The sequence below is a fragment of the Streptomyces sp. NPDC102283 genome (assembly GCF_044766265.1).
Taxonomy (GTDB): Bacteria; Actinomycetota; Actinomycetes; order Streptomycetales; family Streptomycetaceae; genus Streptomyces.
On record NZ_JBIWLQ010000011.1, the window covers coordinates 226927 to 284597 of the forward strand.

The 57671-nt window shown below is 73.4% G+C and carries 22 protein-coding genes and 1 pseudogene (1 of these 23 running past the window's edge); 12 read left to right on the forward strand and 11 right to left on the reverse strand.

What is annotated here, in order from left to right:
* Window positions 1–279: 279 nt before the first annotated feature.
* Window positions 280–579, reverse strand: a complete 300-nt coding sequence (locus tag ACIRJT_RS23000) for a hypothetical protein (protein WP_403911921.1) — start codon at window positions 577–579, stop codon at window positions 280–282.
* 143 nt (window positions 580–722) lie between these two features.
* On the opposite strand from ACIRJT_RS23000, the gene ACIRJT_RS23005 reads away from it, so the two are divergent.
* The gene (locus ACIRJT_RS23005) at window positions 723–1310 is read left to right on the forward strand and encodes a hypothetical protein (RefSeq protein ID WP_403911923.1); all 588 of its coding nucleotides are present in this window, start codon (window positions 723–725) and stop codon (window positions 1308–1310) included.
* A gap of 112 nt (window positions 1311–1422) precedes the next feature.
* Here the strand turns inward: ACIRJT_RS23005 and ACIRJT_RS23010 are convergent, their stop codons facing one another.
* The 7 genes from ACIRJT_RS23010 to ACIRJT_RS23040 form a co-directional block, all read right to left on the reverse strand.
* Window positions 1423–2136, reverse strand: coding sequence for a DinB family protein (locus tag ACIRJT_RS23010; RefSeq protein ID WP_403911925.1), 714 nt, complete (start codon window positions 2134–2136; stop codon window positions 1423–1425).
* 118 nt (window positions 2137–2254) lie between these two features.
* A complete protein-coding gene (locus ACIRJT_RS23015; RefSeq protein ID WP_403911928.1) occupies window positions 2255–2662 on the reverse strand; it encodes a hypothetical protein in 408 nt (135 codons plus the stop codon).
* A 50-nt stretch (window positions 2663–2712) separates the two neighbouring features.
* Complete coding sequence (locus ACIRJT_RS23020) at window positions 2713–3216, reverse strand: GNAT family N-acetyltransferase (RefSeq protein WP_403911930.1); 504 nt, start codon at window positions 3214–3216, stop codon at window positions 2713–2715.
* A 30-nt stretch (window positions 3217–3246) separates the two neighbouring features.
* Window positions 3247–4683, reverse strand: a complete 1437-nt coding sequence (locus ACIRJT_RS23025; protein ID WP_403911933.1) for an MFS transporter — start codon at window positions 4681–4683, stop codon at window positions 3247–3249.
* A 195-nt stretch (window positions 4684–4878) separates the two neighbouring features.
* Window positions 4879–5160 carry a hypothetical protein gene (locus ACIRJT_RS23030; protein ID WP_403911936.1) on the reverse strand — a complete coding sequence of 94 codons (282 nt, stop codon included), beginning with the start codon at window positions 5158–5160 and terminating at the stop codon, window positions 4879–4881.
* A 95-nt stretch (window positions 5161–5255) separates the two neighbouring features.
* Window positions 5256–5525, reverse strand: a complete 270-nt coding sequence (locus tag ACIRJT_RS23035) for a DUF397 domain-containing protein (RefSeq protein ID WP_403911937.1) — start codon at window positions 5523–5525, stop codon at window positions 5256–5258.
* Window positions 5509–6333 (reverse strand): helix-turn-helix transcriptional regulator, encoded by an 825-nt coding sequence (locus tag ACIRJT_RS23040; RefSeq protein WP_403911940.1) that lies wholly within the window; start codon window positions 6331–6333, stop codon window positions 5509–5511. Before ACIRJT_RS23040 ends, ACIRJT_RS23035 begins: the two co-directional genes overlap by 17 nt.
* Before the next feature lie 82 nt (window positions 6334–6415).
* On the opposite strand from ACIRJT_RS23040, the gene ACIRJT_RS23045 reads away from it, so the two are divergent.
* Window positions 6416–6889: an ATP-binding protein gene (locus ACIRJT_RS23045; RefSeq protein WP_403911942.1), complete on the forward strand. Its 474-nt coding sequence runs from the start codon at window positions 6416–6418 to the stop codon at window positions 6887–6889.
* On the opposite strand, the pseudogene ACIRJT_RS23050 reads toward ACIRJT_RS23045, so the two are convergent.
* Window positions 6858–7043 (reverse strand): annotated as a pseudogene (locus tag ACIRJT_RS23050) (serine hydrolase); the annotation flags it as partial. The gene ACIRJT_RS23045 and the pseudogene ACIRJT_RS23050 overlap by 32 nt on opposite strands.
* A 4-nt stretch (window positions 7044–7047) precedes the next feature.
* Entirely contained in the window at window positions 7048–10356 is a 3309-nt protein-coding gene (locus ACIRJT_RS23055; protein ID WP_403911945.1) for a right-handed parallel beta-helix repeat-containing protein, read from the reverse strand.
* A 220-nt stretch (window positions 10357–10576) separates the two neighbouring features.
* Here ACIRJT_RS23055 and ACIRJT_RS23060 point away from each other — a divergent pair, with 220 nt between their 5' ends.
* On the forward strand, window positions 10577–11761 hold the full coding sequence (locus tag ACIRJT_RS23060) for a S8 family serine peptidase (RefSeq protein ID WP_403911948.1): 1185 nt from the start codon (window positions 10577–10579) through the stop codon (window positions 11759–11761).
* Window positions 11762–11905: 144 nt separating this feature from the next.
* Here ACIRJT_RS23060 and eccCa read toward each other — a convergent pair whose 3' ends face one another.
* Window positions 11906–15871 carry a type VII secretion protein EccCa gene (gene eccCa / locus ACIRJT_RS23065; RefSeq protein ID WP_403912050.1) on the reverse strand — a complete coding sequence of 1322 codons (3966 nt, stop codon included), beginning with the start codon at window positions 15869–15871 and terminating at the stop codon, window positions 11906–11908.
* A 648-nt stretch (window positions 15872–16519) separates the two neighbouring features.
* Between eccCa and eccD the strand changes: the two genes are divergently transcribed.
* From eccD to ACIRJT_RS23110, 9 genes are all read left to right on the forward strand, one after another.
* The gene (gene eccD, locus ACIRJT_RS23070; protein WP_403911951.1) at window positions 16520–17920 is read left to right on the forward strand and encodes a type VII secretion integral membrane protein EccD; all 1401 of its coding nucleotides are present in this window, start codon (window positions 16520–16522) and stop codon (window positions 17918–17920) included.
* A 21-nt stretch (window positions 17921–17941) separates the two neighbouring features.
* Window positions 17942–19390, forward strand: coding sequence for a type VII secretion protein EccB (gene eccB, locus ACIRJT_RS23075; RefSeq protein WP_403911954.1), 1449 nt, complete (start codon window positions 17942–17944; stop codon window positions 19388–19390).
* Between the two features lie 414 nt (window positions 19391–19804).
* The gene (locus ACIRJT_RS23080; RefSeq protein ID WP_215108014.1) at window positions 19805–20161 is read left to right on the forward strand and encodes a hypothetical protein; all 357 of its coding nucleotides are present in this window, start codon (window positions 19805–19807) and stop codon (window positions 20159–20161) included.
* A gap of 89 nt (window positions 20162–20250) precedes the next feature.
* Window positions 20251–20580, forward strand: coding sequence for a WXG100 family type VII secretion target (locus ACIRJT_RS23085; protein ID WP_010064394.1), 330 nt, complete (start codon window positions 20251–20253; stop codon window positions 20578–20580).
* A gap of 181 nt (window positions 20581–20761) precedes the next feature.
* Window positions 20762–21259: a type VII secretion system-associated protein gene (locus tag ACIRJT_RS23090; protein ID WP_403911958.1), complete on the forward strand. Its 498-nt coding sequence runs from the start codon at window positions 20762–20764 to the stop codon at window positions 21257–21259.
* A 113-nt stretch (window positions 21260–21372) separates the two neighbouring features.
* Window positions 21373–24732, forward strand: a complete 3360-nt coding sequence (locus tag ACIRJT_RS23095; protein ID WP_403911961.1) for an AAWKG family protein — start codon at window positions 21373–21375, stop codon at window positions 24730–24732.
* A gap of 146 nt (window positions 24733–24878) precedes the next feature.
* Complete coding sequence (locus tag ACIRJT_RS23100; protein ID WP_403911963.1) at window positions 24879–25313, forward strand: YbaB/EbfC family nucleoid-associated protein; 435 nt, start codon at window positions 24879–24881, stop codon at window positions 25311–25313.
* Window positions 25314–25344: 31 nt separating this feature from the next.
* Window positions 25345–25710: a hypothetical protein gene (locus ACIRJT_RS23105; protein ID WP_403911966.1), complete on the forward strand. Its 366-nt coding sequence runs from the start codon at window positions 25345–25347 to the stop codon at window positions 25708–25710.
* A protein-coding gene (locus ACIRJT_RS23110; protein WP_403911969.1) for a lonely Cys domain-containing protein crosses the window boundary here: on the forward strand, window positions 25711–57671 show its 5' portion. 8353 nt of this gene lie beyond the right edge of the window; 31961 of the gene's 40314 nt are visible here — the first part of the coding sequence; its start codon is at window positions 25711–25713; its stop codon lies beyond the right edge, outside the window. It begins immediately after the preceding gene.

The window sequence follows — 57671 nt, forward strand, 5'->3', positions numbered from 1 at the left end:
ACGGCGGCGGGCAGGTGAGCGTGGTGGTGGCGTGCGACCGCCACGGGCAGCGTGGTGCGGGTCTTCAGCCACCCGATGTCCTCGGTGCGGCCGGCGTCGGTGGACCAGCCGGATAGCGGTCGGCCTTCAGCTGCCGTGGTGAGCACGCGGCCCAGCTCGCCGATCGAGTGCTGCCAGTCGGTCGACTGCCCGGGCATGCCGCGCACTGTCGGCAACTTTTCGCGCCGAGGCCCGAGTCCACGGGCTGGTCTGTCCTGTTGCCCTCAAGCCGGCGGGTCCTCACTCGATCTCATCCGAGTGGGCAGATTCTCGCAGACCCGGCTGTGAGCGGCGGATCCGTGCGACGCACCTGTCCAGGTCCACGCCGAGCGGCGGGCCCTCTGCCGGCCGGACGTTCTTGCGGATCCGCTCCTGCTCCATCGCCCGCTTCACCGCTTGTGCTGCCGGAGAGTACTCCTCCGCAAGCGCCGCGGTACGTCCCTTCGTCGTGCGGTAGTAGATCCATCCCCGGCGCTCTGCCCACAGCAAGGCGCGGTCCGCCAGGATCAGGCAGATGCCGGCAGCGACGCCGACTGCCACCACAAGCAGAGTGCTTCTCACACCGCTGGAACGCAGCAGCCCTCTGCCGCGTTCCACGCTCCAGCCGCAGGTCACACCAACCGCGGACGGCAAAAATAACGGGAACGCACAGCGGCCTGGCCGGTTCACGGCAGGATCCGGTTATGGAGAACGAGCTGATGATCGCGTTGATCGGGGCGGGCAGCGCCCTCACTGGCGCCCTGATCGGCGGTACAGCTGCTGTGGTCGGAGCGTCGAAGGCGGCCCGCAGCGCTTATCTGGGATCGCTCGACGTCACGCGTCGCACGGCGCAACGCGAGGTGTATTCCGAGCTCCTGAAAGCCGCACATGCCTACGAGGCGGGGACCAGGGCAGTGCTGGAAGGCGCGGGCTTCCTTCTCGATGACCTGTTCAACGAACTCGAAGGCCTCCCGGCCCGGCACAGCAGCTCCGAACGGGCTGACCTTCGACGGGCGATCTCGTCCGCGGCCGAGCCTCAGCCGGTAGCGGCCGCCGCTCGTCAGGTGGAGCTGGAGGGGCCGTCGAGCGTCGCAGCGGCAGCCCGGGCCGTTCAGGCCGCAGCCGAGCAGCTGGGCGCCACGCTCAGCGGTATCGAGGACGGTTCCGAGGATCCCGACGGGAGCCTGCACCCCTCCACGCGGGCGGATCTCCCCCGGGAACACTTCGAGTTTCTGAAGTCAGCTATCAGCGCGTTCGCCGACATCGCGCGCAAACATCTCAACCACCGCTAGCTGAGCCAGGGCGTGTTTCGAAAGTAGCGCCGTCCGCCCGGAGAGCGGGCTCGACGGCATCTGGTGCGTGCGATCGCAAGGCGGAGGGCCGCCCCGCCGGCCCCGTGGGGTGTCACAGGGAGCGGCGGGCCCGCCAGAGGTCGCGGAGCAGCGCGATCTCGGCCATGTGGTGGATGAGCTCCAGGTTGGCGTTGGCCAGCACGCCGATGTACGGGTCGTCGGGGTCGGAGCCGTACGGATACTGGGAGAGGCCGACCGTGTCGAGCTGCTCGTCGGTGAGCGTGGCGATGCTCGCGCGGTGGCGGTCGATCGTCTCCCAGAACCGGTCGAGCGCCAGGGAGGCGGACGGCGTGAAGTCGACCAGGAGATGCGGGTCCCGCCGCCGTTCGCCGAAGGTCCACTCCCAGCGCCCCGCGAAGTCGGAGTGCAGGTGCCCCAGCCGCCACGCGATGGTGGTGATTGGCACGACGTCGGGCTCCGGCTCACCGGTGAACGCGAGGACCTCCTCGACCCGTTCGGCGCTCACGCTCCAGTCCTCGGCGATCTTCGCCACGGACATCCCGCCCGCCGCCTGCCGCGCGACCTCCGCGTACTCGCTCGCCGGGATCTGCGGCGCCCCCTTGTCGATGACCCACGCGCCGGGCCCGTACGCCCGCGGCGTCACCGCGTCCTCCCGGCGCCGGATCGACCAGCTGCCGGGGGCCGGCTCCCACAGGTACTCCTCGTTCCCGAGGCCTTTCAGCCGGACCTGGGCCATCTCCCGCGCCTGGTCGAACTGTTCGATGATCATGCTCAGCCGGTCGGTCCGTCGATCGTGGTCGTTCATGCGCGGCTCCCTGCTCGTCGCGCCACGCGGTCCACGGCGCACGGGGGGAAGCTAACGGCTCACCTCGCGGCGCGCGACCGAATTCCGGGGAGGACGGGGGCCTGCCGGAAACAGGAGGTCAGGCCTCGGCGCGCTTCTCCCGCTCGTCCGCGATCCGGTCCAGCTCGCGCATCGCCTGGGAGTGCCCGCTCATCCGCCGGCTCACCTGTCCGCTCGTGAACAGCGCGGTCCCCACGAGCGCTACGGGAACGGACAGGCCCAGGACGAGCAGCGCCTCGGGCCAGTCGCGTTCGTCCTGGCAGTAATCGCCCTTCCACAGCCCCTCGCTGGCCGTCCCGCGCTCCGTGAACAGGCGTGCCTCGCACTCGGCGGTGTGGCCGCTGCGTGTCTCGACCGTGTATTCCGTGAGCAGCAGCATCGCGCACCAGCCCCACAACAGGGCCGACAGGAGCAGCAGACCGGCTCCCCAGTTACGTATACGGGTGGACTGCTGCCGGAATTCGAGGTCGAAGTCTCGTGATCGCATGGCGGATGAATCTAGCAGCGTGCGCCGGGCCGCCGATCCACCGATCCGCCTCAGGCCAACGTGCGGGTGAGCCACACCACTTCGCCGTTCTCCTCCATGGAGACGCGGTCCCGTTCGAACGCGAGCTTCTCCAGGACGCGGAGCGACGGGGCGTTCCACGTGGCGACGGTCGACCAGAGCCTCTTCCGCCCGGTGGCCGCGGCGGCTTCGAGCACCGCGCCGGCCGCCTCGGTGGCATAGCCCTGCCCGTGGGCGCGCCGGAACAGCTCGTACGCGATCTCGGGCTCCTCCAGGGTGGAGCGGCCGATGATCAGCCCGGCGTACCCGATGAAGTCGCCCTCCTCGCGGCGTTGGATGGGCAGCAGGGCGATCCCCGTGGTCTCCGTCGCGGAGAGCAGTTCCGCTATGGACGTCCGGATGCGCTCGACCGGGGGCTTCCCCTTGCCGCGTTCGGCGAGCAGGTCGCTGAACGCGGCGGCATCCGATTCGGCCCACGGCCGCAGGATCAGCCGCTCGGTCTCCAGGTGGTAGGGCATGGTCTCGTAGGTCGACATGGGCCCACTCTGCCACCGCGTCCCGACCGGTCACCCGGGGCCGGAAACGTCCTTGCGTGCGCGGACGGCCAGGACGGCGACCAGCAGGGTCGGTACGAGCAGGAGCGAGAAGGTGATGGCGTAGCCCCCGAGCCGGCTCGTCCCCGCGGCCAGCCCGGCGTTGAGGACGGCGGTGGCGAACGCCAGGACGACGACCTGCCCGAGGTTCATGTTGGTCTGCATGGCACTGGTGGTGTGGCCCAGCCGGTCCGGTGCGCTGTGGGAGAGCGACAGCACCGTGACGCACGGGTCGAGCATCCCCATCCCGATCGCCGCCAGCGGCATGGCCGCCATCGCGAGCAGCGGGGAGACGCCGGAGAGACTGCCCGCCACGGCGAAGGCGACGGACACCGCCATGATCAGGGCGCCGACCGTGACGAGCCGGTGCCGGGCGACGTCCTGGAGGAGTCTGCCCTGCGCCCACGACGCGACCGCCCACAGCACGGCGGAGGCGGTGAACGCCGCGCCGACCGTCACCGCGGCCACCCGCCGCTCGGTGATCAGCATCAGCGGCACCAGCGCCTCGACGGTGAAGTACGTACCGGAGGTCAGCCCGCGCAGCAGCACCGCGGTGGGCAGACCCCGGGCACTGCGCCAGGTGCCCTCCGGCAGCAGGCGGGGCGCGAAGACCACCAGCAGCGCGACGCCGGCGACGACGAACAGCAGGTGCCGCACGTCCCACCCGGAGACGCCGTACTGGCCGAGCGCCGCGCCCAGGCTGAGCATCCCCGCGACCACCAGCGGCGGCCGGGAGGCGCGTTCCTCGACGGGCGGGAGGTCGGCGGGCGGGACCTGGTCACTCTCGCCGGAGGGCGCCTTCCTCAACACCGCGACCAGGGCGATCGCGGGCAGCGCGGTCAGCACCGCCAGGCCGTAGAAGACCGTCCGCCACGACCACACCTCGGCGACCACTCCGGCGACCGGCGGCCCGACCAGCGACGGGATGATCCAGCTCGCGCTCATCATCGCGAGCATCCGGGGCCGCAAATACTCCGGATACGACTGCCCGATGGCGGTCGTCACCGACACCGCCACCATCCCGGCCGCCAGACCGTCGACGAAGCGGCCGGCCACCAACTGCCAGACGGAGACGCTGGACGCCGACACCAGCAGCGTCACCACGGAGAGGATCATGCCCAGCGCCAGCGGTCGCCGGGCGCCGGAGCGGTCCGCCCAGTGCCCGCCCAGCACGCCGCCGAGCAGGCTGGCAGCGACAAAGCTGCCCGCCACCAAGGGGAACAGGGACACCCCGTCCAGATCCTCGGCCGCCGTCGGCAGCGTCGGCACCACGGCCAGCGCGGCGAAGCCGGTCAGGAACATCACCGTGGCGAAGGTCAGCGTGGCCGCCGCGTACGGCCGGGAGAAGATGCCCGGCCGGGTGTCGCCGGTGTCGCTGCGTGGGGGTCGGAGGGCCTGTTCCGCGGTCATCGATGTCCCGTTGACGTAGCTCGCCACCCCGAGGCTTGGTCTGGACCACCCGGAGCCAGCGAGAAGCTATGCCACGGGCCGGCCACCGGGCAATCGCTTTTCCGGCGTCGTCGCCCGTCCTTCGTCGGCATCGACACGGCCGTCATCCGCGCTACCGGCGACGCGCGACGTGAGGGCAGCGAACAGCCTTCCGGATCAGCGCCACCGCGGCGGGATGTTCGCCAACTGCCTCAGCGGATCCCAGTCGTCCGGCCGCAGCTTCGGATCATGCCAGGAGGCTCCGTTGCCGACCCAGTAGCCACGCAGTTCACGGACCTGCGACACGGTGTCGTCCCCGATGCCGGACTCGTTGTAGCAGCACGGGCAGATGACGTACCGAGGGGCGCCGTACTCGTCGAACACGGGCTCGCCGTCGTCATGCCCGCAGATCCGGCAGGCGGTCTCGGTTCTGTCGTCGTCCTCGTCCCGCGTGCTCATTCCGGTTCCCGTCCCTTGATCACCGCCCCGGCCGACGCCGAGCAGGGCGGTACGGGGCCAGTCGGCCCTACCGCCCTGCCTCCGGTGAAGTCGTGTCAGCGCAGCCCGTCCACGAACGCCTGCCAGGCGTGGGCCCCGAGGACGATGGCGGGACCGGTCGGGTTCTTGCTGTCGCGGACGGGGACGGACCCGCAGGTGGGGTTGGCGGCGACCTCGACGCACTCGCCGCCGGTGCTGCCGCTGTACGAGGAGGTCCGCCAGGCCGCGCCCCCGGTCAGGGTGCACTCGACACAGTCGCCGCCGGTGTTCCCGCTGTGGCTCGACTTGCGCCAGTCCGCGTGCTTCAGGTCAGGGTCGGTCTCCATAACGCTCCTCCATCACGCGGCTGATCCGCGCCACCGATTCCTCGACGGAGAGTGCGGTGGCCTGGAGGTGAGCGTATCGGAGCGAGGCCTCCCGGACCGTTTCGGGGCTGGCCGTCATATGGCCGGAGATGACGTCCTCGGTGTAGACGATCTCCGGGTCGTCGTCGAAGCGCAGCTGGTTGAACGAGCCCGCCAGGCTCGCGTGTTCACCCGCCTCGAACGGCAGCACCTGGATCCGCATCCAACGGTGCGTCGCGTAGTCCAACAGCCTCTGGAGTTGGGCCCGCATCACCTCGTGCCCGCCGATCGGCCGGTACAGCACCGCCTCGTCCAGGATCGCCCAGGCCAGCGGCGGCTTCTCCCGCTCCAGGATCCGCTGGCGCTCCATCCGGGCGGCGAGCAGACCCTCCAGACCGTCGGGCATGCCGGTGGCCAGGACCGCTCGCGCGTACTCCTCCGTCTGCAACAGCCCGTACACCACCTGCGCCTGGTACGTCGAGATGTACGCGGCCTTCGCCTCCATGTCCGCGTACGGCTGGAACCACGTCGGCAACTGGCTCCGCAGCACCAGCCCCACCAGCCGCGAGAACGTCCCGTCCGTCCCCAGCGCCGCGTCCAGCCGCTCCGAGAAGTCGCGGGTGGGGATCTTTCTCGTCGTCTCGACCTGGCCGATCAGCGAGCCGGTGCAGAAGATGATGTCGCCCAACTGCGGTTGCGTGAGCTTCTGGGCCTCGCGTCGGCGGCGCAACTCCCCGCCGTAGTAGGCGAGCGGGGAAGCGTCGGGATCGAGCGTCTGGATGTTGGCCACGGATGGACCTCCGGGTGCAACGCCTCGCGGCGTTCGTTTCGGTACGTAGCCGAACGTATCCATCCCGTCGCAGCCTGGTGGCATGAAACACGTACTTGTCCCCCGGAGGAATCCCGGGGAGCCCGTCTACCGCGCCGACTTCGCCCTCGGCGAGCACTCCGCCCGGCATCTGCGCCGCGTCCTGCGGCTCTACCTCACGGCGTGGGAGCTGCTGTTCCTCGCCGACGCCGCGGAGCTGGCGCTCACCGAGCTGATCGCCAACGTCGTGCGGCACGTGCCCGACCGGCGCGGCCGGACCTTCATCTTCCGGCTGCCGCGCGGCGAGGGCGTACGCGTCGAAGTGGCGGACAGCAGCCCCGCCGTGCCCCTCGCCATCACGGGTGACCCGCTGGACGAGGGAGGCAGGGGGCTGGTCCTGGTCGACGCCGTCACCGACGACTGGGGCATCGTCAAGCGGTGGGACGGCAGCGGGAAGACCGTCTGGTTCGAGTGCCTGACGCCGCCGGAGAAGGGCGGCAGCCGGTTCAGGACAGCTCGGCCGGAACCGCGTCCGTGAACGGCGTCCACGCCTGTGCCGCCCACGGCCCGAACGCCCGGTCCGTCAGCGCGACGCAGGCCTCCGGGGAGGACGAGTTCCCCGGCCGGTGCGGGGACTCGGCGTCGCGGTTCTCGCATCCGGGGCCCCGGTCGTCCGGGCTCCGGTGGCCGTAGCGGTCAGTGCCGCACCGCCGCCACCTCCGGTGGCAGGTCGTCCGGGAGCAGCAGGCGCAGATCGTCCAGACTCGGGGCGGACATCGCGCCGAGGCGGCCCGCCTGGCGTGTCATCATCGCCTCCAGGATCTGGCGGGCCGCCCGTGCGTTGCCGAAGGCGTGGTCGCGCGGCAGGGAGTCCACGTAGGCGTACAGCGCGGCGATCGTCTCCGGGGAGCAGTCGTACCCGTAGCCGGTGGCCTGCTGGGAGAGGATCTGCAACAGGTCGTCCGTGGTGTAGCTCTCGAACTCCACGGTGCGCGAGAACCGCGAGGCCAGGCCCGGGTTGGAGTCGAGGAAGCGGCGCATCTCGCGGGTGTAGCCGGCGGCGATGACCACGACCTCGTCGCGGTGGTCCTCCATCAGCTTCAGCAGCGTGTCGACCGCCTCCCGGCCGAAGTCGGAGGTCGCGCCCTCCGGCGTGAGCGTGTACGCCTCGTCGACGAACAGCACACCGCCCATGGCGCGTTCGAAGGCGTCCTTGGTCAACTGCGCGGTGTGGCCCACGTACCGGCCGACCAGATCGGCCCGTGCCACCTCGACCAACTGGCCCTTGGGCAGCACCCCGAGGGAGCGCAGCAGGTCCGCGTACAGCCGTGCGATGGTGGTCTTACCCGTACCGGGAGGCCCGGAGAAGATGAGGTGGTTGCTGATCTTCGGGGTGGGCAGCCCGGCGGCCTTGCGCTGCTTCGTCGCGGTGAGGAGGTTGACCAGCGCGGTCACCTCGTTCTTGACCGCTGTGAGACCGATCATGGAGTGCAGCTGGGCGAGGAGTTCCTCGGAGCCGGGGCCGTCGTCCGCCGGCGTGCCCGCGTCGGGCGCCACGTCCTCGGGGAGCAGGAGGGCCAGGTCGCTCTCGGCGGGATTCTTCATCGTGGCGAACCGGGACGCCTGACGGTCCACCATCTCCTCGAACACCCGGCGGGCCGCACGCCCGTTGCCGAACGTGGCGTCGCGCGGCATGCGCTCGTAGTGCCCGGCGAGCGCATCGCGGGTCTGGGGGGCGAGCTCGTAGCGGTGGCCCAGGCACATGTTCTCGGTGATGGTCACCAGCTCGTCCACCGAGTAGTTGGCGAAGTCGATGGTCCGGGTGAACCGGGAGGACAGGCCCGGGTTGGAGGAGAGGAAGCTCGCCATCTCGCCGGTGTACCCGGCGGCGATCACGGCGACGTCGTCGCGGTGGTCCTCCATCAGTTTCAGCAGCGTGTCGACCGCTTCCCGGCCGAAGTCGGCGCCGGAGCCCTTGCTGTCGGACAGCAGGGTGTACGCCTCGTCGATGAACAGCACCCCGCCCAGCGCCTCGTTGAACGCCTCGGTGGTCTTGATGGCCGTACCGCCGATCACCTGCGCGACCAGGTCGGCGCGGGAGACCTCCACGAGGTGCCCCGACCTGAGGACGCCGAGATCGGCCAGGATGCCGCCGTACAGTCGGGCCACGGTGGTCTTGCCGGTGCCGGGCGGTCCGGAGAAGACGAGATGGCGGCTGACCTGGGCGACGGGCATGCCGAGCTGGGCACGGCGCTGGTTCAGCTGGTTCAGGTTGACCAGATTGCGCACCTGGCTCTTGACCTCGGCGAGGCCGACGAGGGACTCCAGCTCCTCCAGCGGCCCCTCGGGCCCCTTCTTCGCGGCGTCGGGGCCGCCGCCCGCGACGTCCGGCGGCAGCGTGTCGCCCCAGGCGTCCGGGACCGCGTTGCCGGCGCTGTTGAGGCCCTCGATCGTGAGGCGTTCGTTGACCCGGGTCTGCCGCAGGCCCGCACCGCGGTTGTCGCGGACGGTGCAGTCGGCGACGGTGACCGGTTCCGCGCTGTCGATCCGGATGCCGTCGCCGACGCTGCCAATGACCTGCGAGGACGTGAGGGTGGCGCGGGAGCCGTTGGCGAGCAGGACGCCGTGGGCGCCGGAGTCGGTGATGTGGACGCGCAGGACGGAGAGTTCACCGCCGTTGTCCACCGTGATGCCGCCCGCCTCCGAGAACTCGACGGCGCAGTCCCGGACGGTGCCCCGTCCCTCCGTGCCGACGGAGATCGTGGTGTCCTCGGCCGCTCTCATGACCGTGTCGCGGATGTCGGGGTTGCCGCCCGAGGCGATCCGTACCGCCGAACCGCCCGCGCGGTCGATCTCGCAGTGCTCCAGCCGGCCGCGCCCGTCCTCGGCCACCTCGACACCGTTGCCACCCGGCGAGGTGATCCGAACGCGGCGCAGCAGCGGGTCGGCCCCGGTGCGGATACGGACGGCGACCCCGGCCGCGTCGCTGACGAGCAGTTCGTCGAACTCGGCGGTCGAGTCCTCCTCCAGCAGCACGGCGCCGTTCGTCTCCGCGCAGTCGCGGACCGCGCAGCCGATCAGCGTGGGTGAGCTGGAGTCGATCACCCGTATCGCCGGGGCGGCCGCTGTGTCGAACTCGCAGTGCTGGAAGGTGCCCCGGGAGCGTTCGCTGACCACCAGGCCGCTGCCCTTGGTGCGGGAGGTCCGGCAGTCGAGGAACTCGGGGTCGGCGTTCACGGCCAGCATGATGCCGGGGCCCGAGGTGTCGCTGACGGAGACGTTCTCCAGGGAGGGGCGGGCGGAGCTGGTGATGTAGACGCCGACGGAGGTGTCGTGCACCTTGGTGCGCAGGACCCGGGTACCGCTGCGGCCCTCCAGTGCGATGGACGGCTTGTCCGTCCCGGAGATGTCGCAGTCCTCCACCAGGCCCTGCGCCTCGTCCGAGGTCAGTACGCCGTTGGCGCGCGCGTCGAGGATGCGGCAGTCCCGCACCGTCGTCCGTGCCTCCGCGCCGATGACGACGCCGGAGGTGCCGAGGTTCGATATGCGGCAGCCCGCTATGACGCTGCCCGTGGGGGCGGAGTCCACGACCCCGGCGCCCTTGGGGTTGCTGACCTGGCAGTCGCGCATGGCGACCGAGCCCGACTCCCGGGCCAGCACGGCCGTCCAGCCGGAGCCGACGACCGTACAGCCGTCCATGGCGACCTGGCCGCGCGGGGCGTCGACCACCGGCAGGTCCTCGCTCCCGCCGCGCAGGGTGAGGTCGGTGAGCATGACGGCGTCGGCGACCAGGATGACGGCGGTGCCCCGGCGCGGGCAGATCTCGACGCTGCCCGGCTCCCCGTCGGCGACGATGGTGACCCGCGTCCGGACCGTGAGGTTCTCCGGGTAGCGGCCGGGGTGCACCCGGATCACCGCGCCCGTGCGTGCCTTGTCCAGGGCTTCGCTGATCGTCCGGAAGCTGTCCGGTTGGTCCGACCCGACCCTGAGCAATTGCCGTGACACGCCCGTTCCTCCTCCTTGTGGTGCCGCTGCCTGCTCTCCCGCCGGGGGCCGGAAGGAATCCGGGTCGCGTCGGGAACGTGCAGCTGTGCGCACGCGAGGAAGGCTACGGGACCGGCACCGCGATGTTCCAGGTGGGACAGGACAGTTCAGGCCGGAACCGAGAAGTGGGTGCCGCGTCCCGTGCGACGTACCGTCATCCGGTCGGCCTATCATGCGCGCCATGCCCCCTGCCGGATTTCGCCGCCGCCCACGGGCCACGGCCGTCGCCGCCGCCCTGTCGCTCACCGTGTTCCCGACCGTGCTGGTTGCCGCGGGCACCACGCCCGCCGCGGCCGATTCCGTGGGACTCCCCGTCGTGCGTTCCGTACTGGCGGAGGACGACACCTGCGTCGAGGCCTCGAAGGTGAGGGCCCGGTCCGAGCCCTGGACCCTGGGCGCGCTCGGGGCGGCCCGCGCACGGCCGCTCTCCCAGGGCGCCGGGCAGACCGTAGCCGTCGTGGACACGGGGGTCGGGGAGTCGGCCCCGGCGCTCTCCGGCCGGGTGACCGCGATCGGGGACGCGGGCAAGGACTGCGTCGGGCACGGCACGTTCGCGGCCGGCCTGATCGCGGCGGCCCCGGGCGCCGCCGCGGGGCCGGCCGGACTGGCCCCCGAGGCCCGCATCCTGGCCGTACGGGGCGCGGACGAGCGCGGTGGGTCCACGGTGGGCCAGGTCGCCGCCGGCATCCGCGAGGCGGCCGACGGGGGCGCCTCCGTCATCTACGTCGCCGCCGCCCTGGCCGACGGCAAGGCCGAGCTGACGAGGGCCGTCGCCTACGCGAGCGACAAGGACGCGCTGGTCGTGGCGCCCCTCGCCCCGGACGCGCTGCCGAGGGACGCGAAGCCCGCCGCCTGGTACTGGCCCGCCGCCGCTCCGGGGGTGATCGGTGTGACGGACTACGGCCCGGATGGGCAGCGCCCCACCAACGCGCCCGTGGTGGGCGGGGCGGACCTGGCCGCGCCCGGCGACGCGGTGGTGAGCATCGGCCCCGAGGGCTCGGGCCACTTCATCGGCTACGGGGCCTCGTTCGCCGCCGCGCACGTCGCGGGGGCGGCGGCGCAGGTACGGGCGCGCCACCCCAAGCTCTCGGCCGCCGGGACGGCGCGCCGCCTGACCGAGGCGGCCTACCCGGCGAGCCCGCCGCGCCTGGACCCGTACGCGGCCCTGACGGCCGTCCTGACGGACGAGAAGGGGGCGGTGCCCCGGACCGAGCGGGCCGAGGTCCCGCCGCCGCCCGCGGCGGAGCCCCGTACCCGCGCGCTGATCGCGGCGGGCGTGGGCGGCGGCGTGGTGCTGCTGGTCGCCGCCGGCGCGGTGGTGATCCCGCGCGGGCGGGCCCGCAACTGGCGTCCTGCGGGGAGCTGAGGGCGCTCGGGGGCTCTGCTTGGACCGTGGAGCGTGGGCGGAGCGGTTCCGGCACCCCCTGAGACGCTGCCGAGGGCCGGGGAGACCGGGACCCCGGCCTCCCCGGCCCGCCCTCGGACCGGGGAGACCCGTGCGGCCCGCCGCTCAGGACTCCTCGTCCTCCAGCACCGCCGTCTGCACCTGGATCTGCTTGCGGCGCGTCACCCGCGTACCCCGGCCCGGCGGCAGGTTGCGGCCCTTGACGCTGCCCAGGATGAAGCCCTCCGACGGCGGGCACGACAGCAGCAGCGTCGGGGTGTTGACCTCCTGCATGCGCCGCAGCATGGGCTCGCCCAGGCCCCGGCCCGCACCGGCGGCGGAGCGGGCGACGACCAGGTGCAGACCGACCTCGTAGCCGAGCGCGAGGTGGTTCAGCAGCGGGTCGAACGGCGCGTTCATCGCACTGGTGCCGAGCATGTCGTAGTCGTCCACGAGGATGAACAGCCGCGGCCCGTCCCACCAGTCGCAGGTGCGCATCCGGGCCGGGGTGATCTCCGGACCCGGTACGCGCGCCGCTACCGCCCGCGCCGCGCCGCCGATCAGCTCCTTGAGGGCGTCCATCGCCACCGCGTGGCCGAGCCGGTAGGCGTCCGGGATGGCCTCCACCAGGGTACGGCGGTAGTCCACGACCATGATCCGCGCCTCGGCCGGGGTGTACCGGTCCATGATGGCCTTGGCCGTCATCCGGAGCATGTTGGTCTTGCCGCTCTCCGTGTCCCCGACCACGATCATGTGGGGAGTCTCGGAGAAGTCGTGCCACACGGTCGACAGGCGCTCCTCCTCCAGGCCGATGGGCATCTTGAAATCGCCCTTGGGAGCCGGGAGCTCCGACAGCTTGAGCCGGGTCGGCAGCATCCGCACCTGCGGCGCGGGCGGGCCCTGCCAGCTCTCGCGGACCGCCGCCACCAGACCGGCCACCCCGTCGGAGAGGTCGTCGACGGACTCGACGCCGTCGATGCGCGGCAGCGCCGTGAGGTAGTGCAGCTTGGCGTCCCGGGTCAGGCCGCGCCCCGGCAGCCGGGGCACGGTCGCGGCGCGCCGGTTGTCGATCTCGGAGTCCATCGGGTCACCCATCCGCAGCTCCAGGTGGGTCGCGGCCTGGTCCCGGATCGCGGAGGTCACCTCCACCCAGCGGGCGGTGGTGACGATCAGGTGGATGCCGTAGTTCAGGCCGCGCGCGGCGATCGCGCCGAACGTCTGGATGTACCGGTCGAAGTCCTGGCGCACCGTCGACCAGCCGTCGATCACCAGGAACACGTCGCCGTGGTGGTGCTCCGGGAACTCCCCGGCGGCCAGCCGACGTCGGAAGTTCGCCATCGAGTCGATGCCGTTGTCCAGGAAGAACCGCTCGCGTTCCGCCAGCAGGGTCGTGACCTCGGAGATCGTACGGCCCACCCGCTCGGCGTCCAGCCGTGCGGCGACCCCGCTGACGTGCGGGAGCCCGGCCAGCCCGGCGAGCGCGCCGCCGCCGAAGTCGAGGCAGTAGAACTGGACCTCGCGCGGGGTGTGGGTGAGCGCCAGTGCGGTGATGATCGTCCGGACCATCGTGCTCTTGCCGCTCTGCGGGCCGCCCGCGATGGCGATGTGCCCGCCCCCGCCCGAGAGGTCGACGGTCAGCAGGTCGCGCAGCTGGTCGAAGGGGCGGTCGATGATGCCGAGGGGGATGATGAGCCGCCCGCGGTGCGCCGCGTCGGTCGTCAGCCCGTACTCGGGGTGCGGGGTGAGCGGCGGCAGCACCTGGTCGAGCGTGGCGGGGAGGTCCAGCGGCGGCAGCCACACCTGGTGGGCCGGCGGGCCGGCGGTCAGCAGCCGGTCCACGGCGACCGAGAGCAGGGTCTCGCCGGTCTCCTCCTGCTGCTCGGGTTCGGGCTCCGGTGTGTCGGGGAGCTGGCGCGGTACGACGTAACTGCTGGTCCACGGCACGGTCTGGCTCGCCACCCGCGCCTGGTTGGCGCTGCCGCGGCGCTGCTGGTAGGGGCCGGAGACGTAGGCGGCGCGGAACCGGGTCAGCGCCTCCACACCCGACTTGAGGAAGCCGCTGCCGGGGGCCGACGGCAACTGGTAGGCGTCGGGTACGCCGAGTACGCCGCGGCTCTCCATCGCGGAGAACGTCCGCAGACCGATCCGGTAGGAGAGGTGGCTCTCCAGCTGGTGCATGCGGCCCTCGTCCAGGCGCTGCGAGGCGAGCAGCAGGTGCACGCCGAGGGACCGGCCGAGACGGCCGATCATCACGAACAGCTCCATGAACTCGCGGTGCGCCGCCAGCAGCTCGCTGAACTCGTCGACGACGACGAACAGGCTGGGCAGCGGCTCCAGCGGGACGCCCGATGCGCGAGCCTTCTCGTAGTCCAGCGCGGAGGTGTAGTTGCCCGCCGAACGCAGCAGCTCCTGCCGCCGCATCAGCTCACCGTGCAGGGCGTCCTGCATACGGCCGACCAGCGCCGCCTCGCCCGCCAGGTTGGTGATGACGGCGGAGGTGTGCGGGAGGTCCTCGAGCCCCAGGAAGGTGGCGCCGCCCTTGAAGTCGACCAGGACGAAGTTGAGCGTCTCCGAGGAGTTCGTCAGGGCGAGCGAGAGGACCAGGGTCCGCAGGAGCTCGCTCTTGCCGGAGCCGGTGGCGCCGATCAGCATGCCGTGCGGCCCGGTGCCGCCCTGGGCCGACTCCTTGATGTCCAGCATGACCGGCTCGCCGTCCGCGCCGACCGCGATCGGCACCTTGAGGCGGTTGGGGCCGGTGTGCTGCTGCCACAGCGTGTTCGGGTCATGGCGGTGCAGGTCGGGAATGCTCAGCAGCGTGGTCAGTTCCACGTTGGCGGAGAGCGGCTCGGAGGAGTCCGAAGCCGAGCCCAGGCCCATGCGGTACGGGGCGAGCCGCCGGGCGAGCGACACCGCGCCCGTGAGCCCGAAGGTGTCGGGCCGGCCGAGCCGGGTGATCTGCTCCTTGCGCTCGCGGTCGGTGCGCACCAGGCCGAGTTCGCCCTCGTCGACCGTGAAGCGCAGAGTGATGCGGCCGGGGCGCCAGGAAAGCGCGCCGCTGAGGTCCAGGACGACCGTGTTGCGGAAGCCGGGACCGTCGAGCCGGTGGCCCGCCGGAACGACCCCGCCGTCCACGACGATCACGGTGAACGGCTCCTCGCGTCCGGGCACCGCGTCCGGGTCGAACTGCGGCCGCTCCATGAACTCGGCGCCGAGGAGGTTCTCCAGCTCGCCCCAGGCGGAGACGGTCATCCGGGTCGGGCCCGCGCCGTCGGTGTCGTGCGGGTGGAGGCTGTGCGGGAGCCACTTCGTCCACTCCCAGTGCGCGCGCCGCTCGTCGGAGACGCAGAAGGCGATCCACACGTCGTCCGGCGAGTGGAAGGTGGCCAACTGGGCGAGCAGCGCCCGCGCCAGGGAACGTATCCGCTCCTCGTCTCCCTGGAACAGCACGCGGGCCCAGGCGCGCAGGTAGATCGCGATGGGCTGTTCCGGCACCGTCGAGTACGCGCGGATGAAGCTACGCAACGCGTGCGCGCTGAGCGGCTCCAGGTCCTCCACGGGGTTCGTCGAGCTCGACGTCAGCTTCAGGCCCAGCTTCTGTTCGCCGACGGCCATCCGGATCTCGCCGAAGTCCTCGTCCCGGGGGCGCCGCTCCCACAGCCGGGTGGTGCCGGTCATCGACCACAGGGCGGCGGGCTCGGGGTGCCGCCACGCCAGGGCCAGCTGCTGGTCCACGACCGCGCCGCGCACCTTGCGCCGGATCTGGGTGAGGTAGCGCAGGTAGTCCCGGCGCTCGCCCTTGAGCTTCTGCTTGCGCTCCGCCGCCCGGCGCATGAACTGGCCGATGAACATCGCGGCGGCGCCGAGGACCATCAGGCCCAGGGCGATGTAGATGAACCCTCCGGAACCCCGGGTCATACCGGGGCGCATGAACATGAACATCATCGAGACCGACATCAGTGCCATGGGCAGGTACGTCCACACGGCGGAGGTGTCGGGCACCGTCTCGGGGAGGATCGGCGGTTCCTGGAGATTCAGCTCCCCGTCGGGCATCTCCGGGCCCCGGCGTCGGGCCGGGCGGCGGAACAGGATCACACTCAAGGAACCGTCTCCTTCGGGGACATGGGGGGAGAGCGGGCCGAACGGCTTCGCAGGGCGCGCCGCGTGCCGCCGTCGACCGGGCCGGGACGCGGACGGGCCTTCGCCGTGCACGCACCCTACGCCGCGCCCCGGCCCGAGCCGAAAGCCCGCCCGGGGGCTCCCGCGGTGGGCGGGAGGGGGCCGGACCGCCGTGTCACAGTTCTGCTGCATCACGGCGTCGGGGCAGGATCCGCGCGGCCGTTCGCGCCGCCGGAAGAGCGCAAACGGAAGCGCTTCCCGGCCGAACGGGCGCCTGCGGAGCCTTCCCCCGCCCGGACGGGCATACGCGGAACGGCTTTTCCGGACGGACGGGCACACGCGGAGCTATTTCCCGGCCGAAACCGCGCATGCCGAACCGCCCTTCGTGCCCGTACGGCCGAACGTGCCGCAATTCGCCGGACGCGGACGGCCGTTTCGTATTCCGTTGCGCGGGCCACGTGGCCCAGACTAGGCCGCTGATATTACGATCGCCGTATCGGTCGTCAACAACCGTCGCCGTCACACGGTTTGGAACCGCCCACCGAAGCAGGGTGTTCACCGGTCCGCCGGCCCCTGTTCCCCCGCCCGTTCTCAGCCGTAACCGGAGAAGCGTGAGCCATCCCGATGACTGACACTCAGGTGGCCGAGCTGTGCCGTCTGACGGTACGAGCTCCTGCCAGGAGCATCGATCTCGCCGTGCCCGCCGACGTCCCCGTCGCGGACCTGCTGCCCGCCGTGCTCGGCTACGCGGGCGACAACCTCGAAGAAGCCGGTATCGACCACGGCGGCTGGGTCCTCCAGCGGCTCGGCGGCGAGCCCCTGGACGAGGAACTCACCCTCGACTCCTACGGGCTGCGGGACGGCGACACCCTCTACCTCCGGCCGCGCGCCGAGGCTCTGCCCGAGGTGCACCTCGACGACCTGGTCGACGGCATCGCCACCACGATGCGCGACCACCCCTTCGGCTGGACCCCCAAGGTGAGCCGCTGGGTGCTCCTCGGCATCGTTGTCGCGGTCCTCGTCGGCGGCGTTCTGGTGATCGCCTGGCCCGGCGGCTCCTCGCTGTCCCGGTCCGTCTTCGCCACCGCGGCCGGCCTCCTCCTGCTCGCGGGGGCGGGAGCGGCGAGCAGGGCGGTCGGGGACGCGGGCGCCGGAGCCGCGCTCGGCTTCATGGTCGGGCCCTACCTGGCGCTGGCCGGCTGGCTGCTGCCCGGCGGGGAACTCGCCGGGCCGCACGCCTACGAGACCCTGGGGGCCCGGCTGCTCGCGGCCAGTGCGGCGATGGCCGGCGGGGCGGTCCTCGCGCTTGCGGTCGTGGCCGCGTTCGCCGCCCTCTTCCTGAGCGTCGCCGTCGTCTCGCTCTTCGCCGCCGTCGCCGCCGTCCTGCTCCTCACCACGGACCTGGCGCCGGTGCACGCCGCCGGAATCCTCGCCGTACTCGCGGTGGTCCTGGGGGCGTTCGTCCCCTCGCTCGCCTTCCGGATGTCCGGGATGCGGATGCCTCCGCTGCCGACCAACGCCCAGCAGTTGCAGGAGGGCATCGAGCCGCACGCCGCCTCCGCGGTCTCGGCCCGCGCCATCCTCGCCGACGGCTGGATGACGTCGCTCTACGGAGCGGTGGGCCTGGTCGGCGCCGCGTGCGTGGCCATCCTGGCCCGGGAGCGTGAGCTGGCCGAGATCATCATGACGGTGGCGCTGTGCCTGCTGCTCGTCCTGCACGCCCGAGGCCTCGGCAACATCTGGCAGCGCATGTCCCTGGTGGCCCCGGGGATCTTCGGGCTGCTCCTGCTGGTGCTGGTCGCCGCCCCCGCCGCGTCCCCGGGCAACCGTCTGGTCACGGCCGCGGGGCTGCTCGCGGCTGCCGCCGCGGTCGCCATCGCCGCCTGGACCGTGCCCGGCCGCCGGCTCGTCCCGTACTGGGGCCGCGCGGGCGAACTGCTCCACTCGGCCCTCGCGATCGCCGTGCTGCCACTCGCCCTGTGGGTGCTCGGCGTGTACGGCGCCCTGCGGGCCATCAACGCCTGACCTGAAGGGAGAACCGCTGCCGTGCAGTCGAAACGCGACCAGGTCCAGGCCCACATGTTCGTCATGGGCCGGCTGACCTCCGGCATGCTCCGCGCCGACCCCGACGCCCCGGAGAGCCCGCAGGGGCGCACCAACCGGGGCGTGGTGATCGGCATCGTGATCGCCGTCCTGCTGTCGGCCGGCTCCTTCGTCCTCGGCCTCCTCAAGCCCGGCACCAAGGACTCCTGGCGGGCCGCCGGAACCCTCGTCGTCAACAAGGACACCGGGTCCCGCTACCTCTACCTGGACGGGCGGCTGCGTCCGGTGCGCAACTACGCGTCGGCGCGGCTGCTCGCGGGCGCCGACATGAAGGCGGTCGCGGTCGGCTCGAAGTCCCTGAGCGGTACGCCGCACGGGGCGCCCATCGGCATCAGCGGCGCCCCGGACGCCCTGCCCGGGAGCGCGGACCTGGACACGGGTCCCTGGCAGGTCTGTTCGGGCAGCGGAACCGGAAGGACCGGCACCACCGTCGCGGTGGGCCTGCCGGCGGACGCCGCCGGGCTGCCCACCGACCAGGCCATGCTCGTCACGGGGCCGGACAAGGCCGACTACCTGGTCTGGCGCGGCAGCAAGCTGCTGATCGACGAGGACACCCGCGCCCGCGAGGCCCTCGGCTACGCCTCCACCTCCCGGCTGCCCGTCTCCGCCGCCTTCCTGAACGCCCTGCCCTCGGGACCCGACCTGCGCCCGCCGAACGTACCGGGCAAGGGAAAGAAGGGCCCCGCGCTCGGCGGCGGGGAGTCCCGGGTCGGCCAGGTCTTCCGGGTCACCGTCCCGGGCTCCGCCGACCGCTACTACCTGCTGCGCCAGGAGGGCCTGACCCCGCTCACCGCGACCGGGGCCGCGCTGGTGCTCGGCGACCCGGAGACCCGCGAGAAGGTGTACGGGGGAGGCGCGGCGAAGGTCGTGACGCTGGGCGCGGACGCGTTGAGCGGCCGGCTGGCCCCCGGTGCGGGGACCGGCGCGGAGGAGGCGAACCTGCCCCCGGAGCCGCCGGAGGCGGTGGCCCTTGGCGAGGACCGCACCGTATGCATCCGGGTCCAGCCCAGTGAGCGCGGACCGCGCGTCAGCGTGGCGCTGACCGGGACGGGCACCCTGGGTCCCGCCGCCCAGGCGCCGCCCGAGGGCCTGACCCCGGCCTGCATGCCGGTCGGCTCGATCAGCGTGCGGCCGGGCGGCGGATCCCTGGTGCGGGCGCTCGGGGCGAGCGGGAGCACGGTCGGCACCACCGTCTACCTGGTGACCGACACCGGGATGAAGTACCGGGTCGGCACCGCCGACGGCCTCGCCGCCCTCGGCTACAGCGAGGGCCAGGCGCGAGGGCTCCCGGCACCGCTGCTGGCCATGCTGCCGACGGGGCCGGACCTCACCAAGGAGGCTGCCGCCCTGGGCCGGAACACGAACACGACCCCACGCTGCAACCGGACGTGAGGGCCCGGCGGATGGTTGTACCGGAGGAGGTGAAATTCTTGTGACCCGGCTGATAAACGCTCGTGTCGTGACAACCGGAGGAGGTGATCCACCGTCCTCCTCCCCGGAGGGATCCGCCAATACCGTTTCCGACGGCGGGCATTGCCCGTGCGGGCCCGGGGAAACAGATCCATTCGGAAGATGATTCCGCAAGGGGCCCACCTCAGATCCAGATCAAATCTCCTTCGCGAATCACCCCAAAAGCGGGGCCGGGGTCGAGAAGATGACGCAAGCCATTGAATCCTCAACACCCCTTTCCTTAGGCTCCGTTCGTCCAGACCATTCGGGCGCCGGTCTTCCGGCCGCGCCCGGCCAGGCACCGCGCCGCGCGGGAACCGGAATCCGGCGGCGCGACACATCAGGAGGCGCAGCAACATGGCAGGTACGGGCGCACAGCAGTCACTGGCGTCATCCACCCAGAACGGTGTCACCGCACTGGAGATGGCTTTCACCGGCGTTCAGAGCAGCCGCCAGGACGTCGAGAACATGAAGCACAACCTCGCCTCCGGCTACGCCGGCAGCGACGGTGGCGCGTTCCAGAAGCTGCTCGACCGGTGGGACCAGCAGGCGGAGATCATCTCCAGCAACCTCCGCGACATGATCACGACGCTGGAGGAGACCATGCGCGCGCAGGGCATCCAGCAGAACAACTCGAACGACTCGATCCAGCAGGCGTTCAACCGCTCCGAGGAGATCTTCAACGCGCTCGCCGGCTCCACCGCGGGCCGCTGACCACTCCTCCGGTAACCGGGAGCCCTGACGGGCGACCGGGCCCCGCGCACCACAGACCCTGACGCACCTGCCGTGAGACGAGGAAGACCATGACCCCCCCGCTTGACTTCACCGACGGCCAGATCTACGTCGACTACGGCCACATGGAGAACGCCGCCGACGACATGGTCCAGCAGACCAAGGCGATCGACAGCATCCTCACCAACCTGGAAGCCGAACTCCAGGAGCTCCAGCGCAGCTGGGAAGGTGAGGACAAGGCGGTGTACGCCGAGAAGCAGGCCTCCTGGAACAACGCGGTCGAGGAGATGAAGCGCATCCTCGCCGAGCACTCGGCGCTGCTGACCGACGTCTCGGGCAGCTACAAGTACAGCGAGAACTCCCTGAAGTCGCTCTGGGAGAGCGTGCGCATCGGCAGCTGACCCGAGGGCGGCACGCCCCTGGTCCTTCCCGGGCGGCCGTTCGCGTGTGTCCCTCCCGCGCCCGGCCGCCCGCCGCAGTCGGGGTGGCGCGCCGTCCGCCCGCGGCCCCAGCGGGCCGCGGGCGGACGGCGCACCGGCCCCGTGAGCCCCTGGACATCCCGGAAGACTGGAGAAGTGCGACATGGCGGAAGCACCCGCACTCAATCTCAACAAGGCGTGGTTGCAGAGCTTCCTCGACAACGACCTCGTCCCGTTCCTCGCCGAGGTCAAGAAGATGCGGGAGGACGGCACGACGACCGACGGGAAGACCGTGCCCGGGATCCCCACGCTGCAGGGCGGTGAGGACGGGTCCGCGACCGCGGCCGGATTCCACGACGGGCAGGCGAAGCCGCTCGCGATCGGGACGATGGCGGGCGACGACAAGGGCCGCACCAACGGCGGCTACCTGGTCAAAAGCCTGAACGGGCTGATCGACCAGCTCGACGACATCCTCAAGCTCCAGGTCGAACTCTTCGAGCAGATCGAGGAGGACCTGGAGGACACCATCGAGGAGCTCTTCAAGACCCAGGACGGCAACCTGGAGAAGATCGACGGCAAGGACATGATCGACTTCTTCGAGGGCGTGGACGAGGTGCTCTCCGAATCCGCCGGCGGCTCGAACAACGACGAGGACGACTGACCTTCGTCGTGGTCGGCCGGTAGCCCCGGCCGGCGCTCCTTTGCACGCCCGCGGTCCGGCGGACCGTACCCCCGCCCGTCCTCCTGTCTCCCCTGACGAAAAGGCATTCCGGCATGGCGCTCGACTCCAGCAAGGTCACCGACGATCTCGGCGGTTCCAACGACCAGTGGGCCGAGGCCGTCGGCTTCTTCACGGGCTACAAGGCGCCGGACCGCAACACCCTGTTCGACACGCTCGTCGGCAACGAGGGCATCCCCCTGATGAAGGTGGAGATCTCCGACGTGGGTTACGTCGACTACGTCGACACCGAGGACATGAACTGGCTCTACGAGAACGCCGGTTCCGACATCAAGAACACCGACTTCGTCATCCCCTTCTACCACTCCAAGGGGGGCGCGGGCTCCGACGTGTCGATGTACAAGGCGCGCATCACCCTGCTCGGCAGCAAGGGGGACGGCCGGATACCGAGTCAGGGGTACCAGGAGGGCGGGCAGTTCTCCAGCTCCATGGACGGTCACCTGGGGATGGACGGCAAGCCGACCTGGGACACCACCTTCACCTCGCGCTACGCCTACGGCACCGGGCTCGCGCTGGAGGAGCTGCTCAACAACCCGTCGCAGGGCACCTACGGGTTCACCTGGAACACCCTCCCCGTCGACGACCCCGACTCCGTGACCCTCGACAACTTCGACACGGTGGCCGGGGCCTTCGACCGGGTCGCCGCGTTCTTCTCGTCCCAGCAGAAGGTCGTGGAGGAGTGGCAGAGCCGGCTCGGCACGGAGAAGGACAAGGCGTGGCGGGGCAAGGCCGCCGGTGTCTTCTGGGACCTCATCAACAAGATCAACGAGCAGTACTCGGACTACGCCGACGACATGAAGCCCGGCGGGGGCGGCACCGTCGGGTCCAAGCAGGGCGACGAGATCCGGCAGGCGCGGAAGGACTTCCGAGAAGCGGTCTCGGATCTCCACAGCGTCTGGGCGAAGTGGCAGTGGCAGTACGGCAACCCGCTCGTGGTGCTGCACACCCTGCTCTCCGCGATCATGGAGCACGCCTGGGACCACAACATCACGAAGATCACGTACGAGATCGAGACCTACGGGACGTACGGCGGCGGCTACGGCACCACCACGAACTACATCTCGGAAGACGGCTTCAGCAACCAGGCCGCGATCGACAAGATCACCGGCACGGGCGACATGGCGCTGACCGTCGAGCCCGAGGACTTCGGTGAGCTCAAGGAGCTCGACACCTGGGTGAAGGTCGGCAACAAGGCCCTCCTCATGTGGAAGCAGACCGTCGAGGACAACCTCGACAAGGCGGCGGTCGCGGCCATGACGAAGGTGCGCGACAGCTGGAGCAACAGCCAGTTCGAGCTGGGAACGGTGAAGTCGCGGGGGACCAGCGGCACGCTGGAGTCCGACTACAAGGAGGAGAAGGCCGAACTCGCCGAGGAGAAGGCGGAGGCCGACGCCGCCGCGGCCAAGGCCGCGGCAGAGGAAGCCGCCCGGAAGCAGGAAGAGTTCATCCAGTGGCAGAAGGACCAGGCCGCCAAGGCCGAGGCGGAGCGGAAGAAGGAGAAGGAGGAGGCCGAGCGCAAGGCGGCCGAGGCCAAGGCGGAAGCCGAGCGCAAGGAGAAGGAAGCCAAGGCGGAGGCCGAGGCCAAGGAGAAGGAGGCCGAGGCCAAGGCAGCCGCCAAGGAGGCCGAGCAGGAGGCGGAGCAGGAGGCCAAGGAGAAGGAGGCCGAGGCCAAGGCGGCGGAGCAGGAGGCCAAGGCGGAGGCGAAGGAGGCCGAGGCCAAGGCCGAGCAGGAGGCCAAGGAGAAGGAGGCCGAGCAGAAGCAGGCCGAACAGGAGGCCAAGCAGGAACAGCTCCGGGCCGAGCAGGAGGCCAAGCAGGAGCAGGTCCGCAAGGAGCAGGAGGCCAAGCAGGCCGAGGCCCAGGCTCGTGCGGAGAACATGCAGATGATGCAGATGAACCAGGCGAAGACCCAGCAGGAGGAGGCGAAGAAGGAGCAGGAGGCCAAGGAGGCCCAGGCCAGGGCCGAGCAGGAGGCGAAGGAGGCCGAGGCCAAGGCCGAGCAGGAGGCCAAGGAGAAGGAGGCCGAGCAGAAGCAGGCGGAGCAGGAGGCCAAGCAGGAGGCGAAGGAGGCCGAGGCCAAGGCCGAGCAAGCGGCCAAGGAGAAGGAGGCGGAGCAGAAGCAGGCCGAGGCCGAGCAGAAGCAGGACCGCATCCGCGAGGAGCAGGAAGCCAAGCAGGACCGGCTCCGCGAGGAGCAGGAAGCCAAGCAGGACGAGGTCCGGTCCGAGCAGGAGGCCAGGCAGAAGGAAGCCGAGGCCAAGCAGGACGAAGTCCGGCAGGAGCAGGAGCGCAGGCAGGCCGAGGCGGAGTCCAAGCTCGACAGCTCCCGGCGGGACCTCTTCGGCAACGGCGACATCCCCGACCTGTCGTCCACCACCATCAGCGGCCCCGTCAACGACGGCCCGCTCGAACTCCCCGGCGGCGGTGAGTCGCGGCTCGACGCGGACGGCCGCGTGATCACCGAATATCCCGACGGCTCCAAGGTCACGATCGACCCGGACACCCACTCCTCGACCATCACCCGGCCCGACGGCTCCGTCATCTCCGGTCCGCTCAACACCGGGGACCTCCTGTCCAACCCCGGCGGCAGCGTCACGCACCTGGACCCCGGCGGCAACGTGGTCACGGAGTTCCCTGACGGCTCCACCCAGACCATCAACCCGGACACCGGAACCACCACCGTCACCCGGCCCGACGGCTCGACCGTCTCCGGCTACCTGGACGAGTCCGGCCCGTCCCGCTTCGAATCCGGCCAGCTCAACAACGGCTCCCTCAATCTCGGTTCCTTCGGCGACGGACTCTCCGGCCACACGCCCCCCTCGTACGACCCCGCCTCCTACGAGGAGGAACTGTTCGACGACAAGCCCTACGAGTCGCCCCTGGCGGGCACCGGGGCGTCCGACGGGTCGAGCACGCCGAGCCACAACCGTCCGCTCCTGAACAGCGGGCCGTTCCCCGGCCCCAGCAGCTACGGCGGGGGCGAAGGCGGCGGCAGCGGTGCCCCGATGGGCGGCTCCCCGATGGGCGGCGGCATGGGCGGCGGTATGGGTGGCGGTATGGGCGGCGGCGGAGGAGGCCAGTCGGACTCCGGTGAGCGCGTCCGCAACGTCATCGACGGTTCGGTCTCCCGGAACCGCCGCGCGCGGCCGGGGGCCCCGGTTCCCGGTTCGGGCGGGCGGTACGCCGACGACGAGGTACGGGTGGCCGCCGGCGGCCCGACCGCCGGCAGCTCCCCCTTCCTCCCGCCGATGGCCGGCGGCGCCCCGGGCGGGGGCGGCGCGCCCGGCCAGACAGCGACCCAGAGCGGTGAACGCACCCGCGACTCCTGGGTGCCGGAGGACGAGGACGTCTGGGGCACCGACGAAGGCGGCGCACCGGCGGTGATCGGACGCTAGAGAGCGTTGCGCCGGTCACGGCGGATACCGCGCGGGAGCGGTAGGAGACGGTTGCGGCCGCCTCGGACACCGTTCAGGCGCGGGGGAGTTCGTAGCACGCACACGCGTACGACAGAATGGTATACGCGCAGGTGGAAGGGCGACTGTTGAGCGACTCGATGGAGAACAAGCTGGCCGAGGCCATGGCCGAACTCTCGGCTGTGCAGGAGGCGGTGGCACGCGCCGAGGGTGAACTCGGCCAGTCCTCGGCGACGGCCCGGTCACGGGACCGCGCGGTGGAGGTGACGGTCGGCCCGCAGGGCGAGCTGACGGGGCTGAAGTTCCCGGACAACCGGCACCGGTCCATGACGGGCCCTCAGCTCGCCGCCTCGATCATGGAGGCGGTGCAGGAGGGCCGCTCGGAGATGGCCCGCAAGGTGATGGACGCCTTCGAGCCGCTGACCCGGACCACGGGCCGGGCCACGGGCATCAGAGGCATCGACATCGACTGGGACCGGGCCTTCGGCTCGGCCCTGGAGGACTCGCACGGCGGCGGGAGGCGTTCGTTGGCCCGCCTGCACGACGAGATCCACGAGGACTGACGTAGGACCACCGGACGAGAGGGAGGCATTCATGGCGGTAGGAAAGTTCACCGCGAACCCCGGCGAACTGCGCCGGGCCAGTGACATGATGGAGCAGCTGCCCGCGCAGGCGGCCAAGATCGGCGACAACTTCATCTCCGACATCCAGAACTACCGTGGCTGGGCCGGTTACAGCGACGACTTCGCCCTCGAAGTGCTGCCCAAGTACGACGCCAACAACCAGGCGTGCCTGGACCTGATCAGGGCCGTCGGCAGCGCGTTCACGGCACTGGGCCAGGCGGTCTGGGCCAACGGCCAGCACATCGAGGGTGTTTCGAGCTACGCGCGAGACGAGATCGACCGGCAGATGTCCAGCCTGGACGGGCCGGGCGACTCCTCCCAGGGTGGCCGGCACTAAATGGAAGAGATCGACTTTCCGCCGGACGTCCGGACGATGCTCTGGATCCTGCTGGGCGAAATGCCCCTGCAGGCCAGGGAGAATCTGGCGTGGGAAAGTCGTGAGCTCTACCTGGCGCTCCAGAAGGGCCTGATCGATCTGCGCGCGGCCTCGCGCGAGACGATCCAGATGGTGGAGGCGGCGTTGCCGCCGGAGGTGGCGCGTCCGTACATCGACAGTGTGCGGATGCTCACCGACGAACCCAACGGCACCGATCCCATCCAGGCGTTGCTGCTCCAGCTCGACGAACTGGCCAACGGCCAGGTGGACTACTCGCAGAAGATCCAGGCGTCCAAGTGGGAGATCATCGCCGAGATCATCATGCTGATCGCCGAACTGGCGATCCTGGCGGCGCTGATCGCGTTCACCGGTGGCGCGTCGGTCTCTCAGATGTTCCTGGCACGGGCCCGGAGCAAGCTCGCGATCCTCATCATCATCGACCGCCTGCTGCGGATGTCGCACATCGCGCCGACCCTGGGCCAGGCCATCCAGGAGGCCATCCAGACGCTGTCGGTCCGGCTGGCGCAGATCGCGCTGAACCCGGGAGGCCGAAAGCCCGGGGGAGTGGACTGGAAGGACGTCGGCGTCGCCGCCGCCTTCGGCGCGCTCACCGCAGGCTTCATGGAGATCTTCGACAAGTTCCTGAAGCCCATCGAGAACTACTTCAAGGACCTCCTCGGGGACATCTTCAGCAAGTTCAAGATCGACCCGAACAGTCTGCTGTTCAAGGGACTGGTGAACGGCCCTCCCACCGTGGTCACCGTCTTCGTCGTCGGTGCCACCGCCGAGAGCACCGCCGAAGTCATCATCAACGGGGCCTTCTACGACAAGTGGGAGTTCAAGTGGGAGACGTTCGTCGGCTCCGGCACCAGCACCGTGTTCGACATGGGCGCGGGGCTGGCCGTCGGCGCGGGCGCCTTCTCGATCTACAACAACTACTTCAGCAACGACCGTTTCACCGACATCAACGACATGCCGGGCCCGAACAGCATCCTGGGCGGCGGCGACGGAGGACCGTCGGGGTCGGAGAAGCCCGGCGGCCCGGCGAGCGGCACGGACGTCAAGGGCCCCCCGGTGCTGAAGACCAACCCCTTCACCCCCGGCCCCGCGACCCCCTACCCCAACACGGTCTCGGCCGACCTGCCGAACGGTCCGGGCAGCGGGATCGGCACCCTGCCGCCGCCCACGTACACGCCGCCGCCGGCCGTGTCGCCGCCGGCCGGCGTGAACACCCTGCCCAAGGCGGGATCCGACGCGCTGACCCGTCCCACCGACTTCTCCCCGCGCGACACCGGCGGCACGAACGGCGTCACCGGCCCGAACACCGTCTTCGGCCCCGGCAACGTCGTCGGTCCGAACAGCGTGGTCGGTCCTGACGGCGTCACCGGGTCCAACGGCCTCACCGGCTCGAACGGTGTCACCGGTACGAGCGGGTCGCCCCTGCCCCAGCTGCCGCCGCCCACGGCGTCGCTGCCGTCGCCCTCGACGTCCACGCCCTCCACGCTGCCGTCCTCGTCCCTGCCCGACACCGCGCCGCTGTCGCCCCCGCCGACGTCGGGGCGCACCTCCGGGCCCGGGACGAACACCGACCTCACCTCGTACGACCTGACCCCGGACACCACGCCGGACCTGACGCCCGACCTCACGCCGGACCTGACGCCCGACCTCCTGCCCGGTACGTCTCCGGACGGGCCGGGGGCGACGACCGACCTCCCCGACAACCTCACCGGGCCGAAGGGTTCGTCCACCGCGCCGGGCCCGAGCACGATCGGCGGTTCGAGCGGCACGGACAGCGCGAACCTTCCCGACGACGTCTCGGCGGACGCGGACGGCACACGGGACCAGCGGCAGGACGAGACCGGGCAGGAGACACCCGGACGCGGCACGGGCGGCCGGAGCACCGGCGGACAGCCGGGGCTCGACGACACCGCGCACCAGCAGACCGACGGCGCCCCGAACCCGGCGGACGCGGACGCCATGGCCCCTCCCACCCCCGTCGCCACCTCGGCGGGACCGAACACCCCGGCGCCCGCAGCCGGAAACCAGGGCACACAGCAGGGCTCCTCCGGTACGGGCAACTCCTCCCAGCAGCCCTCCCAGCAGCCCCCCCAGAACGGCCCGGCCGAGCGTGGCGACGCCGACGACCTGCCGGGCGGGCAGGAGACCGGCCAGGCGGACGCGGAGGGCCGGCAGGATATGGCCGACGGCACGGAGAGCCCGGCCGCCCCGCAGCCCCGTAGCACCGGCACCGACGACACCGCCCGCGCTCCCGGCGGTGGACGGAGCACGACCGGTCCCGAGGACGCCCCGGCCGCGCCGGATGCCGTACGCACCTCCTCGGACCTGCCGGCCGGCGGCGTCACCGGCTACCTCACGAGCGAGTCCACCGGTGATCTCGGAGCCGGGACCGGGGCGGACCTCTCCGCCGGTCCCACGCCCGAGCCTGCCGTGCCGGTGGCCGATCCCGTGCGGCCCGAGCAGTGGCGTTCGGGGCGGACCGACGCTCCCGCCACGGCCGTACGGACCGACCCGTCGTTCGACCCCGGCCGCGCCCCGGCGGACACAACGCGGCTCGACGGCCCGGACACCCCCGTACGGGCCTGGGTCCAGCGCATCCAGGCCGACGACGGCCGTTGGCTGAGCAACGTCTCGCTCCACCTGCCGGTCCGGGCGGGGGAGGGGTTCTCCCCGGCCGAACTGGACGCCCTCCAGGAGCGGATGCGCACGCTCCTCGACACTCACCTGAACCACGGTCTCCAGCTCCCGGGCTCGGGCGACCAGCTCCACATCGACGTCACGCTCACGGCCGCGCCCGACCACGCCGAGGCCGTCGAACTGAGCCGTACCGTACTGCCGGAGGGTTCCGACCACCTCAACTGGCGCCTGCACAGCGCCGATCCGGCCACCTCCCCGGAGGAAGCGGCGGAGTGGCGGACCCGCGACGACGCGGCGGTGCTCCAACAACTGCTGGGCTACGCGGGCATACCGGACCGGGGCCCGGCGGCCGAGGCCATCCTGCGCCGACTGGTGCGGCAGAGCGACACGGACACCGGTACGCCCGGCCCGGCCGTTCCGCGACACTTCCTCCAGGCGGTCGAGTCCGTCGTCACCAGCGGCGCCGTGGCCGACCACCCCCTCACCGCACGGGGCACCCGGCCCCCGAGCGGCATCGACGACCCGGCGCAGGCCCTGCGAACGCCCGCACCCGGCACCGCGGACCCCCAGGCCCCGGTCGGGGCGGCCGTCCCCTTCCGGACGACGTCCTCCGCGCCGACGGGGACCGGCACACCGCCGGAGACCACCGCGTCCGCCCCTGCCACGGTCGCCGGCGCCCGGCCGGTCACCGGGCAGGAAGCCATCAGGCAGGAAGCCACCGGACAGGAAGCCATCGGGCAGGGCGCCGAGAACGCCCCGCCCGCCGCCGTTCCCCTCGCCACCGAGGGCCGGGGCGACGGCCGGGGGCCCACTCCGGGAGCGGGCAAGGGCAAGGGTCGGAGCACGGACCAGGAGACCGTGTCCGCCGACGAGCCGGTCCTCCTGGACTTCCCCGGCAGCACGGCAGTCGACGATGCCGTGGACGCGGCCCGCCGCGAACACGAGGACGCCGTCGCCGCCTTCGGCCGGGCGGCCCGCACCGTCTCGACGCTCGACGCCCGGGTGGCCGGCGGCCGGGGCGGCTTTGACGACGCCGCGCGGCTGTACGACGCGTGGCAGGACGTGGACCGGGCGCAGCGGCGGCTCGACTCGGCCCTGGACCGGCTCCGCGGCCTCGGCGCCGACGCCGCCCACGACGCCGCCGTCGCGTCGATCGTGCCGCGCGTGCACCGTACGGACGTCGAACGCCGGCTCACGGCCGCCCTGGTCACCGCCGAGGACCTGCCCGTCGACCCGCCGCGTCCGGCGCCCGGCGACCTCATCACCGCGGACGAGCTGGCCGCCGCTGGGGTCACTCCGGACCAGGGCCCCGCGCTGGAGGCCTCCCTCGACGGCTCCGTGCGCTTCGAGGACAGCGGGATCACCGACCCGGTCCAGCAGGTGCGCCTGCTGATGAACCGGCCCGGTCCCTGGTCCGGGGCGCTCGACGGCATCGCGGCCCGCGCCTCCCGCCGTACCTGGCACGCCGCCTACGAGGGCTTCGCGCTCGCCACGTCCCGGGCCGCCGGAGTGCCGGTCGGCACCGACCCGGCCGAGGCGTGGCGGCGGGCGACGTCGCTGGTGCTGCCGTTGGAGCTGCACCCCGTGCTCGCCGATTCCCGCCACGCGCGCGGCGACTACCTCGACGCCGTACGGCAGGTGGCCCAGCACCTCGCCGCGCACGGTGCGGACGCGGTGTCGGGTACGGGGACGGCCGCCCGCGTCCGACGTGAACTGGGCCTCCCCACGCGGCTGCCGGGCGGTGCGCCCGCGTCGGATCAGTCGTACGCGGCCGCCGAACTGGAGCGGCTGGCCCTGCTGGAGGAGTCCGGCGCCAGACCGGACACCGACGCCCTGACCCGGCGCGTGCTGCACCTGTCCGCCGACGCCGAGGTCTCGGCCGAGCAGAGGGCCCAGCTGCTCGTCACGGTGGAGAACGCCATGGCCGCCGGGTGGTCGTCGAGCGTCGACACGCTCGGCGCCTACCACCTGGCGGCCGGCGGGGCGCTGGACCACGGGCGCCACATCACGGCGGCGAACGGGGCCTACCAGGGGCTGAACCTCACCGGGCGGCCCCTGGGGCCGGTGGACACCACCCAGGTGTGGCAGCGCCGCGAGAACCAGTTCCAGGGGCCGCTCGATCCGCTGTGGGACGCCGACAACGGCGCGTACGTGGTGGTGGCCGACGGCGGACACGACCACGTCATGCTCCCCTGGGGGCAAGGGCACATCCGCGTTTCCTGGCAGGAGTTCGCGGAGCTGGTGGCCCGTGACCCCGGGATCGCCGGACTTGCGGCGGGCACACCCGTCGTCCTGGTGCTCGCCCACGGCGGCGACCAGGGCCTGGCCCTGCCCCGCACCCTGGCGTTCCGGACGGGCCGCGACGGCGTCTGGGCGCACAGCGGCCAGGTCGGCCTGGTCACCGACCCCGCCACCGGCGTCGAGCGGATCGTCGTGGAGAACCGGCGGTCCGAAGGCCTCCCCCTGGGCGGATGGTTCGGCAGCGACGCCGACGACCTGGGCCCCGACGAGGTCGCCGAGGAAGGCTTCGTGACCGCGCTGGACGGCACGATCCTCCCCGACCCCGCCCTGAAGACGCGGACCATCGGCGACGACGGCCGGTCCATCGGCCGCGTCACCATGTCCGATCCCGACCTGGTCACGAACGAGCCCATGCTCGAAGCCATGGCGGAGATCACCGAGTTCGTCCAGTTCGACCCGGTGTCGGAAGGGGCGATCGGCGAACCGGCCGCGCTGCTGGAGAACGGGCGGCCGGTCTACCACTTCGCGCAGCACGGCCAGCCGCTGCGCGGGGTGATGGAAGTGGCCGACGGCAGTCCGCCGGTCCAGGTGGGCGGGGAGGAGACCGGCCGGTTCATCCGCCGTCGGCCCAGCATGCGGAAGCTCGGCCCGAACGCCGTCATCGACCTCGGTTCGTGCTGGGCCGACGCCACGGCCGAGGACCTGCCCTATCTGTCGGACGCGGGGGAGCCCCCGTACGTGTTCGACGTCCTCGGCACCACCTCGTACGCGCAGGGCGTGGCCAACGGCAGCGGTGCCGGGGTCATGGCGGTGGACCGCGTCCATGTCCTGATGCGCGGGGCGACCCCGAAGGCGGGTGCGCTGGCGAGCCCCTCGGGCGAGCGGGGTGTGCGCAGCCTGCTGCTCCCGGAACCGGGCCCGGCGGGGCTGGCCGCCCTGGCGCGTACGGCGCATCTGCACACAGGGGACGGGCCGGTCCCCGCCGACGTCCTCGACACCACGCTGCGGCTGGTGAAGGCCCTGCGGCGGTCGTTCGGCGCCGACGTGGCATCGGACGGCCGGTTCGAGGCGCTGCTGAGAGGTATCGGGGCGCTGGAGAACATGCGCCGGGCCGATCCGCACCTGCGCGTCCTGGGCCCGTTCACCCTCCACCACCTGCACCTGGTCACGCACGCCCGCCACCAGCGCACCAGCGACGACCCGCCGTCCCGGGACGACGTCCGGCGAGTCCTGCTCGACGCCGCCGGGAAGAGGGACGAGGCCGCCGCCGGGCGGCTGACGCTGCACCAGTACACGCCCGTGCCGTCGCTGGACTGGGCGCTGAAGCGCCTGGCCGGGCGGGATCTGGCCGCGCTCGCCGCCGACGTGCTGCGGCTGCCGGACGCGGGCGCGGTCTCCCGTGCGGACGTGAGCCGGCTGGTGTGGGGCGCGGTCAAGGGTGCCGAGGCCCTGCGGTCGGTGACCGACCCCGTCGCCCTGGCGAAGAAGGCGCTGCACCTGCCCGGCCCCGCCGCCCCGACACCGGACGAGGCGGGCGACCGGCTCCTGTGGCTGATGGCCGGTGCGGCGGTCAGCGGGTTCGACCCCGCCGACCCGACGGAACTCGCCGCGTGGGACCTCGTACGGCACGGCGCTCTCGACGACAGCACCCGGCTGACAGCCGACGGCGTGCCGACCGGCCGCAACTGGACCCGCAGGACCGTCACCGGGGACATCGCGACCGAGGGGTACCTCGTCTCGTCCGACGGCGGCCTGGACGGCGCTACCCCGCACCCGGCGCCGTGGCCCGACGCCCCCGGGGGGTCGGCCGCCAAGGCGTACGTGCTCACCGCGGACAGCACGAACGGCCACGTCGCCCTGCCTTGGACCGACGGCTCCAGCCGCTGGGTGCCGGGCAGCGAGATCGCGGCCCTTCTCCGCCACGACCGGATCCACCAGCAGATCGCCCTGCGCGCCCCGCTGCTCGTGGTCGGCGCCCACACCAACCCCGGCGGGCTCGCGCAGCACCTCGCCGGGCGTGCGGGAACGGCCCGGACGACGCTGTTGTCCGAACTGCCCAGCGCCCCCGTCCCGCACCCGTCGAGCGGTCGGAACGTGATCGTCCTGACGGCGGGGACGGCGGGGACGACCGCGCGGCCGGGCCACTGGCAGACCCGGCGGCCCGCCGCCCTGCCCGGCGTCTCCGCCCAGCAGGGCCCCCTCCACACGTTCACCGGACGAGCCCCCGGGACCGAGTCGTCCACGGCGGCGGCGGCGACCACCTCCACCGCCGTCGCGCCCGCCCCGCTCTCGCAGTACATCCGCGACCACGGCCGCCGCCACGACGGGCACGTCGGCCTCGTCCTCCACGAGCCGACCCCCGAAACCGTCCTGGACGGACTGCACCGGAGCATCGTCGAGGCCCTCGGCGCCGATCCGGAGACCACCGACGGACAGCGGCTGCTGACCCGGCTCCAGGACGTGCTGAGCGCCGAGGAGATCGAGCTGAACCGGCCGTACCTGCGCAGCCGCCAGGGACACCGGATCACGCTCCGGCACGGCGGCCGCGACCGGGCGGTGGACATACGCCTCTCCTACGCCGACCCCGTACGGTCCACGAAGTACGGCGGCGACAGCGGCGGGCGCCCGCCGACTCTCCCGGACATGGGGGTCGAGGCCAGGGCCGGCGGCGGGCAGTCCACCTCGCACGTCGAGGGCTCGGGCAACCTCCGCACCGGCTCGGTGCCGTGGAGCGGGATCTTCCCGGACGACCGCGCCGGGGCGCTGCGCTGGTGGGACAGCACCGTCAACGTGTCCGCGACGCACAACCAGCTCACCCAGTCCGTCACCGTCGGCGAGACCTTCCTGGTCACGAGCAAGCAGCAGGCCGAGGAGCCCGCGCACCCGATGGACGTGGACGGGCGGTGGCAGATCCAGCTCGACACGCCTCGCGAGGGTGAGACCGACAACTGGCAGGCCGAGCAGTCGCACGGCGCCCTCACGATCTGGTTCCACGAGCACCTCGCCTTCGACGGCGACGACACCACCGCGCTGCCGGAGCCCGGCGATGTGGACGACCTGCCGCTGTGGGGCGGCGACAGCGTCGCCGAACCGCGCCGCCTGCTGACCGAACTGCTCCAGGACGACACGTTCGCGGCGCTGCGGGACCTCGACGCGGACTCGGAACGGGCGCTGGAGGACTTCCTCTCGCAGCGGATGCTCCAAGGCACCCCGCACCTCCAGCGCGACGGCGGGGTGTTCTCGCCGACCCTCCTGGACGACGACGGCAACGCGGTCGGCGTCCTGGAACTGACCGCGGTGATCGAACCGGGACCGCCGATGCGCAAGAGCGCCGACGGCAGGTCCACGCTGGAGACCTGGTTCTCGCACGCGTCCAGCGTGGACAAGTCGGCGAAGCTGACCAGCGGCATGGGCGTCGAGGCGGCCGGCGGGCCGGCGTTCACCACCGACCACACCCCCGGCCACCCGGCCGCCGGCTCGTCCTTCGGCGGCAACCTCATGGGCAAGGCCGCCGTCAACTGGCAGCTGACCGACCAGCTCAGCAACGTCAGCAGCGCCACGCTCATGCACGGACTCCGCACCAAGAGCAGCCACCTGCTGACCAGCGGCCGGGTCGCCTACACCGCGACGCTGCACCGGGCCGGCGGCGGCCGGGTCAGCTCCACTTTCGGGCCGTGGACGGACGGCCTGCGGCTGCGGATCGCCCAGCGCGCCACGATGGCCGGCCACCGCCCGGCCCCGGCGGAACTGCGCGAACTCCCCGAGCACCTGGAGACCCTGGAGAGCATCGGGTACACCGAGACGCCGCTGAAGGTGGACGGGGCGGACCCGCTGTTCACCGCCGCGGAGGCATGGCTGCGCACGGAGGGGTTCCTGCCGCCCGCCCGGCCCCGGAACAGGTCGGCGGTGTTCCGGCTGGACGAGCCTCTCGTGGTGGCCCAGTTGGAGAACCTGCGGCGGCTGCGGCAGATGCGCTCGACCTACGGCCTCGCCTCCTCGGCGCCCGACGCCGTGGACGGCGGGGAGTCGGTCTGGTTCGAGCGGCCGAACGCGGTCTCGGGCACCCGTCGCGTGCAACTGGTCTTCTCCGCCGCCCGGGACACCACCCGGCCCGCCGTCCACACCCGCCGCCTGCCCGACGTGCTGCACGTCGGCTCCAGCTCGTACGAGTCCGGCGGCGGCCGCCAGCGGGGCACCGCGCTGAGCGGCGCCCTCGGCGGCGGAGGCGGCCTCAACGCCCCCATCGACCAGGGCTCCTGGGGCTTGAACACGGCCCCGGACTACCTCGGCACCCGGCAGCTCACCGACGCCTCCTCCACCGCCGGCCAGGTCGGCTACGACCAGTTCACGATGACCACCCGCAACGGCAGCGAACTCTTCGAGGTGCCCGCCCGGCTCGGCCTCGACCTGTACGAGGGCACCGGCGAGGACCCGCTCGTCCGGTTCGCCGAGACCGACGCCGACGGGAACCCGGCGCGGCCCGAGGCGGATGCGGATGCGGATGCGGATGCGGAGGCGGAGGACGACCTGGAGATGCAGCTCGGGGCCGCCGCCACGCCCACCGTGCCGGGGAGCGTCCGGCTGCTGGTGCCGCACTACCGCACCCGCGTCCCCGCCCCGGCCCCCCTGCCCGCCCCGGCCCCCGCACCCCGTCCGGGACAGGTGATCCGGCAGCCCGTCACCGACGGCGGCCCCATGGACGACCAGCGGCGCCTCGCCCTGGTCGACGACCGCGGCCGTCCGCTGCCCGGCCTGACCAGGCTCCCGGAAGGCGCCATCGTCGACACCTTCCGGGGCACCACCGCGCTGATGGCGGCCCTGCGGGGAATCGTGGCGGGTACCTACCCGGGCAGCCCGGGCCGGGGCCGGGTCGGGCGGGCCGTCCAGCGCGCCTCCGCGACGCTGTCCGGGCTGGCCACGGAGACCGCCCGGCGGGGCTCCGCGATGAAGGAAGCGCTCCCGCCGAGCCTGTCCGGTGCCGTCAACCGGGCCGGCTCGGCCGTCAACTGGGCCGCCACACCGGTGGTCTGGGCCGCCAGGACGTCCACGGACGGTGCGGCGGTGACCTACAAGTGGACCTCCGTCGCCGTGGCGGGCGCCTCCCTGAACGACCGGGGCACCCTGGCGGCCGAGGCCCGGCAGGACGCGATCAGGCCCGGCCAGCTCATCTCCAGGGCCCCCCAGATCCTGGGCGGCGCCTACGTGGTGGAGGGGCTGACGCTGCCCGGCATGGCGGCCGACCAGGTCATGATGCTGGAGATCACCGGCTACCTCTCCAACCCCCGCAACCTGGGCTCCGAATCGCTCTACTCGGAGCAGGACGTCCTGAGCGGGGACACCTCCGGCCGGCAGCGCGGCGTCGGCGTCACCCACCAGGGCAACCTTCAGGTCACGGCGTTGCAGGCGGCCCCGACCCCGCCCGAGCTGCTGGTCCACCAGGCCAACCCGGGCGGCCGCTACTCCCAGTCCCGCCGCACCGACGGAACCGCCACCGTGGGCTCCGGCACGAAGATCACCCACGCCACGGAGCACAGCGGCGACACCCTCTGGATCGGCAACGACCTGACGCTGCTGTTGACCGTCCGCCGGGGCGTGCGCAACATCGCGGGGAACACCGTCGGCCTCGGCCCCTACGCCCCGGTCACGGTCGCCATCGATCTGCCGCGCGCCGTCACCTACCTCGCCCCCGCCCAGGCCGTGGCCCAACTGGCGGCCTGGTTCCAGGGCATGCCCGGCATCCCCGCCCCGACCCTGAACCCGCTCGACGTCCCGCTGCCCGACCGGTACGCCCGGACCCGGCAGTTGGGCAAGGCGACCGTCCTGACGGTCACCCAGCTCGACGACACGGCCAACCGCCGGGAGCGCCGGGACCGGATGCGCCACGAGCTGACCGCCCTGGTGGAGAACGAGGCACCCGGCGCCCTCCGGCCCGGCCACGCCTCCTACCTGCCGGGCGTGGCCACCGAGATCGCCCGGGTCACCGAACCCGCCGCGCTGCGCGCCCTGCCCGGGCGCGGCCCCGGCGGACAGGCGCGCTTCCACTTCCTCCACGTCGCCTACGGCGGGGCGCGCCTGGTCGAGGTCACCCTGACCGCCGAACCGATGCTCCAGACGCCCGCCCTGCGCGGCCTGCGCGGGCGCAGGGCGGGCGCCGGCACCGGCCTGGAACACGTCGACACCCACACCCCGCAGTCCAGGGTGACCACCTCCGGGACCACCACCACCCGCCAGGGCACGGTCAACCCGGTCTCCCGCTACCCGCGCCCCGGCGCGACCGCGTGGACGGACCGCGCGGGACCGTCCCTGGCGGTGGCCGAGACCCGGGCCCGTACGGCCCGTTCCGAAGTGGCCACGGAGGACCGCTTCTGGACCCGGTCGGGCAGCGTCGCCGACTTCGCCGTCGACTACCGCTACACCGCCACCGTCCGCTCCCAGGCCGTGTGGCAGTGGCCCGCCAACCTTCCCGGCGCCCTCTTCCAGTCCGGCCTGCTCAACCTTTCCGGCCTGGACGGGGACGTGGCGCAGCGGGTCCGCGGCTGGGCCGGGCGCCTGCTGCGGGGCCGCCCGGTCAGCCGCGTCTCCGTACCGGCCGCGACGGCCCTGCGGTTCGTCGCCTCCGAGGCCGACCGGCCCAAGCGGCACGAGGGGCCCCGGGCGCCCGCGCTGCTCGGCGGCGACCCGCTGCCGCTCACGGCCGCCGACGCCGCGGCCCAGGGGACCACCCCCTTCCCGCAGGGCGTCCGGCTGGAGACCACCGGCCCGACACCCGTGTACGACTACAACGCCGCCCCGCAGCTGATGCGGGCGCTCCACGACGTCGACCCGCGCATGGCCGCCGCGTGGGGGCTGCCCGCCAACGCCTCCGCGGAGGCCGTCGCCGCCCGCCTCGCCGAGCTGGTCCAGGCCGGCGAGATCACCCTCGACCCCTCCCGCACGGCGGCGGGGCTGACCGACGTCATGCCCGGCAGCTGGCCGGTCGAGAGCCCCGGCACCGCGCCGTCCCTGCGCATATCCCTGCACAACCCGCGACCGGTCACCGAGGCCGGCGACGTCGCCATCGACCGGGTCCGGCGGCAGAACCGCACCGCGGCCGCGGCCTCGTCCGCCGCCGGCTCCTTCGTCCTCAACCAGCAGGGCTCCTACAGCCTGGCCAACGGCAACCGCCAGGTGCTCGGGGTGACCTTCCCCCTGGCGGCACAGCAGCCCCACGCGATCTCCTCGGGCGGCAACGCCTCCGCCTTCTCCTTCAGCCGGCTGCGGACCGGCGCGACCAGCGACCCGGCCGACCGGCGCATCCCCCGCACCTACGAGACCCTGGTCGACACCGTCATCGAGGTCGACGGCCCCGACGGCGTCCGGTACGTCACCGGCAGCTCCACCACCCGCCTGTGGGAACGCGACGTCCTCGGCTTCGGCGTCACCCCGGCACGACCGGGTCCCCGGATCTACGACCTGCCCGCGATCCTGGCCGACCAGGACGCGGACGACCTGCGCGACTGGGCCCAGCACCCGGCCACCGACCTGCCGGACGTGCTGGCGGACACCATCGACGAGCAGGACGCGTCGGCCGAGCTGTGGCTCGCGCTCGGCCCCGACCCGGACGGCACCCGGCTGGCCCGCGCCCTGTTCGTCGGCTCCCTCACGGCCGCCCGGGCCGGGAAACCGGTCGAACTGGTCATCCGCACCGGCCAGGGGCTCCGGATCTGGCCCTTCGCCGCCGACGGCTCGCTCACCGACACCACGGCCGCCACCGACGAGGCCTGGCAGAACGTGGCGGACACCATCGGCGTCCACCTCGGCGCCGTGCGGGCCGAGGCGGCGGCCCGGTACCGCGAGGGGCGGCTCACCCGGCGGCAGCCCGGCGGGCTCGCCGCGCTGGACACCGCCGACCGGGCCGTGGACACCGCCACCACCGCACACCGGGACGCCGACCGCGCGCACACGGCCGCCCGCCGCGACGCCGCGACGGTACGGACGGAACTCACCGGGCTGCGGGGCCGGATCGCCGAGGGCGGGGCGGAGATCACCCGGCTCGACACCGACGCCCGGGAGGCACAGGCCCGCTACGACGACACCGCCGACGAGGAGCGCGGGCTCCACGCCCGGTGGCAGCGGGCCCGGGCCGAGGTGGCCCGGCTGGAAGAGCTCGTCGTCGCCGCCCCGGACGCCGACCCGGCGTCCCCGGACGGGCAGGACGCCCTGGACGCGGCGATCGAGCGGGCCGACGCGCTCCGGGACCGGGGCCGGGCCCTGCACCAGCGGCGCGAGGAGGATCTGGACACGGCGGAGACCGCCCGCGAGGAGGCGGACGGGCTGCGGACCCGCCTGGAGCGGGCCGTCGCCCGGGAGACCACACTCGCGGGGAACCTCCGCCGCGCCGAGTCGGCGGTCGCCGAGGCCGCCCGCGTCCTGCGGCAGGCGGAGGCCGGGCTGCGCCGGGCGACCGGGGTACGCGACACGATCCAGGACCAGGTCGACGGCATCGAGGCCGAACTGATCGACGTACGGAACGAGTTGGGCGAGCAGGCGCGCCGCCACACCCAGGCGTGGGAGGACCTGCCCGCCCTCACCGACGCGCTGGCGACCGGCCGCCGCGCCGAGGGGCTCGGCGACGGGCCGTCCCTGCGCGGTACCGTCTCCTCCGCGCCCGCCCGTCCGACCCGCGCCGGGCGGCTGCGCGGACAGCCCCTGCCCGCCCCGCCGCCCGAGACGTCGGCGACGGCCACCGCCACGGCCCCGCCGCCCACCGCGACGCCGGCGCCCGCGCCGCGCCCCGGCCTGCCCGTCGCCGAACGCACCGAACTGGCCGCCGGGCTGGCCGCGATGACCCAGGACGAGCGCGCCTCCCGGCTGCTGTCCCTGTCGTCCGCCGACCGTGAGGCCCTGGCCGCCGACCGGGCGCTCACCGCCGGGCTGCGCCGGGCCCTGAGCGCCGACGAATTCGCCCGGACCGCCGCCCTCCTGATGGTCGACGTACCGCCCGGCGTGGACCTCCCCGTCTCCTCCGGCATCGAGGCGCGGGCGCAGGTGGCCCGGATGCTGCGCTCGCCCGCCGTGGCCGAACGCATGCTGAAGGAGGGCGCGCGGCTGATCGTGGTCCCCAAGGACGCCGCGACGACCTCGCTCGACGCGTTCGGCCTCCTGCGCGGCGAGACGGACCAGAACGCCCGCCCCTACGACATCCTGCGCGGTGTCGAGGCCGGCGGACGGGCCGCCGTCGGCGAGGAGAACCTGCTGGGCGACACCACCGCCGTACCCGGGTCCGGGCTGTACGCCGACGGCTACTCCGCCGCGACCCACGAGTTCGCGCACGCCCTCCACCGCCACGGCCTCACCGACGAGCAGCGCCGCCTCATCACCGAGGCGTACCACGACAAGGTGCTGGCGGGCAGCTTCGGCGCCTGGCCCGACGGACCGCTGTACGACAGCTCCGGCACCCACCGCAACTACTCGGCCCGGAACGAGTTCGAGTACTTCGCCCAGCTCACCAACGCCTACCTCGGCACGAACACCGGCACCGACCCCTACACCGGCCACCCCCGCAACAACGGCGCGAAGTGGGTCCGGCGCAACGAGCCGACGCTGCTGCCACTCCTCCAGGAGCTGTACGGGCCCGACCCGAAGGCCGTGCACCACTGGGGCGCCAACCCCCGGGCCGAGGAGGACACCTGGGCGGCCTTCCGCGCCCTGTGGGACGGACACGACGGGGCGTACGAGCCGCAGCCCCACGCGCCCGCCCCCGCCCCGCCCGCCCCACCGCGCTCCGCCCCGCTCAGCCGCCCCCGACTGACGGCCACGGCCCGGCGGATCGCAGGCCCCGCATCGCGCCAGGGACTCACCGTGCGGCGGTGCCTGGTGCTGCTGGGCGCGCTCCGGGACGCCCTCTACCCGGGCGGCGTGCGTCCGGCGGCCACGGTCGACGACGCGGCGCTCGGCACCACGACACCGGCCTCCACCCTGGTCCCGGGGCCGGGCTGGAGCCCCGTGGGCTCGTGGGAGGCGGTGGCCCGGACCGTCGCCGCCCAGGGACCGGGCGCGGCGGCGTTCGTCCTGGCACGGCGTCAGGGAGAGGCGCTGGGCCACGCGTGGGCCGCCTACCACCTCGGCGGTTTCGACGGCGTGATGTGGCTGGACCTCTCGGCCCGGGACGGCCGGCAGCTCTCCTCCGCGCCGCCCCCGGTCGCGGCGTCCGAGGCGCGGGCCCTGGTCGTCGGCCCGGCGGGCCGGGCCGTCGAGGGCGCCCTGCCCGCCTTCGCCGCGTCGTCCTCCACCCCGCACTCCCTGCTGGACGCGGCGACCGGCCGCGGCTACGGAGCCATCGGCCTGGAGATCGAACGGCGGCTGGTCTTCGTGATCGGCGGCCTCGGCGACGTTCCGGCCAAGCAGATCCTGGCCACCGCCCCCGGCTTCAGCATCGTCACGGACCACGCGAGCGTCACGCGGACGGCCGACGGCCGCCTGCACCTGACCTTTCCGCCCATCGCGCCGGGCGACCCGAAGCCCCAGCAGTTCGGTTACCTCATCGGTGAGATCGTCGTCGAGCCGATGGCGGTGCTCCCGGGCGAGCGGCGGCAGTCCCCCGAGGAGGCGCTGGAGCGGCTCGCCCGGGTGGAACGGGCCCTGGACGGCCGCGACGAGCCGGGCGCGTCCCCGCAGACCGCCCTCGCCGACCTGCTGCCCTCCGAGGACGGCTGGACGGTCACCGAACTGGGCGGCAGGACTCTGGTCGGCCAGACCCCGGTCCGGACGAACCGCGCCTACGTGCAGCCCACCACCGGCTTCCCCGCCCTCGGGTTGAGCCTGCTCCAGGACCGGGCGGTGGACCGGCTGCCCAAGGGCGCGATCGGGGCGGTGGAGGCGTCGGGCCGGGAGTTCGCGATGAAGGCCACCGCGGAGTTCGTCCGCGCCGTCACCGGGCGGACCGACGTGCCCGACGTGGTCGTCCCCTTCCTCGCCCCGGTCCCGGAGGTCGACGACCTGTGGGGCTACCTCCGGTTCGCCTACGCCCACACCGTCGCCCGGCCGACCGGGGTCATCCTCAACCAGGGGCCCGCCGCGTTCATGGCGAAGAACGGCCTGGCGGTGGCGTCGCGCCCGGCCCTCGACCGGGTCCTGCGGGCGCTGCGCCCCCGGGCCAGGGACTTCCTCGACCGGCACCACGACGGCATCAGCGCCGGCCTCGCCGCCACGCTCGGACGGCTCCTGGAGCTCTACCGCCGGACCATCAGCCCGGACAAGCCCCTCTTCCCGGGCTACTTCGACGCCACGATCGGCGACGTCCCCTCCGCGCGCGAGCACACGACCGCCGTGCTGACCGGACGCACCTCCGAGGGCAAGGCCGTCACGCAGAAGCAGACGGTCGACATGGACGACCACCGGTATCCGACCCTGGACACCGACGACGGCCGCCTCGACATCCCGCTGGTCCTCACGGAGCTGCGCCACTTCGCGTACGGCGGGCAGCAGTTGATGACGCCGCAGGAGATCCGGCGGGCCGTGGCCGAGCTGGCGGAGCTGAGCCGCGAGGCCTACCGCCGGGCCCTCGCACAGCGGGCCCCGCTGCCCGACGACGTCCTGACCGAGTCCCTGAACCGCGTCCTGGACAACGAGGCCGTCCGGGGCCTCGCCCACTTCGTCCATACGGTCCTGATGGCCGGCCTGCCCCAGCTGTCCGGGACGACCCTCCGCCTGATGTCGGTGGGCGAGAGCCAGCAGATCTCCCGCGCCCTGGGCGAGTACGCGCTCGGCACCCCGCTGCCCGCCGACCACCCCCTGCACCGGGCCCTGCGCACGTCGGTCCAGGAGGCGGCCGACGCCGTCGACACGCTCCCCCCGGGGCACCGGCCCCGGCTCCGGGCCATGGTCACCGCCGCACAGGGCGCCCTGGAGGTCCTGGCCGACCCGGAGCGGACACCGCCGCCGCTTCAGTGGGCGTCGGAACTGGTCGCGGTGGACGGCTCCCGGGTCCTCCTGGACCGGGTGCTGGTGGTCAGGCACCGCACCGCCGACGGCACCCCGTTGGGCACCTCCTCGCGCCCCGACCAGGACTGGCAGGACGCCCGGCGGCAGACGTACGGGCTGCTGCCCGAGGTGGTCGGCTTCACCTACGTGCGCCCCGGCCCGGTGACCCTGGAGAGCCCGGTCCAGAACCTGCCGTTCCACGACGCGTACCTGGTCGGGCTGCGCGGCGGACCCGAGGCCGCCGCGCTGGCCCTGTCCGACGGCTCCGACGCCGTCGTCGACTACGCGAGGATCGTGGACTTCCTGTTCGCGTTCGACGGCGATCTGACCGCGCTGGCCCCCGACCGGCCCGTCGTGGTGACGGGGGCCGACCTGGCGGGCCCGCCGTCGGCCGACCCGTTGGAGACGCCCCTGGCCGGCCAGCGGCTCGCCAACGGCCTGGACCACTGGATCTGGACCACCGGCAGCGGCATCGAACCCGTCCTCGCCCCGGGCGACGGGCCGACCGGGCCGCGCTGGCAGCTGGCCGAGGGCGACTGGTGGGCCGGGTTCCGCCCCGAGCCGTCGACCCCCGAACTGGCCCGCTGGGCCGAGCGGATCACCGGCGACCGCGGCCGGGCCCCCGACGTCCTGCGGTGGGTCCGGGCGATCCGGCTGGTCTACGGCCCCACTGTCGACGACCAGGGCAACGCCCTCGCCACGCTGCTGCGCGGCTTCTGGGCGCTGGAGCGGACCCGCGCTGCCAACGGCTTCACGGCCCCGCTCGGCTGGAGCGATCTGCGTACGGCGGTCAGCGGGTACTTCACCGCGAACGGGCAGGCCGAACCGCCGCTGCCGGTGGCGTTGCAGTTCCTGCTGCTCTCCGCCGCCGGGTCGGTCGGGGTCGACCTGGAGCTGTCGGGGATGGCGTTCCCCCCGCAGCACCACAGCGTGCGCGCCTGGGACACGGCCACCCCGGGCGGCTTCGTCGAGGACGTCACCGACCAGGACGAGGAGATGTCCCTCTTCGCCCCGGCGCCCGCCGGACAGCCGGCCGCACCGGCCGCACCCGCCCCCGCCACCGCGTCGGACGCGTTCACCGGCCCGAGCGACCCCGTGCTCGATCCCCAGACCAGGATCACCGGCCCGTCCGGGAGCACCCGGGGCCGCAACTGGACCCGGGGAAGCGTCGACCGTGTCCTGCCGGACACGCTGCGGACCGTCGAGAAGCGGCCGGACACCGCGCCACGGGTCGTCTCGACCGGCCCGGCACCGTGGCCGGACACCGCGTACGTGGTGATCGCCGACGGCGAGGACGGACGGGTGCTGCTGCCGGACGGCCGGGAGCTCGGCCCGGAGGCGGTGGCCGACGCGCTGGCCGCCGACCCGGAGCTGGCGAAGCTCCCGAAGGACGCGCCCGTCGTCCTCGCCGTCCCGTACACCGGGGACCGCTACCAGCAGAACCTGCAAGCCGTGGCCGACCGGCTGGGCCGCACCGTGTGGGGGCCGAGCGGGATGGGCCGCGCCGTCCCCGACGGGTCGGGCGCCCACGTCCTCGCGCTGCTGGACCGCGACGCGGACGCCCCGGTCGGCGACTGGGTGTCGGTCGAGCCCTCGACCGCGATCGGGTCCTACCTCGACCGCACGTGGACGGCGCTGGACGGGACCGTGTTCCACGACAGCGACGTCCTCACCGTGCCGCTGACCGACGAGGACCACCGGCACTTCGGGCGGCTGGCCGTCGAGCAGAAGGACGGCCTGCGGCGGCGGGCGCAGCGGCTCCGCCGGTTCCGAACGCTGCGGGAGCTGTCGCACCGGCTCCCCGAGGGCACCGAAGCGGGCACCGAGAACGAGCCGGTCGGCTCGGAGCCGGTCTCGATGGACTCCGCGGTCTACGTCTACGCCGGCCACGGCGAACCGGGCCGGATGCACCTTCCGCTGCGCGACGGCCGGACGGTGTGGCTGGAGAAGAAGGACGCGGCCGCGTACATCGCCGGGCTGCCCGAGGTACGCAAGTTGCCGCCCGGCCACCGCATGCACCTGGAGGTGTGCTGGAGCTCCTCGGACGGCGACCCGCGCCGCCAGTACCCCTACCTGGGCGAGACGCCCCATGTGGACGACCCCCTCGACGACGTGCCGCTCGACCAGCTGGTGGCCAACATCACCCGCCGGGAGACGGACGGCTCGACCCGCCAGACCGGCTTCAACGACACCCAGCGCATCGCCCTGGCCTCCGCGACCGGCCGGCGGGGCGGCAGGGTCCTGCGCCGCCCCGAACCGCTGGGACCCGCGCTGGACGCCCTGGCCCGGGACTTCGGACTCCACCGCGGCCCGGACCCGGTCCCGCCGGAGACGCGGCAGACGATGCAGCGGCTGCTCCGGGCGGTGCGCACCGTCTTCGGCACCACCTTCGAGGACCATCGCGGCGGGCCGGACGGCCGGTTCGAGCGCGTCATGAAGGGCGTCGTCGCGCTGGAGCGGATGCGGGCGAACGACGGGACGATCTCCCACCTCACCCCGTTCCGGCTGGACATGCTGGACTTCTTCGTCCAGGAGCACTCCGGTCGTACCCCCGACAAGCGGGGGTACGTGGAGCTGCTCGACTTCGCCGCGGAGCGGATCGCCGACGACGAGAACGCCAAGCTCACCGACGCGGTGCCCGCGCCGTCCCTGGACATCGCCCTCAAGCAACTGGCGGACAAGGGCGAGCAGATGATCCGCCACGTGCAGTCACTGCCGGCCCCGGCGCCGTTCACCCCCCGGCAGGTCGCCTCGACCCTGTGGGCCACCACCCGTGCGGCCCGGCTGCTGCGCCCGATGACGCCGACCGCCCGGGAGGCCATGGGCCGCAGGATCCTCCACCTCGACGCCGCCACCGCCTGGGACCGGTCGCGGCAGGAGTCGCTGTGGGCGCTGCTCACCAAGGCGATCGCCGAGGGCGTGGACGTCGGCGACCAGGACGTCATGGCGGCCTATGACCTCGCGGAGAGCGGCGCGTTCACCCTGCCCGCGGTGCTCCGGCAGGGAGCGAACGACCAGGGGATCAACTGGTCCGGCACCCCCATGCCCGCCGGGGTCGACTGGGGCAGCGTGCGGCAGATGACGTTCGGGCCCAACGGCAGCGGCATGTCCTCGGTGCAGCCGGCCTGGACCGGCCCGCACAAGCCGATGCCGGTGCTGAACGTCGTGGAGGTCGACGGGGCCGGGCGGATCGTGCTGCACCTGCCGGGCCGGGCGCCCCTGCCCGTGTCCGACAACGAGTTCCTGGCCCTGCTGGAGCGGGACCCCGGCCTGCGCACCCTCCCGCTGAAGCACCCGGTGCTGTTCCTGACCACCGGCCCGGGGACCCTGAGCCCCCAGCTGGTGCAGAGGTTCTCCGAGCGCACCGGGCGCCCCGCGTACCGGTACAGCGCGCCGATGATGCTCTCCTCCGGCGACCCCGCCACCCCGCTCGGCATCCTCGCGCTGACCGACCCGGCCACGAAGACGCCGGGCGCCTGGACCCGCGCCGCCCGGCGGACCAACGCCCCCGCGGCCGCCTCCGGCACGGGCGACCTGATCGTCTTCAGCCCGTCGGACCGGAAGTCCGGCGCACTGCCGGACATCGGCTCCCTGGGCGTCGGCGACCAGGGACGGCCCCCGGCCGGTTCGCTCCTGTCGCCCGCGACGCTCATGACGAACGCCTCGGGCGCCCCGCGCGGCCGCAATCTCATGGACGAGAAGGTGCGCCGGCTGCGCATCGGACGTGTCCGGGTGTACGAAGAGGAACCGGGCACCCCGGCCAAGGAGAAGGCCGGCGAGGACCGGGCCGCACCGTGGGGCGACTCGGCGTACGTCGTCCGGGGCGGAAGCGGCCCGGACGGGGTGCGGTTCCCCGACGGGCGCACGCTGGACGCGGAGCGGCTGGCGGCCGAACTCGCGGCCGACCCCGAGCTGGCGAAGCTGCCCAAGGACGTCCCCGTCGTCCTGGTCGTCCCGCACCTGGCCAACGAGCGGTACCTGGCCTACCTGCGGGCGGTCGCCAATCTGCTGGAGCGTCCCGTGTGGGCTCCCAGCGGCGACGGCCGACTGGTGCGCGACAAGAAGCGCGAGCACGTCCCCGCGCTCATCGACCACGGCCCGGACCAGCCCCTCGGCTCCTGGGTGCCGTTCCGGCCCACGAAGAAGGCCGCACCGCTCCCGGACCGTCTCTGGACGGCGCTCGACGGCACCGCCTTCCGCGACAGCGACGTCCTCACCCGGCCCCTGGTCTCCGACCGGGACGAGCGGTTCGGCCGGATGTCGCACGGCGACGACGTCCGGGGCCGCGAGACCCTGATGCGTACCTACCAGCGCGCCAGGAAGCTGGTCCACCTGATGGCGTCGGGCAGTCGGACCGCGCTGATCAGCGAGGAGTCCCGGACCCCGGACCCGGCGTCGTACGTGTACGTCGCCCACGGGCTGCCGGGCGGCCTGCAACTGGCCCTGCGCGACGGCCGGACGGTGTGGCTGAGCGCGGAGGACGGCGGCCGGTACATCGGCGGACTGCCCGAGGTCACCGAACTGCCCGAAGGCCACCGGATGAAGCTGGAGGTCTGCTGGAGCGACGTGCCGGGGAACCCGGCCCTGCCGCAGCTGGACAACCGCCCCGCGCCCGCCGTCCAGGACCCGCTGGAGGAGGTCTCGCTCGCCCAGCACACGGCGAACGTGAGCCGCCGCGTCACCGAGGGGGCGCTGATGAGCAGCGGCTTCCACACCGACGCGCACATCCTGCACGACGCCCCCGGCCCGGTCGCCGGGCGCCGCAGGTGGGTCAGCCCCGAGCCGCTGCCGCACGAGCTGGACGAGATGGCCCGCACCGCGGGCCTGCACACCGGGGACGGGCAGGCGCCGCCGGAGGTGCGCGCGACCACCCTCCGGCTGGTGCGGGCCCTGCGCATCGTCTTCGGCCCCGAGGCCGAACAGGACAAGGCCCCGCACGCGCGGCTGCTCCGGGGCATCGGCGCCATGGAGACCCTGCGCGCCAACGACCAGGCGCTGAACCGGTTCACCCCCTTCCGCATGGAGCTGTGGACCTTCATCGCCCAGCGGGTGGGAGGAAAGACCCCGGGCCCCGACGACTACCGCAAGGTCCTGGACCTGGCCGCCGGCCTGCTGGCGCAGAAGCCGGAGGCCCCCCTGGGTGAAGCCATCGGGGACCCGGCGATCCAGCACGCGATCCGGCAGGTCACCCAGTTCGGCGCTCCGCTCGTACGGAACGTGCTGCGGCAGCCCGGACACGTACCGGTGACCGAACGCGCCGTGACACAGGCCTTCTGGGCGATGGCGGGCGCCGCCCAGCAGATGGCCGGCCGGGACGACGCGTTCACGGAGAAGCTGGGCCGCCGGGTCCTGCACGTGTTCCCCGACGAGGAGTGGGCCCCGGCGCGCAAGCAGCACCTGTACATGCTGACGGCCCAGGCCATCGCGGCCGGACTCGACCCGGCGGACTTCTTCACGCTGGCCGCCTTCCACCTCGCCTCCAAGGGGGCCTTCGGCCCCGCCCGCCAACTGCGTTCCGGGGAGGGCTTCCAGGGCTTCAACTGGAGCGGCAGCCCGGCGCCCGGCGGGATCGACCTACGGGCCGTTGGCCGTCAGGACACCGGGGCCGACGGCGCGTCCCTCCAGCACTTCCGCGCGCCGTGGGCCGCCGAGGGCGAACCCGCGGACGCCATGGTGGCGTGGACCGACACCGACGCCGACGGCTTCGTGGTCCTCCACCTGCCGGGCATGCGGCCCCTCCGCGTCGCCGACCGCGAGTTCCTGGCCCTCCTCGACCTGGCCCCGCCGCTGCGCACCCTCGCCCTCGGGGTCCCTGTCCTGTTCGTGCTCTCCGGCGCGGGCAGCGGCACGGGACGCGCCGCCGCACTCTCCGAGGCGTTCTCCAACCGCACCGCCCGCAACGGCTGGTCGTACAGCGGCGCGTTGACGGTGGCCCCGACCACCCCGCCCGCTGCCCCGACCACCCCGCAGCCCGCTGCCACGGCCGCCCCGCTGCGGCTGATCGGACGGCCCGAGACCGCGAGCGGCCGGCAGGGCGTCTGGCGCAAGGCATGGCTCCAGGGTCTGAACTCCAGCGTCCTGGCGACCGCCCCGTACGGCGACGCCCTGTTCTCCTCCCCGAAGCCGGCCGCGCGGCCCACCCCCGTACCGGACACGGAACCGTCCACCGCACCCCCGTCCACGACCGCGCTCACCGTGCCGCGCAGCCTGACCGGGGCCGAGGTCACCGTGCGGCCGCCGCTCGACCGAGCCGGACTCACCGCGCTGGTCCGCCGGGTGACGGGCCGGGAACCGCTGCGCGGCCTGACGGTCGAACGCTGCCTGGTGCTCCTGGGGGCGCTCCGTGCCGAGCTGTTCCCGCAGGGCGTGCGCCCGGCGCGGACGGTGGACGACACGGCGGTCGGCGTCCCCGCCACGGAGTCGTCCCTGGTCATGGGCCCCGGGTGGGGCCGGGTCGGGTCGTGGGAGGCGGTGGCCGGAGCGGTCACCGCCCAGGGGCCGGGCACCGTGGCCCTCGTCCTGGCCCACCGCCAGGGAGCGGCCCCCGGGCACGCCTGGGCGGCCTACCACCTCAGCGGCAGCGGCGGTGTGGTGTGGGTGGACCTCTCGGCCGGCCACGGCCGGCAGGTGTCCTCGCTCCCGCCCGCGGTCGCGGCGTCCGACGCCCGTGCCGTCGTCGTCGGCACCGGCGGACAGGCCCTGGAGCACGCGCTCCCCGAGTTCGCCCCGTCCTCCTCCACGGTCCACGCCGAGCTGGACGCGCCGGTCGAACCGGGCTACGGCGCCATCGGACTGGAGGTCGAGGAGCGCCGCGACCTCTTCCTCGACCTGCCCGGCCGCCTCACCTCGACGCTCGTCCTCGCCCACGGGCCCGGCATCACGCTCGTCACCGACAGCCGAGGCTTCTGGATGACGGCCGACGGCCTCCTCCACGTCAACGAGCCGCAGGTGCCTCCGGGACAGCCGCGCCCGGTCCGCAGGAACTTCGCCATCGGCGAGTTCGTCCTCGACCCCATGGCCGTCCTCCCCGGCGAGCGCCGGCAGACCCAGGAGGAGGGCATGGCCCAGCTCCAGCGGGCGCGCGCCGCCGGACGGCTGCCGGACGAGCGCCAGGTCGCCGTCCCGCTCACCGAGATGCTGGGCCCGCTCGGCGGCTGGACGTTCACCGAGACCGGGCTGAAGGCCAAGGTCAACCCCGCCCCCGAGGGCTTCGACTGGACCGCCTACGGGCAGCTGACCCTCGGCTACCCCACCGTCGGCCTCCGGGAGCTCCAGGACATCGCCCACCAGCGGCTGACCGTCCCCAAGTTCGAGATGGCCGTCGCCGTCGCCCGCAACTTCGGCCAGTCGCTCACCGCGACCTATGCGAACCAGCTCCTCGGCACGATCGCCGTGGAGAGCCACATGGCACCCTTCCTCGCGGCGATCCCCGAGGTCGACGAGGTGTGGGGCTACGGATGGCTGGGCTTCCAGAACGTCGTGGCCGCGCCGATCGGCGACGTCTTCGACAACGCCCGCCCGCCGGGCACCGACCCGGAGCTGATCAAGAACCTCCTGCCCGCGGCCTCACGCAACGCACTGGACCGGGTTCTGCGAGCGCTGCGCCCCCGCACCCGGGCGTTCCTGAACGAGCACCACGACCAGCTCTCCGCCGACGCCGCCGAGCAACTGGGACGACTGCTGGGCTTCTTCCGGCAGCGGCTGACGCCCCATCTGCCCGCCGATCCCGCCTTCTTCGACACCGCCGGGTCGGAGGTGCCGACGCCCCGCGAGCACTGGACCGCCGTCCTCACCGGCCGCACGTCCCAGGGTGAGCCCGTCAGCCAGCGCTACGCCGTGGGCATGGACGACGGCGACTACCCGGTCCTGGACACCGACGACGGCCGGCTGGCGGTCCCCCTGGTCCTCGCCGAGCTGCGGCACTTCGGCTACACCGGCCAGTTCATGACGCCCGAGGAGATCCAGCGCGCCGTCACCGAACTGTCCGCCCTCAGCCGCACCGCCTACGAGCGCGCCCTGCGGTCCCGGGCGCCGCTTCCCGAGGACGTGCTGCGCGAGTCCGTCCGGCGGATCGTGGACAACCCCGTGGTGCGGGGCGTCGCGGGCTTCCTGATGGTGGCGGCGCGAGCCGGCATCCCCCAGGCGGGCGGTGCCACCCGCAGGCCGCTGACCGAGTGGGACAGCCGGAACATCTCCCTGGCGCTGGGCGAGTACGCGCTGGGCCGGCCCCTGCACGACGGCCATCCCGCGTACCAGGCCCTGCGGGCCGCGCTGGCGGAGGCGTACGCGCTGCTGCCGAACATCCCCCCGGGCGGACAGGCGAAGGCCCGGGGCTTCTTCGACGCGGCACGTGGCGCCCTGGCCGTCCTCGCCGACCCGGCGCAGACCCCGCCGGTCATGCGGTGGTACGCGGAAGTGGTCGCGATGGACGGTGCCCGCGTCCTCCTGGACCGCGTGATGGTGATCCGGCACCGCGACGCGCAGGACATCCCGGTGGGCACGTCCTCCCTGCCGCTGGCAGCCTGGCAGGACGGACTGCGGCAGCACCACGGCCTGCTGCCCCAGGTGACCGGCTTCACCTACCTGAGGCCGGGCCCGGTGCCGCTCGAAAGCCCCGTCCAGGCACTGCCCTTCGAGGACGCGTACCTCGTCGGGCTGCGCGGCGGCCCCGGCGGCGCGCTCCTCGCGCTGGCCGACGGCACCGACGCGGCGTTCGGCTACGCCCGCATCGTGGACTTCCTGTACGCCGTGGACGGGGACCTCACCGCGCTGGCCCCGCAGCGGCCGGTCCTGGTGACGGGGGCCGATCTCGCGGGCCCGCCGCCCGCCGACCCGCTGGACACCCCGGTGGCCGGCCAGCAACTGGCCAACGGCCTGGACCGGTGGGTCTGGGCCCCCGGCAGCGGCGCGGAGGCGTTCCTCGTCCCCGCCGACCGGACGGCCGGGCCGCGCTGGCAGCTGGCCGAGGGCGACTGGTGGGCCGGGTTCCGCCCCGAGCCGTCGACCGCCGAACTGGCCCGGTGGGCCGAGCGGATCACCGGCGACCGGGGCCGGGCACCGGACGTACGCCGCTGGGTCCGGGCGATCCGGCTGGTCTACGGCCCCCTGCTGGAGAACGACACGACCGCGTTCGAGGCGCTGCTGCGCGGCTTCTGGGCGCTGGAGCGGACCCGCGCTGCCAACGGCTTCACGGCCCCGCTCGGCTGGAGCGATCTGCGTACGGCGGTCAGCGGGTACTTCACCGCGAACGGGCAGGCCGAACCGCCGCTGCCGGTGGCGTTGCAGTTCCTGCTGCTCTCCGCCGCCGGGTCGGTCGGGGTCGACCTGGAGCTGTCGGGGATGGCGTTCCCCCCGCAGCACCACAGCGTGCGCGCCTGGGACACGGCCATCGCCGGCCCGGACTTCTTCGCCCCTGCCGGCACCGCCCCCGCCGCCGCGCCGGCCACCGCAGCGCCGCCACCGGCGACCGGTGCCTTCACCGGGCCGAACGATCCGCTGCTCGCCCCGGACACCCTGCTGACCGGACCGTCCGGCGCGGCGCAGGGCCGCAACTGGACCACGAAGGACGTCAGCCGCATCCTCCCGGGGACCCTGCGGACCATCGAGCGCCGGCCCGGCGCCGCGCCGAAGGTCGTCGCGACCGACCCCGCCCCCTGGCCGGACACCGCGTACGTCGTCACCGCCGACGGCGAGGACGGGCGGGTGCGGACGGCGGACGGCCGGGTCCTGGACGCGGAGGCGGTCGCCGACGCGCTGGCGGCCGACCCGGAGCTGGCGAAGCTCCCGAAGGACGTGCCCGTCGTCCTCGCCGTCCCGTACACCGGGGACCGCTACCTGGAGACGCTCCGGGTGGTGGCCGACCGGCTGGGCCGCACCGTGTGGGGGCCGAGCGGCGTGGGCCGGATCGTCCCCGACGGCACCGGGGACGCGCACGTCCTGGTGACGATGGACCCCGACCCCGATGCCCCGGTCGGGGCGTGGGTGTCCGTCGCTCCGTCACCGACGACCGGACCGCACGAGGACCGGACGTGGACGGCGCTGGACGGCACCGTGTTCCGCGACAGCGACGTCGTCACCCGTCCGCTGGCCGACGAGAACCACCAGCGGTTCGGCCGGATCGCCGTCCACCGGGGGGACGCCCTGCGGCGGCGCGAGCGCAACTTCCGCGCCCTGCGCAGGATGCGACGGCTCGTCCACTGGACGCCCGCGGGCACCCGCGCCCAGGAGACGGCCTCCGAACCGGTCGCCATGGACGCGGCCGTCTACGTCTACGCCGGCCACGGCGAACCCGGCCGGATGCAGCTCCCGCTCCGCGACGGCCGGACCGTCTGGCTGGGCAAGCACGAGGCGGCCGCCTACATCGCGGGGCTGCGCGAGGTCCGCGAACTGCCGCCCGGCCACCGCATGCACCTGGAGGTCTGCTGGAGCTCCTCCGACGGCGACCCCGCCCACCAGCAGCCGTCGTTCGCCCCCGTCCCGCACGTCGACGACCCGCTGGGCGACGTCCCGCTCGACCAGCTCGTCGCCAACCTGACCCGCCGCGACACCGACGGCTCCACCCGGATGACCGGCATGGACGACACCCGGCGCTTCATCATGGGCGCGGCCGACGGCGGACACGGCCGCCGCGTGCCGCGCCGCCCCGAACCGCAGGACGACGAGCTGGACCGACTGGCACGCGTCGCCGGACTCCACCGGACCCCGGGCGATGTGCCGCCCGGGACCCGGGAGGCGACGCTCCGGCTGGTACGCGCCCTGCGGGCGGTGTTCGGCGACGCCGTCGAGGACGACCGGGTCACGCCCGGTGGGCGCTACGAGCGGGCGCTCCGCTCCATCGGCGCGCTGGAACGCCTCCGCGCCAACGACCCCGCCCTCAACACCTTCACCCCGTTCCGCGGCGACCTGCTCGACTTCTTCGTCCGCGAACACACCGGCCGGGAACCGGACCTTGCCGGATACCGGGCCCTTCTCGACCACGCGGCCGCCCGCATCACGGCCGACCCCGACGCCCGCCTCACCGACGCCGTGCCGTCGCCTACGCTCCAGATCACTCTGACGCACCTGGCGGACGCGGGCGAGCAGGCGATCCGCCACGTCCAGTCGCTGCCACCCCAGGCTCCCTTCACCCCGCGCCACGTGGCGTCCACGCTGTGGGCCACGGCCCGGGCCGCCCAGCTCTTCCGCCCGATGACCCCCGGCGCCCGCGCGTCCATGGGCCGCAAGGTCCTCCATCTGGACCCCGCCGCCACCTGGGGCCGGAACCAGCAGCAAGCCGTCTGGGCGGTGTCGGCCAAGGCGATCGCCCAGGGCTTGGACGCCACCGACCACGACCTGCTCGCCGCGTTCCACCTGGCGGAGAGCGGCGCCTTCGGCCCGGCCGCCGTGCTGCGGCAGGGACCCAACATCCAGGGTGTCAACTGGTCCGGCGTCAACGCCCCCGCCGGGATCGACTGGAGCACCCTGCGCCGGCCCGAGGGGACGGCCTCCCACCAGCTCACACCCGAATGGGCCGGCCCCGGCAAGCCCATGCCCCTGCTCAACGTCATCGAGGTCGACGCGACCGGCACCCTCCACCTCCACCTCCCCGGCCGCGCTCCCGTCCCCGTACCGGAGAACGAGTTCCTGGCCCTGCTGGACCTGGCGCACGAGCTGCGCACGGTCTCTCTCGGCATCCCGGTGCTGTTCCTCACCACCGGACCGGGGGCGCTGAGCCCGGAGCTGGTGCAGCGGTTCTCGCAGCGCACCGGCCGCCCCGCCTACGGCTACAGCGCCCCGATGGCGCTCACTGCCCCGAGCCCCAGGAACCCGCTCGGCATCGTCGCGCTGCCGGACCCGGCGACCAACGCCCCGGGCCGATGGACCGCCGCCGCCCGCCGGTTCACCGCCGCCACCGCCACCGCCACCGCCACCGGCCAGGACCAGCCGGCCTTCTTCGGGCCGCCGTCCCCGGCCGACCTGGGTACGGACCCCTTCCAGGACCCTGCCACCGTGCTGCGGGACGACGCGGGGAAGGTGCTCGGACGCGATCTGACGGGCGCCTGGACCGACCGGGTGCGCACCGACCGGGTACGGGAGGTCGTGGACGGACAGGCCGCCCGGGAGCCGGACGAGTCCGCACCCTGGGGGAGCGAGGCCTATCTGGTCGGCGACCGTGCCCGCGACGCCCAGGGCCTGACCCCGGAGGCGTTCGCGGAGAAGCTGGCCGCCGATCCGGAACTGGCCGCACTGCCGTCCCACGTGCCGGTGGTCCTGGCGATCCCGTACGCCGGCGCGCAGTACCTGGAACTGGTGCGCGCGGTCGCCGGCCGGCTCGGCCGACGGGTATGGGCCCCCAGTGGCGACGGGCGGCTCCGCCACGACTCCGCCCTCCAGGCCCGCATCCCGACGATGACGGTCCACGACACCACCGGCTGGCACGGCGACTGGGTGCCCTTCGACCCGCCCGCGGTGCCGGCGCCCTACGAGGACCGGCAGTGGACCTCGGTCGGGGGCAGGACCTTCCGCGACAGCGACGTGGCGACCCGCCCCCTGGTCTTCGACCGCCGCGTGCGGCACGGCAGGGTGTCGGTCGGCGACGACCTGGACCAGCGCGAGAGGATGCTGCGGGGGCTCTTCCACCGGCGGCAGCGGATCCACTACGCGGCCACCACCATGGGCGACCAGCCTGTCAGCATCGAGTCGTTCACCCCGGACCGCGCGGTCTACACCTACTACGGGCACGGCTTCCCCGGCGCGCTGGCCATCGTCCTGCGCGACGGCTCGACGGTACTGCTGGCCGCGCCCGACGGCGGACGGTACATCGGCGGACTGCGCGAGGTCCGCGAGCTGCCGCCCGGCCACCGGATCGGCCTCCAGGTCTGCTACGCGGCATCGGCGGGCAACCACCGCGACCCGCAGCGGGAGGGCCGCCCGGTAAGGCCGGTGGAGGACCCGCTGGAGGAGCTCTCCCTCATCCAGCACACGGCCAACGTCGGCCGGCGGGAGGCCGAGGGCCCGACCCTGGTCGCGGCGCTGGACGACGACTCCTACGTACTGGAGGACACCCCCGGCGGCGTGGTCGGCCGCCTGGTGCGCGTCCGCCCCGAGCCGACCGGCGCCGAACTGGACCGCCTGGCAGTGATCGCGGACCTGCACGGCGATCCGGACACCGTGCCGCCGGAGGTCCGGGCGACCGTCCTGCGGCTGGTCCGCGCGCTGCGCCTGGTCTTCGACCACGCCGTGGAGGACGACCGCGGGGTCCCGGGCGGCGGGTACGAGCGGGCGCTGAAGGGCATCGCCGCGCTGGAGACCCTGCGCGCCAACGACCCCGGCATGCGGCGGTTCACCCCGTTCCGGATGGAGCTGTGGACGTTCCTCGCCCGGCGCGTCGGCGGTGACACCCCGGGCCGCGACGCCTACCGGGACGTCCTGGACGCCGCCCGGCAGCTGATCGGCGGGCAGCCGGACAGCACGCTCTCCGGGATGCTGCCGGACACCCCCCTGACGTACGCCGTCGACGAACTCTCCGGCAGCCAGGGCGAGGACCTCGTCCGCGACGCGGTGGGCCTCCCCGAACCCGTCACCCTGCGGCCCAAGGACATCACCCGCGCCTTCTGGGCGATGGTGGCCGGCGTCGACCTGGTCCTGTTCCGCCTGGACCCGGCGCAGCAGGAGAGCCTGGGCCGCCGCGCCCTCCACCTCGCGGACACGGACGCGTGGAGCGACGCGACGACGGCGGACCTGACGTTCCTGGCGGTACGGGCCCACGCCCGCCGGATCGACATCACCGACCCGCACCAGCTCGCCGCCCACCACCTCCGCGAACTCGGCGCCCTCCGGCAGATCCTCACCGACGGGACGGAGCCGACCGGCTACAACTGGAGCGGACGGCCTGCCCCGAACGGCGTGGAGAGCGACCAGTGGTACGCGCGGGTCAAGGCCGGCGACGACGTCCTCACCCTTCCCCATCCGGCGCGGTGGAGGTCGACGGAGCCGGGTGGAAAGTCCCTGGTGATCTGGACCGGGACCCGGGCGGACGACGGCGGCATCGTCATCCACCTGCCCGGACAGGCCCCGCTGCCCGTCCCCGACGAGGAGCTGTGGGCGCTGCTGGACCTGGCCCCGCTGGTGACCGACGCGGGCGTCGACGTCCCCGTCGTCTTCCCGATGGCCGGCTTCACGGACGGCCACGCGCGGCGGACCCAGCCGTTCACCGACCGCACCGGCCGCAGCGCCTTCGGCTACTCCGGACCCTTGGACCTGATCGAGGACGACCCGTTCGGCCCGCTGCGCGTCACCGCCCTGCGGGAGAAGAAGCTGGGGCAGTGGACCAGGACCATCTGGAAGCCCCGGTCGGCCCAGGTGGCCGCGACGGGGACGCCCGGCGGGGCGGCGGTCAAGGCCGGCCCCTCCGCCTGGCCGGTCCACTCGGCCCGGCACGACTCCGGCACCGGTACCTTCCACTTCACGACCGGCACGCCCCGCCGGGCCCAGGAGTCCGACGGGGAGAGCGGCCGGCCGGACATCGCCTATCCGTCCGGCGTCCGCATCAACGCCACCCCGGTGTCCACGGCGGACCAGGACGGCACCCCGGGGCCCGGCCCCGCCGAGGCGGCGCCCGCAGCCACCGGACCGGCGCCCGCAGCCGCCACCGGCCCGGCCTGGGCCGTACGGTCCTGGCGTCCCGCCGGATCGCCCGGCACCGCCCGGTTCGCCGCCCTGTACCGCGACCGGGAATGGCAGCGTCGCAGCACGGCCTTCGAGCTCGCGTTCGCCGCGCACACGGGCCGCGCCGCAGGGCTCACCGAGGCAGCGCGCGACGCGGTGTCCCGCATGGCCGGCGAACTCACCGCGCACCACGGCGAGCAGGCTGCCCCGCGCGCCTTCTTCGCCCCGGACGCGCCCCCGGGCGACCCGGCCGCGGCGCTGGAGCGGCTGCTGGCCGCCCCGCCCGGACCGCTCACCCTCGCCGCGCTCATGACCGCGTTCACCTACGCGGCCCACGCGGGCCACGGCCTGCCCCGCGAGACGGCCGAGACCCTGGCCCGCCCGCCCGGCCAACAGGGGCGCTACGCGCCGGGCAACTC

Coding starts and splice junctions, on each gene's coding strand:
- ACIRJT_RS23005 (WP_403911923.1), top strand. CDS start 723: ATGGAGAACGAGCTGATGATCGCGTTGATCGGGGCGGGCAGCGCCCTC.
- ACIRJT_RS23010 (WP_403911925.1), bottom strand. CDS start 2,136: ATGAACGACCACGATCGACGGACCGACCGGCTGAGCATGATCATCGAA.
- ACIRJT_RS23015 (WP_403911928.1), bottom strand. CDS start 2,662: ATGCGATCACGAGACTTCGACCTCGAATTCCGGCAGCAGTCCACCCGT.
- ACIRJT_RS23020 (WP_403911930.1), bottom strand. CDS start 3,216: ATGTCGACCTACGAGACCATGCCCTACCACCTGGAGACCGAGCGGCTG.
- ACIRJT_RS23025 (WP_403911933.1), bottom strand. CDS start 4,683: ATGACCGCGGAACAGGCCCTCCGACCCCCACGCAGCGACACCGGCGAC.
- ACIRJT_RS23030 (WP_403911936.1), bottom strand. CDS start 5,160: ATGAGCACGCGGGACGAGGACGACGACAGAACCGAGACCGCCTGCCGG.
- ACIRJT_RS23035 (WP_403911937.1), bottom strand. CDS start 5,525: ATGGAGACCGACCCTGACCTGAAGCACGCGGACTGGCGCAAGTCGAGC.
- ACIRJT_RS23045 (WP_403911942.1), top strand. CDS start 6,416: ATGAAACACGTACTTGTCCCCCGGAGGAATCCCGGGGAGCCCGTCTAC.
- ACIRJT_RS23060 (WP_403911948.1), top strand. CDS start 10,577: ATGCCCCCTGCCGGATTTCGCCGCCGCCCACGGGCCACGGCCGTCGCC.
- eccD (WP_403911951.1), top strand. CDS start 16,520: ATGACTGACACTCAGGTGGCCGAGCTGTGCCGTCTGACGGTACGAGCT.
- ACIRJT_RS23080 (WP_215108014.1), top strand. CDS start 19,805: ATGGCAGGTACGGGCGCACAGCAGTCACTGGCGTCATCCACCCAGAAC.
- ACIRJT_RS23085 (WP_010064394.1), top strand. CDS start 20,251: ATGACCCCCCCGCTTGACTTCACCGACGGCCAGATCTACGTCGACTAC.
- ACIRJT_RS23090 (WP_403911958.1), top strand. CDS start 20,762: ATGGCGGAAGCACCCGCACTCAATCTCAACAAGGCGTGGTTGCAGAGC.
- ACIRJT_RS23095 (WP_403911961.1), top strand. CDS start 21,373: ATGGCGCTCGACTCCAGCAAGGTCACCGACGATCTCGGCGGTTCCAAC.
- ACIRJT_RS23105 (WP_403911966.1), top strand. CDS start 25,345: ATGGCGGTAGGAAAGTTCACCGCGAACCCCGGCGAACTGCGCCGGGCC.